We start from the raw sequence: 57,671 nt of genomic DNA on the forward strand, positions 1-57,671 counted from the left end.
TAGTTGCCGAAGATGTTGCCGATGCCGATGCCGGCGCCGATGAGCGCGAAGCAGGCGAGGCCGGCGCCGATGAACTTTGCTGCCTGGGGATCCATGAGTGTCTCCTAGTTTTTCAAGTGGCTCAGAACTGAATACGGCGCACTCTCACCCGGTCTACCGTTCTTGGCGGATGGGCTCGAGGACGATTTCTAGTTGTGCATATGAACCGCGTCGTTGAGGTAGATGCAGGTCAGAACCGTGAAGATGAACGCCTGCAGAAGCGCGACGAGGACTTCGAGGCCGGTGAAGGCCGCGGTGAACAGAACCGGGAACGCCTTGGCCACGAACGGAAGGCTCACGGCGAAGCTGGCGAAGACCTTCAGCATCGTGTGGCCCGCCATCATGTTGGCGAACAGACGCACCGAAAGGCTAACCGGACGAATGAGATAAGAAACAAGCTCGATCGGCACGATGAGGGGCATCAGCCACATGGGCACGCCCGCCGGCACGAAGAGCTTGAGATAGCCGAAGCCATGACGCGCAAAGCCGATCAGCGTCGCCATGATCCACACCATGGCGGCGAGCGCGAACGTGACGATGATATGGCTCGTGACCGTGAAGGAGCCCGGGATCAACCCCAGCAGATTGAGCACCAGGATGAACACGAAGATCGTGAAGATCCACGGGAAATAGCGCATCCCCTCTTCGCCGAGGCTCTCGCGCACGAGATTGGCGATGAACTCGTAGAGGCTTTCCGCAACGGACTGCATGCGCCCGGGAACCAGCGCGCGGCCCGACATAGCGTAGATCAGGAAGCCGGAGATGAGGGCCACCGCCAGCACCATGAACAGCGAGGCGTTGGTGAAGGATACGTCAAAGCCGAAGAGCTCGAGCGGAACGATACGCTCGATCTCGAATTGATGCATGGGTCCGTGGGACTCTGCCGCGTGCCCTGCCACTTCCGCTGCTCCAGCCACCTTCGCCCCCTACGTCACGTCGTCTTCATCGTCCACAACCGCTTTCGCGCTCCGCTGCAGGGGTTCTGCCTCTGCTTGGAGGCGCCGGGCCGTGCGCACGATGTTCAGGAGGCCGGCCGCGAAGCCGAGCATCAGGAACACGATCATCAGCCACGGCGCGGTTCCGAACTGATCGTCCAGCACCTTGCCGATGAACCCGCCCACGGCAATGCCGACGACGAGTTCGACGGCGATTTTCATCGCCTGTCCCATGGCCGCGCCCCGCACGCGCACATCCGGTCCGGAAGGCTCCCTGGCCCGGGCTACGCCGCGGACCTTGTCGAGCCGTGCTCCCAAATCGGACGCGCGTTTGCGGAATGCCTCGCGGTCTTCGGGAGAAAGCTCGCCGCGTGCCGGATTTTCGTCATCGCTCGACGCCGACATGGCTTCCCCTACCCGAACCAGACCTACAGGCTGAAACGGCCGGAATACTAACGGCGCGCACCATACCCGGAGGCTTCGCGGTGTCAAGCAAAGGCCACATTTTTGCAAGCTCCGCGAGGGTATGGCGAAACCGCGCAGGCTGGAAAACCTCTGTCACCAGGGAAGGATCCGAAACAGGAGTATAGACGCGAGCACCCGTGTCCAACGGCTCTCCCGGAGACTTGGGCTGCATACCGGGCGCCTGGCGGGGAGAGCCTCGAGTCACGCGGCCTCTCAGCCCGCCTCGCGGAAGGACTTGGCGGTCTCGAGGTCGACGGAGACGAGTTGGGAGACGCCCTTCTCCGCCATGGTGACGCCGAACAGCCGGTTCATGCGCATCATCGTCATCGGATGATGCGTGATCACGAGGAAGCGCGTCGCCGTCTCCTCCGCCATCTTCTCCATCAGCGTGCAGAAACGATCGACGTTGGCATCATCGAGCGGCGCATCTACCTCGTCCAGCACACAAATCGGCGAGGGATTGGTGAGGAACACCGCGAAGATCAGCGACAGCGCCGTCAGCGTCTGCTCGCCGCCGGACAGCAGCGAGAGTGTGACCGGCTTCTTGCCGGGAGGCTTGGCGATGATCTCAAGGCCCGATTCGAGCGGATCCTCGCCCGCGATCATCTCGAGGCGGGCCTCGCCACCGCCGAACAGCGTCGTGAACAGGCGCTGGAAGTGACCGTTGACGATGTCGAACGCCTCATCGAGCCGCTTCTTACCCTCGCGGTTCAGCTGCCCGATGGCGCCGCGCAGCTTGGCGATGGCCTGCTCCACGTCCTCGCGCTCGGTCTCCATGCCGCTCATCTGCTCGAGAAGCGCGTTCAGTTCATCGTCGGCCTGCAGGTTAACGCCGCCCAAGCGCTCGCGATCGGCCTTGAGCCGCTGTAGGGCGCGATCGGCGTCGGCAAGGGAAGGAATCTCATCGGCGGAGGTCAGGCCGGCGAGGGCAAGGCACTCGTCGGGGCTCGCGTTCAGCGCCTCGCGGATGCGGCGCGCCTCCTCCTGGCGGCGGGTGCGGGCGCCTTCAAGGCGCGTCTCGATGCGCACGCGGGATTCGCGCGCAGAGACCACCGCGGCCTGCGCCTCGCGCAGGGCCTGGCTGGCGGCGCGCAGCGCGGTGTCGGCGCGCGCGAGATCGTCAGCGGCGGCGTTGCGCGCCGCCTCGGCATCGGTGAGCGCGCCGAGGAGACTCTGGCGGCGGTCCTCAAGGGCCGGGATCACCTCTTCCAGGGCCGCGACGTCGCTCTTGGCCTTGGCCAGGCGCTCCTCGAGGGCGGCGATGTGGTGGGCCGCGCTCTCGCTGCGCGTGACCCACCGGCCGCGCTCGGCGGCAATGTGCTCTGAGCGGCGCTTCCGGGCTTCGCGCTCGCGCTGATGCGTGGCAACGCGCGCCTGGGCGACGGCCAGTGCCGTGCGCCGGTCCTGGGCCGCCTTCTGCACCTCGGGAAGGCGGGCGGCGGGATCCTCCTCGGCGTCAAGGCGCGCCAGCTCGTCCTCGATATGGTCGAGGCCGGCCTGAGCCTCGCGGCGGTCGGCCTCGGCACGCTCGCGCGCTTCCGCGACGGAGGCGAGCCTGGCTTCCGTCTCTCGGGCCTGGCGCTCGATGGTGGCCAGCGCATCGCGCGTGGCGGCGAGATTGGCTTGCGTGTCGCGCCAGAGGGCGCGCAGGCGCTTTTCCTCGGCGGCGGCGGCCGTGTGCGCGGCGGTCGCCTCCTGATCGAGAGCCGTGAGGCGCTGCACCTCCTCGCGCTGGACCTTCTCGCGCTCGAACATATCGGCGAGACGGTTGCGCTCGGCGAGGCGCTGAGCGGCGGGCGTCATGCCTCCGGCGACGGCGATGAAGCCATCCCACCGCCAAAGGTCGCCCTCACGGCTGACGAGGCGCTGGCCCTGCTTCAGATGGGGCTGAAGCCCGGCGCCCAGCTCGCGTGGCACGACGCCGATCTGGCGCAGGCCGCGCAACAGCTCGGGCGGCGCGCCGACGTGCAAGCTCAAGGGCTCGGCGTCGGCAGGGAGCGGCGCATCCTCAGGGCTCACCTCGATGGTGCGCCAGCGTACGGGCGCATCCTCATGGGTCGGCGCGTCGAGATCGTCGCCGAGGGCGGCGACGAGGGCCGCTTCGTAGCCTGGCGCCACGCGAAGCTGCTCGACGACCGGCGGCATGCCGTCCTCGTAAGCCGGCATTACGAGCTTCGACAGCGTCTCGCGCTCGGTGACGAGCTTCGAGAGCGCCATGCGGGCCGTCTGGGCCTCGTCGCTCGCGAGGCGCGCCGCCTCGGTGAGATCGCCAAGCCTGGCTTCAGCATCGAGCGTCGCCGCCTCGATGGCGGAGATCTCGCGCGCGAGCGTCTGGCCCTTCTCGGTGATGGCGGCGAGCTTGAGCGAATCGGGGGCGCCGGCCGCAGCCGCTTGCGCGTCGCGCTCGAGGGCGGCGAGCTTTTCGTCGATGCGCCTGATCATGCCATGGCGCTCGGCTTCGGCCGTCTCGAGCGATTTGCGGCGTGCCCGGGATTCGGCGGCGCGCTCCGTGACGATCGCCAGCTCCTTCTCGGCTTCCTCCAGAACGGCGGCCGCGTCCTCCTCGGCCGCGTGGATGTGATCCTCGGCGGCGTCAGCCTCGGCTTCGGCCGCCTCCAGAGCCTCGGTCTCGACATCGAAGCCCGCGAGAATCTCCTTGGCCTCGGAGATCTGGCGCGCCTCGCGGGCGATGTCCTTCTCGAGCTCGCCCGCGAGCTTCACGAGCTCCTGGCGCCGTTCGCTGCACCGCTCGGCCTCTTTGGCGAGGCCTTCGGTCTCGATGCGGATGCGGGCGAGAGCTGCGGCGCGCTCGGTCTCGCTGTCGCGCAGCGGCTGGATCGTCTCGGCAAGCTCCGCTTCCTCGCGCAGAGCCTTTGCCTCGTGCTCCGTGGCATGTCCGAGCGCGGCGAGCGTTTCGGCGAAGTTGCGCTCCTCGGTCTCGACGAGGGCCTTGGCCTCCATCCAGGAAAGGTGGGCGAGAAGCGCTTCGGCGCGGTGGATCTCCCCGGAGAGATCCTTGTAGCGACGGGCCTGGCGCGCCTGGCGCTTGAGGCTCTCGATCTGGCTTCCGAGCTGGCCCATGATGTCGGCCAAGCGGGCAAGATTGCTCTCAGCACCCCTGAGGCGCAGCTCCGCTTCATGGCGGCGGCTGTGAAGGCCCGCGATGCCGGCGGCGTCCTCCAGCACGCGGCGGCGCTGCTCGGGCTTGGCGTTGACGATCTCCGCGATCTGTCCCTGGCGGACGAGCGCCGGGGAGCGGGCGCCCGTCGCCGCGTCCTCGAACAGGATCTTGACGTCGCGGGCGCGTGCCTCGCGGCCATTGATGCGGTAGGCGGATCCCGCCTCGCGCTCGATGCGCCGCGTGATCTCGATCTGGTCGCTGTCGTTCCATTCCGTCGGCGCCTGGCGCGCCGAGTTGTCGAGGAAGATCGTCACCTCGGCGACGTTGCGCGCGGGCCGCGTGGTGGTGCCGGAGAAGATCACATCATCCATGGCGGATGCGCGCATGGACTTGTGTGAGGTCTCGCCCATGACCCAGCGGATCGCTTCCAGCAGGTTGGACTTGCCGCAACCGTTGGGACCGACGACTCCCGTGAGGCCCGACTCGACCACAAGATCGGTCGGCTCGACGAAGGACTTGAAACCAAGAAGCCTCAAGCGGCTGATCTTCATGTCGTGCGTCTATCCTCAACACGTTTCGAGCGGCTCGCGCGGCGCTTCCCTCCCCGGCCCCGGGCAAGGGGCTCTCCGCTTTCATCACTCCTATGTGGGACGGCTCCTCATACGAGACGGTCATATAAGGCGGCGCGCAGCGATCGCAGGATCACCCTTGTCGCCGACTGCGCGCCCGGCTCCGGACTCGGGGGCCAGAAGCCCTCTAAGGTGCGACGGACGCTGCCCGCGGCGATGAGAGCAGCGGATCGACCATTTCGCGAATATCGCTCATGGCGAGCGTCTTCTTCACGAGCTTGCCTTGAACGAAGAAATTAGGCGTTCCGATGATGCCGAGCGTGCGTCCGCGATCCTTGACCCATTTCAAGCCGTCGATCATGGCCTGATTCTTAAGGCAGGAATCGAACTGGGGCCGGGTCATCCCCACCTGCTTTGCCACAGCATAGATGGGATCCAGGCGTACCTCCTGGGACACCCAGGCGGCCTGCTGCTCCATGAATTTTCCGTAGAGCTCGAAATACTTGTCCGGCGGCGCGCAGCGGAGCGCGATGGTGGCGTTGCCGGACTGCTTGCCGATCGGGAACTCGCGCATGATGAAGCGCACCTTGCCGGTATCGATATAGGCGCGCTTGAACTCGGGGAACGTCTCGCGATGGAAGACACGGCAATGAGGGCACGTGAGCGACGCGTACTGCACGATGGTGACGGGGGCCAGGGGCGAGCCCAGCGTCATCTCGGAGAGCGAGCCGGTCTCCATGACGTCCGCAACCGTGGGATCGGCGATCACCTGGCGGCCGCCACGGCTCGAATCCGGCATGGCATCGAACGGGTTGAAAGCCGTGCCGCCAGCGCTGGCCTCTCCCGGCGCGTCGGGAAATGCGCTGCCCGCGGAGGCTGCATCTGCAGATGTGGCCGCGCCAGCCGCCGAGAGATTCGGCAGGCCGGAGGGATCGCTGCCGGAGCAGCCGCAGAGAGCAAGACCGAGGGCCAGAGCCGCGGACAGGCCCCGCAGCATCCTAGCGGATGCCTCAGGCCTTCCGGTCTCCGTTTGCGGCCGCTCGGTCATCCCTGGCTCAGAAGAGGGTCGATCACCTTCTCGAACTCCTCCATCACGGGAGCCGCCTGAAGCCGCTTGCCGTTGATGAAGAAGCTCGGCGTGGCATTGACGCCGAACGTCTCGCTTGCCCGCGTGTGGACGGCTGTCAGCTCATCGAGCAGCTTCTGATCGGTCAGGCACTTGTCGAAGCTCTCTTGCGTGAAGCCTGCCTGCTTGGCGATCTCGAACAGCTTGGGCGTCGGGTTATCCTTCACGAAGGCCCAGTCCTCCTGCCTTTCGAAGAGCGCATCGATGAGGGCGAATGACTTCTCAGGCGAGCCGGCGCAGCGGGCCAGCATGGAGGCGGCGAAAGCGCGGGCATCCAGCGGGAACTCGCGGAAGATGTAACGCACCTTGCCGGTGTCGATGTACTTCTTCTTGAATTCCGGGAAGATCTTCGTCTGGAAGACCATGCAGTGGCCGCACGTCATCGAAGCGTATTCGACGACAGTCACCTTCGCATCCTCCGGACCCATGGTCAGCTCCGGCAGGCCGCTCGGCTTCAACAGCTCGTCGAGAGGGATCTCGGTGGGACCTTGCCGGCGCTGCGCAAAGGCCGGCGCCGAACCCGTGAGCGCCAGCCCGGTGAAGAGGGCTCCGGCCACCAGGGCCTGTCGGCGGTCGAGCTGGCTCGTCTCGTTCATTCGTTCCACTCCTGGTTCGGCGCGCGTTTACTTGGCGCGGTCCCTTTGCGTCCGGCTGATAGCACGGGGCCAGCCTCCGATTAAGGCAAATCCAGGCTGAACGCCAATTGAATGCCCCGCCATCCTGTGGACCGGGCCCAACCGGATCAGGCCGGGCGGCTCCGGCGGCGCACACCCTGCTCGAGGCGAGCGAGAGCGGCAAGGAGGGCCTCGTCGGACGTGGGCGCAGGCGTACCCGCGGCTTCCTTGGGAGAAAAGGTCAGTGGCGGGTGGCTTGCCGTACGCTGAGTGGCCGCCCGCCCGGCCATCCGAGCCAGATCCTCACGCGCCCCCGGGCCTGCCGTTCCCCCAGCCGAGGCCATGGGAGCCTGCACCAGGCGTATGGCCTCGACGGCGCGATAGCCAAAGTAGCTGTTGATGCGCTCCATGATCTGCCGCGTCCGATACTCGACGTCGAGCGCCCTTGCGGGATCGACGCGCAGGATCAGCGTGGCGCCGCGGCGTTCTCCCTCGTCCTCGAAGCCAGCCTCAAGCCGGCGCGGCCATCTGAGCTTGTCGGGCACGGTATAATCGGCCAGCTCCGCGCCGGCGATGCGCGCCCAATCGGTGACCAACGTCGCGGTGGAGAAACCGAACTTTTCGAACGCCTTGCGGGTGAGCTGCGGCACAAAGCTACCGACGGTCTTGACGGGCACGAAACGGGCCGTTGGAGGCGCCGCGAACGGCGCATGGGCGCGCGGCAGAACGAGATGCCGGCGCGCCGGGTGCGGCAGCGGCGTTTTACGAACGATTTCTGTGCGTTTCAGCGTCACGCAGCCTCGCTGTCATAGGCAGGGGTGTTGCATCTCCCTAGCATGAGGGATGTGATTCGCGTCGTCTTCGAACGGAGAGCGGGACTTCGATGGGGGACACGGCAAGAACTGTTGCGCGCAAGCAACTGCCGCTGCGGCCGGCGGGGCCGGATACCGTGGCGGCGCTGCTCGACTGGTACGATCGCGAGCGGCGCGACCTGCCCTGGCGCGCACGGCGCGGCCGGCGGGCGGACGCCTATAAGGTCTGGCTCAGCGAGATCATGCTGCAGCAGACAACGGTCAAGGCGGTCATCCCCTATTACGAGCGCTTCCTCGCGCGCTGGCCGACCGTCGGCGCGCTCGCCGCGGCGGATCTCGAGGAGGTGCTCTCGGCGTGGGCCGGGCTCGGCTATTACTCGCGTGCGCGCAATCTCCATAAGTGCGCGCAGATTGTCGTTTCGGAGCATGGCGGGCGGTTTCCGCGCACCGAAGCCGAGCTCGGGCGCCTGCCGGGCATCGGCCCCTATACCGCGGCCGCCATCGCCGCTATCGCGTTCGGCGAACCCGCGACGCCGGTCGATGGCAACATCGAGCGGGTCGTGGCGCGGCTGTTTGCCTGCCAGCGCCCGCTTCCCGGCGCCAAGCGCGAGATCAAACGGCTGGCCGCAACGCTTACGCCGGCGCGGCGCCCAGGCGATTTCGCTCAGGCGATGATGGATCTCGGCGCCGCCGTGTGCTCACCGAAACGGCCGTCATGCCTTGTGTGCCCGCTGCAGCAGGATTGCCACGCCCATGCGCTCGGCATCGCGGAACAGCTTCCCGTCAAGCCGGTGAAGCCGGATAGGCCGGTGCGCTATGGCTTCGCATTCCTGGCGCTCAGCGAGGACGGGCAGGTGCTGCTGCGCAAACGTCCCGAAGCAGGTCTGCTCGGCGGCATGCTGGAGGTTCCGTCAACCGAATGGGGCGACGACTGGATGCCGGTGGACCAGGCGCTGGTGGCGCAGCCCGTGCGCGCCGACTGGTGGCCTGTGCCGGGCGCCGTCAGCCACACGTTCACGCACTTCCGTCTCGAGCTTCAATTGTTCCGCGCCATCGTGCCGACGGATGTGAGCCTCACGTTCTGGGCGAGCCCGGAACGGTGCCGATGGGTTCCGCGGCACGATCTTCAGAGCGCGGCGCTGCCGTCCGTCATGAAGAAGGCGATCGCGCATGCGTTGCGCGAACATTGAGGATGCCCGCGCAAGGTTTTCAGGCTGCTGCTCCGAGATGCATCAAAAGCCGTAGCTCACGCCCCCGCGTACGGAATGGATGGTGAGGTCGTCCGCGCGATGCTCATACACAAGCGCGGACACGGTGCTCCCGAAATCGATGTACTGGTACTCGGCGCGCGCGCGCCATCCGCCCCACAGCGCGTGCTCGTAGCCGCCCCCGACCGTCCATCCTACGAGATCGTTGGATACGGAATTGCCCAGCGAGAGATCCTTTTTGTCCAGCTCGCTAAACGCGACGCCGCCGGTCGCGTAGATCAAGGACCGGCCGCTTGCGAAGCCAAGGCGCCCCCGGATGGTGGCGAGATGGTCGATCTCAATCGCATTTACCAGACCCGCGAACTGGCTGTCGTCTCCCTTGAGCGACGCCCAGCTGAAATCACCCTCGATGCCGAACGCCAACGCGCCGTGCTGCCAAAGATGCCCCACATGCAGGCCACCGGATACGCTGTCATAGGAGATGTCTCCATCGGCCTCCCAAGGCGTCATGTTACGCCAGGAGTTTCCGGTCTCGCCCCGGGATTTGCCGAGATGAGCGCCGACGTAAAAGCCGCTCCAGTCATGGGGATCGGCGAGCGCCCTATCGGCAGCCGATTGCGTTAGCGCGAAAATGAGCAGGCTGGATGCGAAGAGCGTCCGCATGACGTCTCCTCCCTCGAGTTGGGCTGAACACGCGACGCAGAACATGATGTTTTTTAACGAGCCAATAGACCATCGGCCGTGAGGGTCTAATGAATGATTAATACTGATGATTATCTGGGATTGCCGGGAGGCCGGCATGAAAAGGGGCGCATGATGCGCCCCGTTCCATCAGGATCTCAGCAGATGGGCTGTCATTCCGCGGCGATGAGCGGCGTGACCTGCTTGCTGGAGAGGCCAAGCTCCGCCTTGGCGCGCTCGCGCAGCTTGTCGATCGGATGCAGCACGCCACCGCGCTCGTAGTGCCAGAACGTCCAGCCGTTGCACGCCGACTTTCCCTGCACGGCGGCGCCCAAGCGGTGGATCGAGCCGCGGCTGCCAGGCACCGCGAGGGTGCCGTCGGCCTTCACCTCGGCCTTGATGCTGCGCCGCTCGTCGTAAAGGGGCGCGCCAGGACGCAGGATGCCCAACTCGACAAGCGTCCCGAAGGGAACACGCGGCTCGGCCCGCTTCGAAGGCTGCGTCTCGAGCGCCGAGCCCGAGAGCGGCTTCACCTTAGCGATGCGCTCCTCTGCGGCCTTGACGTAATCCGGATCGCGCTCGATCCCGATCCAGTTGCGGCCAAGACGCTGTGCAACGGCCCCCGTCGTGCCGGTTCCGAAGAATGGGTCGAGCACGGTGTCGCCGGGGTTCGTCGTGCCCAGCAGAACGCGGTGGAGCAGCGCTTCCGGCTTCTGCGTCGGGTGCGCCTTGCGGCCGCCATCGTCCTTCAGGCGCTCGGGCCCCGAGCAGATCGGGAACAGCCAGTCGGAGCGCATCTGAAGATCGTCGTTGGACGCCTTCAGGCTCTCATAGTTGAACGTGTAGCGGGACTTCTGGTCGCGCGCGGCCCAGATCAGCGTCTCGTGGGCATTGGTGAAGCGGCGGCCGCGGAAGTTCGGCATTGGGTTCACCTTGCGCCAGATGACGTCGTTCAGGATCCAGAAGCCCTGGTCCTGGAGCGCCGCGCCGAGGCGGAAGACGTTGTGATAGGAGCCGATCACCCAGAGCGCGCCATCGGGCTTCAGCACGCGGTGGCATTCGGCGAGCCAGCCGCGCGTGAAACGGTCGTACTCCTCGAAGGATGAGAACTTGTCCCAGGCATCGTCCACGCCGTCGACACGCGTGTTGTTGGGGCGAAGAAGCTCGGTCGAGAGCTGCAAGTTGTAGGGGGGATCCGCGAAGACGAGATCGACGCTTCGATCCGGCAGCCGGCGGAGCTCGTCGATGCAGTCTCCCACCAGGATCCGATTTCGGGGCAGAGACCCATCTCTGACCACGCGGCGGCGACTTCCCGCAGCCGTACCCGCACCACGACGCATACCCATTCGACGCAACTCACCGAGAAAAACCTGAGACGGCAGGAGCCACCGGAAGAACCAGCGCGACCAGAAAGCAATCCCGCAGTTAACAGTATGTAAACGGGGGATCTTAATTTCCGATTAAAGCAAGTGCGAAAGGCGGACCTTTGAGGCCATGGAGGGAAGACTCCCACGCGTTTGGGGCGGGGCAAAGGCGGGCCGGTTGGCATGAGGGCACGCTGTAGGCTTTCCGTCCCATGTTCCGTCAGCACGCGGCACGACGGATCAGCCACTCCCGCGAAGCATCAGCTCCAGCGGCGGTTGCTCCACATCCACTGCTCGGGGGCTTCGCGCACCCACTCCTCAAACTGCTTTTGCATCTCCGCCATGATCCAGCGGACATCCTCGCCGACATTGCGGGTGCGGGGCACGCGCAATTCCTTGATCTCGATCTCGAAGCGGCTCGACGTGCCGACGCGCTTACAGCACGACATCCAGATGCGGCTGCCGACGCGGCGCGCGATCATGGCGCCGATGGCCTGCGTCTTGGCGTCCTGGCCAAAGAACGGCACCGGAAGGCCCGTGCGGTCATAGAGATCGCACACGAGCCCGAGCCGGCCGCCCCGGCGTACGAAATCGGTCAGAATGCGCGCTGTCTTCTGGTCATCGCCGTGCTCGCCCTCGACCCTGCCCCGCCCGAAGAGGCCGCCCGGATAGAGGTCGCGGCGCTGCCATCGGAGATAACGGTCGATGTAGGGATTATTGACAGAACGGTAGACCGCGGCCGGATTGGCCTGCGCCTCAATGAAGGGCCAGATAGCGAGCTCCCAGTTGCCGAGATGCAGGGAGACACCGATGGCCGGGCCGAGCTTGTTCTTGTAACGCCCGAAAAGGCGATCCGACACGATGCGGATGCGTGAGGGATCCTGGATCAGCCGGTCGATCTGCATGGTCTCGGCCATGACGCGGCCGAGGTTTTCCCAGTGAGCCATGCAGATCTCGAGCCGCTCGGCCTCCGATTTCTCCGGGAAGGCGATGGCGAGGTTGGCAAGCGCGCGGGCGTGACGCTTGGGATTGAGCTTCGGCGCGAGCCTGCGCCAGGCGCGGGCCGAGAGCGCCGTCGCCGTCTCGAGCGGCAGAAGCCGGACGAGTCCGGCAATGGCGCGCAGGAGCCCATATTCAATGCGGAATTGGAGATCGCGGACGAAGCTAATGCGAGGAGCGGACATCACGTTCCTGGAAGAGGGCACGAGGGAGCGGGTTGCGTCGGGTGCCGATGCCAATTGCGGCGCGCCCCGTCAAGCGGCGTTGCCCTTACGCCCCGCCCTGGCCCGCTCAGCAAGAAGACGCGCACCATCGGGCATCAGCAATGCGGGCACGTCGCTGGACGGCTGCAGGCCCTCCTGCACGGCGAGGCGGCGCAAGGGGCCGAAAGACTTGAGCGCTACGAGGCCAAGTCCGCGGGCCAGATGCACGGGCAAAAAGCCGGACAGGAGCGAACGGTTGAGCACGTCCACTGTCGCAACGCGGGCGGCCACGTCGGGGCGGCGGCGGCGGCTGTAGGCATCTAGCGTCTCGGCACCGCCCGGATCATGCCCTTCCGCCAAAGCCGCAGCGACGCAATCGGCGAGCGTGGCGGCATCGCGCAAGCCGAGGTTCAGGCCCTGCGCACCGATGGGAGGGATGACGTGTCCCGCCTCGCCGACCAGGGCCACGCGGCTCCGGCCAAATGTCTCGGCCGTAAGCCCCGAGAGCGGAAACATGGCCCGCGAACCGATTTCCCCGATTCCGCCGAGCAGTCCCTGCAGCCGCTCTTCAAGCGTACGTCGGAACGCTACTTCATCGAGTGCGAGGAGACGGCGCGCTTCCTCCGGGCGCTCGACCCAGACGAGGCTCGAGCAGAGCCCTGGCAAAGGCACAGTCGTAAAGGGGCCGGCGGGGCGATGGAACTCCGTCGAAATGCCATGGTGCGGCCGCCCATGGTGGAACGTGGCGATGAGCGCCGCCTGCTCGTAGCGCCAGGATCGTGTGCCAATTCCGGCCGCGGCCCGGCAGATCGAGTTCCGGCCGTCCGCGCCGACGACGAGGCGCGCTTCGAACTCGGCCTCCTCTTGGCTTGTGAGCCTTGCGGCCGTGTTGCCGATCTCGACCTTTGCGATACCCGCCGTCTCATGCAGGCTGACCCGACTTTCAGGCGCGGCAGCGGCAGCGCGGAGCGCCGCGACGAGGCGGTCGTTCGGCACATTCCAGCCGAACGCATCTCGCCCCACCTCGGAGGCGGTGAAAACCACCTCGGGCGCGCGCAGGAGACCGCCTGTGTCATCGACGATACGAATCGCCTCGATCGGCGCGCTGTCGGGCGCGAGTGCCTCCCATGCACCTACGTTCTTGAGCAGCTCGATGGAGCCGGCGAACAGCGCCGCCGTGCGTGTATCCGACGCCAGCCCCAAGGGGCGGTGCGGCGGAGCGGCGAGCACGACATCGAGACCTGCTCGTCCGAGCGCAAGGGCAGACGCAATGCCGGCTGGCCCGCCGCCAACGACGGCGGCCGTGAATTTTTGGGGCTTCATAGCACCTCACAATTGCGGGCCGAGATTCGCATATCGGCGCCGTTCCGGCAACGAACGCCGGACTTCCATTCAAAAGACCCACAATGTGAGTATTGCGCCTGTCATAATGTCATAAAAGCTTCATGAAAACCAAGTTGATCGGCCGACATCTCAATATTCGTTGCGGCTTTATCACGGGGAATGCATAGCAAAACTGTCATAGAGTGTTTTCGATATTTACCGCCGAAACGTCTCTCGCTTATCTCGCGGCGTCCACGGCGGGGGCGGCCTGATCGACCGGGCTTCTCGGGACCGTTGAGTGGGGAGTCAACACTGAGGCTCGTGCCGTTGCGTGGCGGAGCGAAAGCGAGAGGAACTCGGCATGTTTGGGGGTTTTCGGATGTCGGTAGGACGGCTGGCGCTGCTTGCGGCGTCGGGTGTTCTGCTAAGTGGAAGTTTATCGGCCCAGGCCGCCGATCTCGGAGGCGACTGCTGTGCGGATCTCGAAGAGCGCATTGCGGAGCTCGAGGCCACCACGGCGCGGAAGGGCAACCGCAAGGTGAAGCTCGAGGTTTCGGGCCAGGTCAACGAAGCCGTGCTCTTCTGGGACGACGGCGTGGAATCGAACGTCGGCGTCTATACGAACGACGCATCGCGCACGCGCTTCCGCTTCAAGGGCGAGGCCAAGATCAACGACGAGTGGAAGGCTGGCTACCTGCTCGAGGTCGGCGTTCGCAGCGCCAATTCGAAGCGCTTCAATCAGGACAACCCGACCGGGCCGGCCGACAGCCTCGGTTTCGACCTACGCCACTCGACCTGGTACATTGACAGCAGGCGGCTCGGCCGCGTGTGGGTCGGCCTGACGGGCGGTGCCGCCGAGAGCATCACCGAGATCAACGTCGCCGGTACGGGTGACGTCGCCAAGTACTCGGACGTCGAGGACATGGGTGGCGATCTCATCCTGCTCCGTCCCGATGGCTCGCGGTCGGGCAACTCCATTCGTCGCTTGATCCGCAACGGCAGCGGCAACCAGCCCGGCGAGGGCCGTCGTTACGACCTCGTTCGCTACGATACCCCGGAACTGTTCGGCTTTATCGGCACCGCGAGTTGGGGCGCCGATGACACCTGGGAGATCGGGCTGCGCTACAAGGGCGAGTTTGCCGGCCTCAAGATGGCGGCGGGCATCGCCTATGGCGAATCGAGCGACGAGACCACCAGCGGCATGGGCTTCGAGTGTCACTCGACGAGCCTGGCCTCTGCTACGGTGCCGAAGGCGGGTTGCAGCCAGCTCGGCGGCTCGGTGAGTGCCATGCACGTGGCGACTGGCCTCTACGTGAATTTCGCCGCCGGTTACTCGGAGGATGACCAGATCAAGTTCACCCACGATCTCGGTGCCGATGCTGACGATCGCCATGAGTTCTGGGCCCTCGAAGCCGGCATCCAGCAGACGTGGACGTCGCTGGGCAAGACCACGATCTTCGGCCAGTACTACAGCCACGATGGCGGTGCCACCTTCCGCACCCTCAGTGATGGGGTCGGTCCTGCCGCCGAGATCGCCAGCTCGAACCTCGACGTCTACTCGATCGGCGTGATGCAGGATATCGACGCTGCAGCCATGAAGCTTTACGCAATCTATCGCAACGTTGAAGCCGACGCGACGAATGCCGATGGCGTGAAGGTGGACTTCAAGGACATCGATATGTTCATGACCGGCGCAGTCATAAAGTTCTAAGCGTCTTCTACCTTCTCCCGATCGGATTGACGCTCTGAACTCGGGATGCGAGCCCTCCGGCTCGCATCCCGAACGTTTTCGGAATTCAAAAGCCGCCGCGGTTTATAACAAACGCGGAACGGCTTTTTTTTATTGAGCGTAGATGTTGCTGCAGCGCTCACGGGATTCGGACCACGCTGAAACGCGGATCCCTCTTCATCATGGCAAAATCACGCTCCGCATGGACGTGGGCAGGGCCGGGAGGCCTGACAATAGATGGCCTGGAATCCCCCCTCCTAGCCTCCCCCACAAGGGGGGAGGAATGAGCGCCGTGAGCCACTCCGAGGGCATCAGTGCCGTCCACGCGCTAGCGCCGGTCGAGCAGCACGTCCTTGGCCTCGTTGACCTGTGCCGCCAGATAGGTGGAGCCGCCGCGGTCGGGATGCAGCTTCAGCATCAGATCACGGTGCGCGCGGCGGATCTCCTCATCGCTGGCGCCGGGAGTGAGACCGAGGATGTCGTAGGCCTCCTCGGGTGTCATGCGGCCGTCGCCGTCGCGCATCTCGCGCTCGCCGCGGGAGACGTCGTCGCGCCACGAAGGATGGATGTGGTCGAGATAGGCTTCGAGCAACTGCGCCGATTGCGGGTCGATGAAGCGGCAGTCATGCCAGAGGAGCGCCACCTCCGCGGGCTTCAGAGAATCGAGATCGCGGCCGGCGAACATGCCCTTGAGCACTCGCCCCGACATGACGCCGCTATCGTGATCCAGCTCCATCGCAAGATGCTCGGTGGTGACAGTCGAGCTTTGGCCGGGAGACTTGCGCGAGGGCCGGGCCGCAGACATGCCGCCCCAGCCGAGCAGCCAGGCGCCCAGCATGCCAAGCAGCGTCGCCGGTCCACTCGCCCCGCGCAGAAGAAAGACGGCCGCCGCCGCAAGCGCGAGCGCGCCGCCGGCCAAGCGGACTTGGCGAGCCATGGCAGCCGGGTTGGCACGCGTGAAGCCCGAGATCAGAAACAGGGCCAGCACCAGTGCGGCGAGACCAAGGATAAAAAACTGCATCAGCGCGTCACTCTCTGATCCCGTTACAGTCCGGCTGCCGCTGCCTCACTCGCCACAGGGCGCATGCGCGGACACTTGCGTGGGTTCCGGCCTTCGGAATGACGGAGATCTCGCGGCAACCGGCCCACGAGGAAACGTCATTCTGGCGGCCCTGGCGGAGGCAAGCGTCGCATGGACGGCCGGGATCCGTACGAGCCGTGCCAAATGCGAGCGGAAGGCCCACCACAAACCGCTATGCCGGAAACTGCGAAACGAAGATAGCGATCAAAGCCGGCATTCGTGCCCACACACTCACGCTCACGTTTACGAAGCAGTCGGAACAGCCATCGTAGGCTCAGCGGCGCATCTGGCCAAGAAGACGCTTGGCCCCTGCCCCGCCCGGCTTCGGGAGCAGCGCCTCGAGCGCCTTGCGCCCGCCGGCCGCATAGACGGCCACCGCGGTCAGAAGCTCGCGCAGCTCGGCCGCGGAGCCCGGCCCGAAGCGGCAGTGCGCACCCTTGGTCAGGCGCGCGATCTCCTTGAAGGCGCGGGCCGCGTTCGGATCGTCGCCCTCCTGGAAAAGAAACGCAGGCACTCCGAGCAACGCCAGCTCTCCGGCGCGCCCTGCAAGCTCGTCAATCGGTTCCTCGACCGCGTCTCCCACATAAACAAGTGCGCTGATTTTCTCCTTCTCCGCCTCGCGGCGTGCGTGCGACAGGACCTTGCCGATCTGCGTAAAGCCGCCGTGGCAGGCGACCTGACGCATGAGGGCGGCGAGCGCATCGGCGTTCCTCACCCACTTGGAGGCCCGTGCCTCGCCCGCGCCGCGGAAGTACATGAGCTGCACCTCCAGCGAGCCGATCTCCTTTACGGCGCGGAACATCTCGGATTGCAGCGCCAGTGCCATGTCCCACGTCGGCGCACGGCTCATGGTGGCGTCCATGGCGAACAGCAGGCGGCCGCGGGCGACTCCCGTGACGGGGGCCAGCGCCTTTATCCTGGCGAGGAAGTCGGCGACCTCGGCGCTTGACGAAGCCGCCGCCGGCGTACGGCCGGAGCGCGTTCCTGCGGCCGGCGTTTTCGCCTTTTCGATCTCATCGGTCTTGGTCTTGCGGGCCATCGGTCTCCTCCACGCCTAACATGGCGCGCGGAGGCGGTGGCGGCAACGTCCTGAGAGCGGGCGGCAGGAGCGATCCCGCACTCAGTCCGCGCCGGGCATGCCTTCGGTCAGGAGCGCAACATTGCCGCCGGTCGCTGTGATATCGGCCGTGCGCACGCGCTCGGTCGCGAAGCGCGCGAGATAATTCGGACCGCCCGCCTTGGGGCCGGTGCCCGACAGGCCCTCGCCGCCGAAGGGCTGCACGCCCGGCACGGCGCCGATCTGGTTTCGATTGACGTAGAGGTTGCCGACGCGTGCGTGCTCGGCGACGTAGTCCGCCACGTAGCCCACGCGGCTGTGCACGCCGAGCGTCAGGCCGTAACCCGTGGCGTTGATTGCCTCCACCACCTTCGGCAGATGGCCGCCCGCGAAGCGAACGACATGCAGGATGGGGCCGAACACCTCCCGCTCGAGCACGCCGATGCGGTCGATCTCGTAGCAGGCCGGTGTCACGTAGGTTCCGGCGCGGCAGTGGGCCGGAAGCCTGAGGTCGATCAGCTCGCGCGCCTCGCGCTGCATACGGACCTTGTGCGCCTCGAGCGCATCCTGGGCCGCCTCGTCGATCACCGGGCCGATGTCGGTCGCATAATCGAACGGATCGCCGATATCGAGCGTCTCGATGGCGCCGGTGAGCATGCGCAGGGTGCGCGTCGCGATCTCCTCCTGCACGAAGAGAACGCGCAGGGCGGAGCAGCGCTGGCCCGCGCTGTCGAAAGCCGAGCGCACGGCATCGCGCACCACCTGCTCGGGCAGCGCACTGCTATCGGCGATCATGGCGTTGAGACCGCCGGTCTCAGCGATCAGCGGCACCATGTCAGCGCGGCGGTCGGCCAGCGCCTTCTGGATGGACCAGGCCGCTTCGTTGCCGCCGGTGAAAGCCACGCCCTTGACCTTCGGCGACTTGACGAGCGCTGCGCCGACGGCGCCAGGGCCCGGCAGAAGATGCAGCACATCGGCCGGCACGCCGGCCTGGTGCAGGAGGCGCACCGCGAGCATGGCCGTTATCGGCGTCTGCTCCGCGGGTTTGGCGAGCACCGGGTTCCCCGCGGCAAGGGCGGCCGCAATCTGCCCGACGAAGATGGCGAGCGGGAAGTTCCACGGCGCGATGCAGGCGAACGGCCCGCGCCCGCGCAGGTCGAGCGTGTTGGTCTCGCCAGTCGGCCCCTTGAGGAAAACGGGCGCGCTCATCAGACGGCGCGCCTCGACAGCGTAATAGCGGAGGAGATCCGCCGCCTCGCGCACCTCGGCGAGCGCCGCAGGCAGCGTCTTGCCGGATTCGCGCACGAGCACGGCCATCAGCCGGGCGCGATCCTGCTCCACGAGGTCGGCCGCGAAGTCCAGGATCCTGGCGCGCGCGGGGCCACCGAGCCTGTCCCAGCCGTGGGCGGCGCGCTCGGCACTCAGGATGGCGGCATCGACCTCGCGGGGCGTCGCGATACGGACCGTGCCGAGCCGCTCGTGGCGGTCATGCGGGCAGAAAACGAGCGCCGCCTGCGGCCCGCCCATAGTTTCCGTGCCGTCCACGATCGGACCCGCATCGAACGGCTGCGTTCGGATCGCCTCGTCCATGCGGGCGATCAGAGCTGCCCGCTCGGTGCGGTCCGTCAGCGCGACGCCGGATGAGTTCTTGCGCTCCGGCCAGAAGATGTCGCGCGGGCGAGGCAGCGGCCGCACGGCGGGGGGTGCGTCGCGCTCGCGCTCGGCCGCCTCGACGGGATCGCGGACGATCTGCGCGACGGGTGCTTCATCATCGGCCAGGCGGTTGACGAACGACGTGTTGGCCCCGTTCTCGAGCAGGCGGCGCACGAGATAGGACAAGAGATCCTCGTGCTCGCCGACCGGCGCATAGATGCGGCAGGGGCGGTGCATCTTGCCGGGCGCCGAGACCTCCTCGTAGAGCGCCTCCCCCATCCCATGCAGGCGCTGGAACTCGAACGCGATGTCTCCGGAGGCGACGATGGCGGAGGCGATCGTGTGTGCGTTGTGGGTTGCGATCTGCGGATAGAAGGCGCGCGCGTCCGAGAGGATGAGGCGCATGCACGCGAGATACGAAACATCCGTGTGGAGCTTGCGCGTCAGCACCGGATAATCGGCGAGACCCCGCTCCTGCGCCCATTTGATCTCGCTATCCCAGTAAGCGCCTTTCACAAGACGCAGCGGGATGCGCTTACCACCCTCTTCGGCGAGGCGGCGCAGCCAGCGGATCGTCGGGATGGCGCGCTTGCCGTAGGCCTGCACCGCGATGCCGAGGCCGGTCCAGTGCTCGAGCGCGGGATCCAGATAGGCGCGGGCGAAGAGGTCCAGCAGGAGATCGTGCCGGTCCTGCTCCTCCGCATCGAGCGTCACGGCGAGGCCCCGCGCCTCAGCCGCGCGCAGGAGTTCGAGAAGGCGCGGATAAAGCTCGACCGCGAGGCGGTCCTCCTTGCCGGGCTCATAGCGCGAATGGAGTGCCGAGAGCTTGACCGAGATGCTCGGGCGGGCAAGCAGCGAATCCGGATGCGACAGAGGGTTCGGGCCAGCGGCTTGGCCCACCGCTTCGACGGCGGCCATGTAGCGCTCGAAGTAGCGGTGTGCGTCCTTCTCCGTCTTCGCCGCCTCGCCCAGCATGTCGTACGAGAAGCGGAAGCCGCGCGCTTCATAAGGCGCCGAGCGGGCTATGGCATCTCGGATCGAGCGCCCGAGCACGAACTGGTCGCCAAGTAGGCGGACGGCCTGGCGCACGGCCTGGCGGATGAAGGGCTCGCCCGAGCGGGCCGCGAGGCGCTTCAGCGCATTCCACGGATTGGCGCCGCGCGTCTCGCCGAGCTTGACCAGCCGCCCCGTGAGCATCAGCCCCCAGGTGGACGCGTTGACCAGCAGGCTGTCGGAATGGCCGCGATGGCGCTCCCACTGGCCGCCCGCGATCTTCTCGGCGATGAAACGGTCCGCCGTCTCGGCATCGGGAATGCGCAGCAGAGCCTCGGCGAGGCACATCAGAATGACGCCTTCCTCGCTCGAGAGACCATACTCGTGCATGAAGGCATCGATGCCGCCCTGGCTCGCGCGACTGACGCGGACCGTCTCGACAAGCTTGCGGGCAAGCTCCGCCGTGCGCCGACGCTCCTCGTCCGTAATGACGGCGCGCTCGATGAGGCCGCCGACCAGGCGCGTCTCGTCGGCCAGATGATGTGCGGCGATCTCGTCACGCGGGGGCAGCCCGCGCACGCCCGCCCCGGTGCGGGCGATCTCGGAATTACTCAGCGCAACCATGCCGTTCCCTTTTCTCGACGGGAGCAGAGCTGATTCTCCGGGCGTTTGCACCGTAGCATAGGGCGCGGGGCTGCACATGGGCCTCGCAACGGCTTCGCGCCGCCAGGCCGGAAGGACGCGGGCAGCGAGCCGGCGCACCCCTCTTGACGCCGGCGGCAGCGCTGCCTCACTTGCCGCGCAATCCTTCAACATGGTCATCGATTGCGAAAGACGAGGGCGGCGCGTGGAGATCGTTCGGACAATCAGCGAGTTGCGGGCCGCGATCGGGACCTGGCGGGCGGCGGGAGAGACGATCTCGCTGGTGCCCACCATGGGCGCGCTGCACGCTGGGCATATCGCACTCATCGGCGCCGCCCTCGGGACGACCGACCGCGTCGCGGTGTCGATCTTCGTCAACCCCACGCAGTTCGCCCCGAATGAAGATCTCGCGCGCTACCCTCGCGACGAGACCGGCGACATCGCGAAACTCGCGGGGGCCGGAGCGCATCTCGTCTGGGCGCCCCCGGTTTCGGAAATCTACCCGGACGGATTTGCGACACGGATCGTGCCGGGAGGGGCGGCGCTGCCGCTCGAGGGCGTCTATCGACCGGACCATTTCGGCGGCGTGGCGACGATTGTCTGCAAGCTCCTGGCGGCGGCGACGCCGCATGTGGCGCTCTTTGGCGAGAAGGACTTCCAGCAGCTTGCCGTCATCCGGCAGATGGTGCGCGATCTGGCGCTGCCGGTCGCCATCCAGGGTGTGCCAACCGTACGGGAAGAGGACGGCCTCGCCCTCTCCTCGCGCAACGCCTACCTCAGCGACGACGAGCGCTATGTCGCGCCTATGCTCTACAAGGCGATCTGCGAGGTGGCGCGCGGGCGCGATCCGCACGAAGCGGCGGAGGCGCTGATCACGGCCGGCTTCACGAAGGTCGACTACCTTGAGGTCCGCGATGCAGAGACGCTGGAGCCATTCGAGCCCGCGTCGGGGCGGGCCGGGCGCGTGCTGGCCGCCGCATGGCTTGGAAAAACGCGGCTGATCGACAACGTCGCGTGCTGACGCTCTTGGAAGGGTTGTCTGTGCTTTCAGCTAGCCCGGCGCGGGCTTGCGCGTCGCGAGCCAGAGGCCGAGCGCGATGAGCACAATGCCAACACCGTGGTAGGCGTAAAGACGCTCGCCGAGAATGAGCACGGCCAGCGCGATGCCGAACACCGGAATCAGGTGCACCGTCATCCCCGCCGTGTTGGCGCCGACGAGCTCCACCGTGCGGTTGAACGCAATATAGGCGAGGATGGACGCGAACACGGCGACGTAGCCGACCGCCGCCAGCGATTCCGCCGAGACCGGCATCGGGGCCACCAGGATCGATTCGCCGACGTAGAACGGCAGCAGCAGCACGGCGCCGCCGACGAAGGTCGCAAAGGCGAAGCTGAAGCCGTGCACGGCCGGCCGCAGGCGGAGAAGCGCCGTGTACGCGGCGTAGCACACCACGGCGGCTAGCATCCAAAGATCGCCTCGCTGGAAATCGAGGCCGAGCAGGACCGCGGGGTCGCCATGCGAGATCAAGGTCAGCGTGCCGGCGAACGACGCCGCGATGCCGGCGGCCTGGCGGCCTGTGACCGTTTCGCGAAAGATCAGGAAAGTCGCCAGCACGACGACGATCGGCATCGCCGTCTGCAACATAACGATGTTGATGGCCGTCGTCGTGTGCGCCGCAATGTAGAGGAACGTATTGAAGATGCTGATACCGATGGCCGTCAGGAGCAGCATGATCGGCCAGCGCTCGATCATCCTCGGGACGTCGCGGCGAAGGTGCGGCCAGGCGAGCGGTGCGATGAGAATCGCGGCGAGCGTCCAGCGCCAGAAGGCGAGCGCGATGGGCGGCACCTCACCGGTGACGCTGCGCGCCACGATGGCGTTTCCGGCCCAGAAGAGGCCCGGCAGCAGCATCAGGAAGCGTGCGTCGCCGGCCAGGGACGAAAGTCCCGAGGGGCGCGGCGCGGGAGCGCGGTCGGTTTGCCTTTGCATGGTCCGGATGACCTCGGATACGGCAGGCCGGAGGGCGGCCCGCGCTGATAACAACAAAAGAAATGCCCCGCATGCCCTTGCGGAAGCCGGGCGGCGATTCGGCGCAGCCTGGTCGGCGCGGCGTACCGGCGGATGGATTCCGGCGGATGTGACGCCTCCGCACGCCCGACTTGCCAATCCACCGCGGGCCGTGCCACCTCTCGGCCCACACGACACTCCATGGATTCGGGCCCGCCGCTCGCATCTGTCCCGCGTTGCGCGCCGGGCCACGCCTCCGAAGGCAAGGAACGACGCGCATGGCCGATCCGATCCGCGATCTCTTCTCAAGCCTTACGCAGAGCATGACCGAAAAGACCAGCCGCGCCCGCAAAATCAGCGATGCGTCCGACGCTTACACCGCAGCCGACATCGAGGTCCTCGAAGGCCTCGAGCCGGTGCGGCGGCGACCCGGCATGTACATCGGCGGCACGGACGAGAAGGCGCTGCACCACCTGTTCGCCGAGGTGATCGACAACGCCATGGACGAGGCGGTAGCGGGGCACGCGGACTGGATCGACGTGCGGCTCGAAGCGGACGGGTTCCTCTCCGTGACCGACAACGGCCGCGGCATTCCCGTCGATCCGCATCCCAAGTTCAAGAACAAGAGCGCGCTCGAAGTCATCATGTGCACGCTGCACGCGGGCGGCAAATTCGAGGGCAAGGCCTATAACACCTCGGGCGGCCTGCACGGCGTCGGCGTCTCCGTCGTCAACGCGCTGTCGGACGTCTGCGAAGTGGAGGTGGCGCGCGGCCAGCAGCTCTATCGCATGGTCTTTTCACGCGGCGCGCCGCAGACCAAGCTCGAGAAGCTCGGGCCGGTAATGAATCGGCGCGGCACCCGCGTGCGCTTCCGCCCTGACGAGATGATCTTCGGCAAGGGCGTGCAGTTCAAGCCGGCGCGGCTCTACAAGATGGCGCGCTCCAAGGCTTATCTCTTCGGCGGCGTCGAGATCCGCTGGAGCGTCGACCCCTCGCTCATCAAGGACGATACGCCGGCAGAAGCGGTGTTCCACTTCCCGGGCGGGCTCAAGGACTTTCTTGCCTCCGAGATCGAGGGGCAGACGCTCGTTTCGAAAGACATCTTTGCCGGCAACGTTGCGCGCGAGGGCAAGCACGGCTCCGTCGAATGGGCGGTGGCCTGGGTCTCCGACGCCGACGGGTTCTGCCGCTCCTACTGCAATACGATCCCGACCGCTGAAGGCGGCACACACGAGAACGGCTTCCGCTCCGCGCTCGCCAAAAGCCTGCGCGAGTTCGGCGAGCGTGTGGGCAACCGCAAGGCGGCCCAGATCACCGCCGAGGACGTCATGGGCACGGCGGCGGCCATGCTCTCGGTCTTTATCCGCGAGCCGGAGTTCCAGGGCCAGACCAAGGACAAGCTCGCCACACACGAGGCTCACCGCATCGTCGAGCAAACGGTGAAGGACGCCTTCGACCACTGGCTCGCCGACAGCCCGCAGCAGGCGACGCGCCTCCTCGACTGGAGTATCGACCAGGCCGAGGAGCGCCTAAAGCGCCGGCGCGAAAAGGAGATCGGGCGACAATCCGCAACGCGCAAGCTGCGCCTTCCCGGCAAGCTCGCGGACTGCACCATCCAGCAGGCGGGTGGCACCGAGATCTTCATCGTCGAGGGCGATTCGGCCGGCGGCTCGGCCAAGAGCGCGCGCGACCGCGAAACCCAGGCGGTGCTGCCGCTGCGTGGCAAGATCCTCAACGTGGCCAACGCGTCCTCGGCGAAGCTGGCGCAAAACCAGCTGCTATCGGATCTCATCCAGGCGCTCGGCGTCGGCACGGGAACGAAGTACCGCGACGACGACCTGCGTTATGAGCGCGTGGTGGTGATGACGGATGCCGACGTGGACGGCGCGCACATCGCCTCGCTGCTCATCACCTTCTTCTACCAGGAGATGCCGGAGCTGATCGAGAACGGGCACCTCTACCTGGCGGTGCCGCCGCTGTTCAAGCTGACGCACGGGGCGAAATCGTTCTATGCGACGACCGTGGAGCAGCGTGACGAGATCCTGAAGCGCGAGTTTGCCGCCAACGCCAAGGTCGAGATCAACCGCTTCAAGGGCCTCGGTGAGATGAACGCGCAGCAACTCAAGGAAACGACGATGGACCCGAAGCGGCGCACGCTGCTCAAGGTCGAGATCGGCGACGGCGACCGCAGCGTCATCGCGGATGCCGTCAACGCGCTGATGGGCTCGAAGCCCGAAGCCCGCTTCCGCTTCATCCAGGAGCGAGCCGCCTTCGCAACCGATCTGGATATCTGAGCTCGCTCCGATCCGCGGACGGACTACAGACAACGATCCGGAACGACATCAGTCGCCGCGGCGCTGCTTCCTCGACCAGTAGATGGCGAAGATGGCGATCCAGAACAGCAGGGCCGCCACATCCATTAGGGTCGAGAGCTCGCGCAGGCCCCGGTTCCACGGCTGATCGGGCGGACCGAACAAGGTCACCATCCCCGCGATGGCGCCGATCACGAGGCAGAGGCCGACGCCTACCCAGGCAATTCTGACTGCGCGCTTGGTCATGGTCGCTTTCCGGCGTGGCTTTCCTTAGCTGCTCGTCCCGCACACGTCCGAGCGGTGCACCGGGAGGGTATCACAGCCCCGCATCGGGCGGAATCGACTGCGGTCGCAAATTTTCCCATGGCCTGTTTCGGCACAATGAAATCGGGCATCCAAACCGGGTGTCTTTTGTCGTTGCGCAGGGCGGCAATGCGCGGCCGGCTGACACTCTCCGCATGATATGGATCTGGCGGCGGCGGCATCCTTCGATTCGCAATTCGCGATAACGCTCGCCTCTTAAACGATCACGCTCCAGGGGAATTCAGGGAGACAATCGAAGATGAATATTAAAGCTCTTGTGGCCGAGTTTATCGGCACGTTCATGCTCACGGGCGGCGTGCTCGGCGCCGCCTTTTATTCATTCGGGGCGCCGGCGGGGGCCGGCGGCATCGTGGGCGTCGCGCTTTCAATCGGCATTACCGTGTTCGCGACGCTGCGCGCCATCGGCCATATTTCGGGCGGACACTACAATCCGGCGGTCACGGTCGGGCTCGTCGCCGGCGGGCGCTTTCCGTTCCGTGATGCGATCCCGTACATCGTCGCGCAATGCCTCGGAGCCATCGCCGTCACGGGCGTGTTTGCAACCATCGGACATGCTCCGGCAAGCTATGCCGCCAACGGCTACGGCAGCCTTTCCATGATCAACGCCAGCCTCATGAGCGTGGTGATCATCGAGGTTGTCCTGACTGCGTTCTTCGTCATCGTCGTGCTCGGCTCGACACGGGCCAGCGCACCGGCCGGCTTCGCGCCGCTCTCGATCGGTCTGGCGCTGACAGCCATCCATCTGATGTCGATCCCGGTGTCGAACACCTCCGTCAATCCGGCGCGCAGCCTTGGACCGGCTGTCTTCGCGGGCGGCGAGGCTTTGAGCCAGATATGGGTGTTCTGGGTCGCACCGATCGCGGGAGCCCTCATCGGGGCGATCCTCTATCGCTGGCTCGATGATTAGGGCGTGTCTGATCGGAAGCGGGTAGGCATGGGCCAATCCTCATCACCGTTTCACCACAAAATCCTTTGAAATTACAAAGAAAAAGAGCGGCTCCTTCAAAAGAAGGCGGCCGCTCTATCCTTGACGGGCATGCTCATTTGCAACTGCGACTATAGAGACGGCAAAAATTCCCTGTTTTTTCTTGAGTTTCATAGGAACCTGTGCGATCCCATGGCTGGCTCGAGCGCAGGGGCTTCGATCTCAGCGATTTATCTTTGTTCCTTTTTCGAGCACCGAATTCTGTATTTGCCCGCTTGCGGCACTTGCCATTCCCCTGCGCTCTCGTCGTTCTGAAGCTGCGCCCCGGAGACCCTGTTGGGTTGTTTTTCGGGCCGTCCGCGCTCGGGACTCTGAGATCGTAGATGGAGACTTGGTTTTTTGGAAACAAAGACGTTCGCTGAGCTAGGGCTCAGCCAGAAAGTTCAGGCCGCAATCCTCGCGGCCGGCTATGCGAATCCGACCCCCATTCAGGCTGCAGCCATTCCGGTCGCCGTAACAGGGCGCGACGTGCTCGGCATTGCACAGACGGGGACCGGAAAGACCGCTTCCTTCGTGCTGCCGATGATCACTCGCCTCGAGACCGGACGCGCCCGGGCGCGTATGCCGCGGTCGCTGATCCTCGCACCGACCCGCGAGCTCGCCGCTCAGGTGGCGCAGAGCTTCGAAAAATACGGTATCAACCACAAGCTCGACGTCGCGCTGCTGATCGGCGGCGTATCCATGGACGATCAGGTGCGCAAGCTCGACCGCGGCGTCGATGTCCTGATTGCAACCCCCGGCCGGCTGCTCGATCACTTCCAGCGCGGGCGCGTGATGCTGATGGGCGTCGAGATCCTCGTCATTGACGAGGCAGACCGCATGCTCGACATGGGGTTCATTCCCGATATCGAGAAAATCTGCAGCCTCCTTCCTCCGCGCCGCCAGACGCTGTTCTTCTCCGCCACGATGCCGCCCGAGATCACCCGGCTGGTCGACAAGTTCCTGCACAATCCGGAACGCATCGAGGTGGCTCGGCCGGCAACCACCGCCAAGACCATCACGCAAAGCTTCCGTTACGTTCCGGACGGAGAGGACTGGGTCAAGCGTGAAGTATTGCGCGAGATGATCCGCTCGGCGAACGTCAAGAACGCGATCATCTTCTGCAACCGCAAGCGCGACGTCGCCATTCTGCTCAAATCTCTCATGAAGCACGGCTTTAATGCCGGCGCGCTGCATGGCGACATGGATCAGAAGAGCCGCATGGAGACGCTGGACCGCTTCCGCGGCGGCACTCTCACCCTTCTTGCAGCGAGCGACGTGGCAGCGCGCGGGCTCGATATTCCGGACGTGTCGCACGTGTTCAACTTCGACCTGCCATGGCAGTCGGACGACTACGTGCACCGGATCGGGCGGACGGGCCGCGCAGGACGCGAAGGCACGGCGCAGTCGATCGTCACGCCGGACGAGCTGAAATCGTTCAAGGACATCGAAAAGCTGCTCGGTGAAGCGCCGACCTGGATCGGCGAGCCGCCGGCAGAGGAGGACTTCGAGGAAGCAGGCAAGCGTCGCCGGGGCCGCGGTCGCAACGGTCGGGCCGGCGCCGAGCGCTCGAATGGCCACGCCGTGCGTGCCGCGAACGGAAACGGAGCCAAGCGCCCTGCGTCGCGTACGGCCAACCCCGACCGCCACGAACGGCCACCGGCAAAGGCCGAAGCTCACCGCAATGGCGCTCAGCACCCAGCGCCAGCCAAGGCACGGCGCCCCGCCGTTGTGGCCGCCACCGCGGCAGCCAAGCCGGAGGCGGGCCGCGATGCAACGCGGCCTCCACAGCAGTCACAGCAGGCGGCACGCCCGCGCGTGGTCCGTGCCGTCGAAGGGGAGCCGAAGAAGGCGGCGATCAGTGCTTTCGCCGGCAACATTCCGGCCTTCCTTCGCCGCCCGCCGCGTCCCGCCAAAGCTGCGAGCAAATAACTCCGAGTAAGGATTGTGCAGTGCGCCCAGATCGCCGCCGCGTGGCGGGCGCACAATTGCTTTGCTTTACTCGCGCGTTGGCAATCGCCGGCGCGTCGCGCGGAGCAGCATGACACACCGAGCTGTCAAGCTAATCCTGCAGTGCAGCACTAACGAGCTGTGGAAAGACGGCGGCTGCGCCTCATTTCCGGGCATGTGCAGCGCTACTGTCACCCGTGCTTTAGAGCGCATTCACTCCCGCTGGGCGCTCTAAGCTTCGTTTGAGTGACTGATTCATATTTTCGACGCGGGCGCTCTTTATTCGCTCGCCTCCGGTAAGACTCTTTATCGCTTACCTTTGGCAAGAGCAGCCATCTCAAACGATCAGGCTCAAGGGAGGCGTTCGCCATGCGTCATCGTCAGCTTTCCAAGCCCTCGCACGCACCCCGCACGACGAGCGGACGACGCGCTCGCAACCTGAGCTGCCCCCCAAGGGCGGATCTGATCGAAGCCACTCAGCTCAGGCGTCTGGCAAGCACTGTGCTCGCGAAGTCTCCCGAGGATCTCGCCGCGCTCGCCGAGACCAACCCGCTTCTGATCAGGGAATGGATCGACACCTTCCGCAAGGAGAAGCTCGCCGCGGAGGCGGAGGCACGGTATTGGTCTGCCGCGGCGGCGGCGCTCGCGACCGCCACGCCCGAGGCTCTAAGAACGGCCGCGGAATAGCTCCGCTCCGGATCGCCGGGCTCTGGTGTTTGCAATGACACACGTCGAAATTTGCCGCTGGGATCGGCTTGCGGCACTGCCTGAGCACGGACGCCGGCTCGCGGAGCTGGATCAGGTCTTCTTCTCGTCCAGCGCCCGGCAGTCATTTGCAAGCACCGAGGAGAAGGCGGCGTTTCGCGAGCGATGGCTCGGGCGTTATCTCACGCATTTCCCACAATGCGCCTTCGTCGCGTTGGATGGCGAAGGACGCGTGATCGGCTATGTCGTTGGAAGTCTCAGGGATCCCGCGCGCGATCCGCTGTTCGCCGATCTCACGTTCCTTGCACACTTCGGCGTGCTGACGGCCCGCTATCCGGCGCAGCTCCATATCAACCTCGACGCAGACTGGCGATCCAAGGGCATCGGCGCGCGGCTCATCGATGCGTTCTCCGATCTTGCCCGAACGGAGGGGGTGCCCGGAGTTCATGCCATCACGGCCGAGGGCATGCGCAACGTGGGCTTCTATCTCGCGAATGGCTTCGTCGAGCGCGGCGCGGCGGCAGTCGAGGGGCGCACGCTCCTGTTTCTCGCACGCGATAGCGGATTATAAGTGCCCTGAAAGACGCTCTGCCCATTCCATTTCGGCCCATCGATCGCGCCAGCTCTGATCGGGTTGTGCTCGGTGCTGCGCTTTTGCATTTCATTTGCCGCGCGCGGCGCCATTCCGATTTGCGCGGCATGAAGGAATGGGGTTAGGCATTTGTTTTATCGCGCTTCTTATCGGTCATTCAGATTTGTGACGACGCGCACTTTGTGCGTATGGCCGGCTATTTCCGTGTGGCTCGGATGGTGCTGCGGAGCGTCGCTCCGCGCGCGGAACGAGATAGCACCATGACAAAACGTCCCCTCCTGCTATAAGGAATTGCCGCCATCGAAAACAAAATCCGATGGTGCGAAACTGGGGGAACATCATGTTTTTACCGACTGAATATGGATGGCTCGAGCCTGTGCTCATTGCCGCCGGCATCGTCTTTATCGTAGGCCTGATCGGCAACGTTCTTTCTTTCTCGAACCGTTTCGTAAACGCACTCGTGACGGCCATCGTCTTTGCCGTCATCTTCGGGGTCCTGAGCTTCCTCGTCCGGTCCGAAGCTCCGGCAAGCCCGGCGCCCTTCCTCCCGGCTGAATATTCGTGGCTCGAGCCGGTGCTCGTTGCGGCCGCTGTGGTGTTCGTCATCGACCTGATCGGCAACATCCTGTCGTTCTCGAACCGCGTCGTAAACGCGCTCGTCACGGCGATCGTGTTCGCCGTCGTCTTCGGCGCGCTGACCTATGTCGCCAAGGAGCAGGGGCACGAAATCCCCACCATCACCATTCCCGCTCCGGAAACGACGGAGCCCGCTCCAGCTCCCGCAGCGCCGGAGCCCTCGCCCGCGCCCTGATCGGCAGCACAAGCAAAGTACATGGGGGCGGCTGTGCAACGGCCGCCCTTTTCTATGGATAAGATCGTGCCCATCACGCCAGCAGCGCCGCCACATAATCGCCAATGGCGAGCGAGGCCGTAAGCCCAGGACTCTCGATGCCGTAGAGCGCGACAACGCCCGGAATGCCATGCTCGCGTTCGGCATGGATGGCGAAATCAGCTGGGGGCTCGCCGGGCCCATGGATCTTCGGGCGCACGCCGACGTAGGCCGGCGTCAAGCAGCCGTCCGCCAGACCGGGCCAGTAGCGGCGGATCTCGCGCTCGAAGCGGCGGCGGCGGGCGCCACCTAAATCATCGAATGCCGTAGTCGGCGCATCCAGCCATTCAATGTCCGGCCCGAAGCGCGCCCGGCCGGCTAGGTCGAGCGTCAGGTGAATGCCCAGCGTGCCGTCATTCCGCGGCAGCGGATAGACGAGATGATGAAAGGGCTCTGCTCCGGCGAGCGCGTAATAATGGCCGCGGGCAAACCGGGTTCTCGGCGGGACGTACGGGGAGTTGGCCGCGGCCATTGCGCCGAGCCGGCTCGCGTCGAGGCCGGCCGCGATCACGAGACGGCCTGCCGTCAAGGACGCCCGCTCGCCAGCGCTTGCCATATCGAGCGCGAATGCGCCGTTCTCCAGGACGCGAATGCCTTCGACGTCTGTGTTGAAAACGATGCTGCCTCGCCCGGACCTGACATGGCCTTCTAGCGCCACCATGAGGGCATGGCTGTCGACGATGCCGGTCGACGGAGAAAGGAGCGCGCCAGCACATGCGATCTCGGGCTCGAGCGCGCGGACCCCCGCGGCATCGAGGAGCGCCACGTCGGGTACGCCGTTGGCGCGCGCCGTGGCTGCAAGCGCGGCGAGATGGGGCAGTTCCTCCTCCGATATGGCGACAACGATCTTTCCGGTGCGCGCGTGTGGGATACCGTTCTCGCGTGCAAAGGCGTAAAGGCGCTCGCGGCCGGCGACGCAGAGCCTCGCCTTCAGGCTACCTCGCGGATAGTAGAGACCGGCGTGGATCACCTCGCTCGAACGGCTGCTCGTCTCCTGCCCTACGTCGCCGTGCCGCTCGAGCACCATGACCTCCCGTCCGGCGGCCGACAGCGAACGCGCGATGGCGAGCCCGACCACGCCGGCGCCGATCACCACAATGTCGATGTCCGGGCTCACGGCGGGAGGCAGCCCTCACAGCAAATACGCAATGTTCTCATTCTTCTTGCTAAGAAGAACATTCTTTTTAATCAGTGTGTTGATCGAAATACCACAGGGGTTATCCACAGGTTATCCCATGAGGAAACCTCATCGGAACAAAAAAGGAACTCTTTCCGGGCGAATCGTCTAACCTACTGCGTCCCCCGACGAGCTACCCGGAGATCCTGCCATGTCTCTCCTCCAGCGGCACCCTGTTCCTGTCTTCCATCATGACGCGGAGCATCGGCACGCGCCGGCGCATGCCGAAGACGAGCGGTGCCCCTGGTGCGACCAAGCCATCCCGCATGAGAAATTCTCCGCCATCCGCGACCGGATCGCGGCGAAGGAGCGGCAGCAATATGCAGAGATGACGGCGCGGCTGAAGGAGGATTTTGCGCGGGAGAAGGCGGAGCTTGCAGCCCGGGTGCGCGAGGAGGCCCAGCTCGCACTCCAGACCGAGTTCGCTGAGCGCCTCAAGGCCGCCGAGGAGACGCGACTGGCTGCGGAAGCGGCGCGAATTGCTGCCGAGAGCGCTTTCAACCAGCAGCGCGAGCTTCTCGAACAGGAGAAGACCGTCGCCGTGCTCGCCGAGCAGGCCAAGGCGTTCGAAGAGCGCCAGAAGCTTCAGGAGAGACTGGCACTCCTCCAGAAGCAGATCGAGAACAAGACGGCGCAGGAAATTGGCGAGGGACCGGAGGCCGATCTTTTCGAGCTGCTGCGCGGCGCCTTCGAGGGCGACCGCATCCGGCGCGTCGCCAAGGGTCTTCAGGGCGCGGACGTCATTCACGAGATCATCCGCAACGGGCAGGTTTGCGGAAAGATCATCTACGATTCAAAAAGCCGCAACGCCTGGAAGAATGACTTCGTGACCAAGCTCCGCGCCGACCAGCTCGCTGAGCGGGCGGAGCACGCCATCCTCTCCTGCAACAAGCTGCCGCAAGGCGTGCAGCAGATCCACGTGCAGGACGGCGTCATCATCGCCCAGCCACAGCGGGTGGTCGTCCTGGCGCAGATCCTGCGCCGGCACGTGATCGAGACGCATGAGCTTCGCGTGGGCAACGAGGGACGGGACGAGAAGACGGCGGAGCTTTACGCCTTCATCACCTCTGATCGCTGCAAACAGTTGCTCGATCAGATCGCGCTGCAGGCGCAGCGCATGCTCGAGCTCGAAGCCACTGAGGAGCGCGCGCACCGCCTGACATGGGAGCGACGCAGCAAGCTGATCCGCTCGGTGCAGAAAGTGCATACCGATCTTTGCTTCGAGATCGAGCGCGTCATCGGCACGGGCGAGGACGCGGCAGATGATCCGGAATTCGACCTCGGCTCCGAGGGGTAGGCTGCCTCTCCGCCTTCAGGCGCAGCCGTCTCAGACCAGTGGCGGCGGAGTCGTCGCCGACGTGTCGGCAGGCGATAGGCGCGGGGCGGTATCCTCGGTCTCAGTCGCAGTGCTGGCGCCGCCGGTCATATGAGCGACGCCGGCAAGGGGGTCGTCGGAGCGGCGCGATTTGCCTTCGAAGAAGGCACCCTGCTCGATGGCCACCGTCTGATGGTAGATATCGCCCTCGACGTGTGCCGAGCTTTGCAGAAGCACCCGGCGTCCCCGTACGGTGCCGAGCAAGTGCCCGCGGATGACGCATTCCTCGGCAACGACGCCTCCGGTGACGCGCGCCCGCTCGCCGATGACGACATGCGTGGCGCGGACGTCACCCTGGACCTCGCCCTCGATCTGCACCTCGCCCTTGGAGATCAGGTTGCCCTGGATCACCAGATCCGCGCTGATGACGGAGGCGGTGGCGGCGCCGGCGGGGCGGAACGCAGATTTCGCGGACCCCGCACCCAGCGTCGACGGTAACGGTGTGGCCATGTTTGCCATGGGAGGGTTCGTCATAGGAGGCTGAGACCTCGCGATACTATCGTTCTCCGGCTTCCGGAACTGGGGCAGCATCCGTTCAACCTCCGCGGTTACGCTGAACTTCTTCGCGAATTCGTGTCGCCATTCGGCTTTCAGATGGTCTGCCCAAACCCATGGAGACCGGCCCGCCGATGAACGCGATCCGGCCGGGCGTGGACATTGGCCGATGGACTCTTGGGCCGATGGCTTTGCCTTGCCGGCCGAGTACCCCTCGCCGCGCAGCCCGACAACGCTAACGCAGCCTGGAGACGCTCCGGCGGAGCCTCGACCTGCGCTCCGTCTAACACGTTTCCCGGAGAGGGTCATCACGACACCCGCAGGCGGAGCGCGTCCGAGCGCTAAAATCCTGTGCATGATCGCATGCAGCGCACGCCGTCTCGCGCCGGCGCCTCGCTCAGACGGACGCGCCGACGGCAGCGAGCACCTCCTCCGCGTGTCCCTTGGGACGCACTTTGCGCCAAATGCGCGTGATCGTCCCCGCGGGCGAGATGAGGAACGTGCTGCGCTCGACGCCCATGTACTTGCGTCCGTACATCGACTTCTCGACCCAAACTCCGTACGCCTCAGCGGCGGCCTTGTCCCCGTCGGACACAAGTTGCAAATCAGCATCGAGCTCATGCTTGCTCTTGAACTTGTCGTGGCTCTCGGCGCTGTCGGGCGAGATGCCGATGACCACGGCACCCTTGTCCGCGAACGCCTGGGTCAGCGCACTGAACTCGCGAGCTTCCAGCGTGCAGCCCGCGGTATCGTCTTTCGGGTAGAAGTAGAGGACCACCGAGCGGCCACGCAAAGCCTTGAGGGCGAGGCGCCGGCCGCCATCGGCGGGGAGATCGAATAGCGGGGCCTTGTCGCCCTCCTTCAGCATCGTTAAAGCGCCTTTCTTTCGTCGCTTTTGGAAAGCCTGATCCAGGCCCTGTCCAAAGTGTCGCCAAACCCGGCAACAGCCAGGATGGTGGGGTTCGGAGACGTGTGCAAGGCGCGATTATGGCGCCCCGCCTTGCCGCCGTCTCCTGCTCATCGCTGGACAGCGGGCGCGCGCTGCGTCTTCCGGCGCGAAGCGCCACAGGCGATCAGGCTTGATCGGCGGACCGGAACTGCGCAAAAGCTTGGCGCTGTTTCAAGCCGTCGCTCTGCGGTCTCGTAGCCGGAAACCTTCCCGGCCGATGATCCTGTCTGTCCTTGCTACCGCGGCCGGAGACCGTTTGGGGATGACGACGTATCACTCCGGCAACAATCGAGACGAGCCGGTGCCGCAGCGTGCTGCGGGCGCGGTGGGGTACGCGCGGCTTCATGGCCGCCCACCGCAGAGCCCGAGGCGGGCGCGCTTCCTGCGCGCGCTCCAGATCGCCACGCTCGTGCTGGCGCCGGTGCTGCTGCTTTCGCTTGCCGCTGCAGGCATCGTCTACGTGCGCCTGATGCACGGGCCGGTCTCGCTCCAGACGTTCAGCGAACACATCACCGCCAGCATCGACGCGGAACTCGAGGGGTTCTCGACCGCGATCGACGACGCCGTGCTCACGCTGGCGGACGACTACACAGTCGAGCTGAGGCTCGTCAATCTGCGCATCAGCGAGGCTGACGGCGATCTCGTGGCCTCGGCGCCGACGGCCGCCGTCGAGCTCAGCAAGGCCGCGTTCTGGCGGCTCGAAGCACGACCGGAGCGCATCTTCCTGATCGAGCCCAGCCTCGCCGTCTCATACAGTGCGGACCAGGGTTTCTCGCTCAGCATATCCAATGCCGCGGAGGGAGGCGACGCCGCCGCCGAGCCGCCGATCGTGCCCCCGCGCCCCGTGCGTGCGCGGCCGCCCGAAGGCACCGCGGCCAGGTCACGATCGCATCAGCCCTCGTTCCACCGTATCGACGTTGCGCGCATTCTCGCCGAGGCGACGGCACGGGCGCGCCGCGACAGCTCCGGCTCCTCCTTGATCCGGGAATTCGGCGTGCGCAACGCCACCGTCTCCATCACCTATGACGGCAAGACGAACCATATCAGCGTGCCGGAGGCCTCCGTCGATCTGGCGCACATGAAGCGCCGCAGCGTGATCTCGGGCCAGGCCACGATCGCGGCCGACGGCCAGCCGTGGTCGCTGACGTTCCGCACCGATCAATCGGACCGCGGCAAGTCATTCAAGGTGTCGGCTACGGTGCGCGATCTCGTACCGAGCACCCTCGCCCGCCTCTCGCCGGGCTTCGGGCTCCTCGCCATGATCGACACCCCGACGCACGGCGAGCTCGCCCTCGACCTTTCGAACGGCGGCGACCTCAAGACGGCCCATCTCGCCGTCGATCTCGAGCGTGGTTTCGTGCGCCTGCCCTCCGTGCCAGACACGCCGATCCTCCTCGAAAGCGGCCGCGTGGCGATGCTCTACGATGCCGGCGCGAGGCGGCTCGACATCTCCTCCGCCGATCTCGACTGGGGCGGAAGCCGCATGACACTCAAGGGCGAGGTCACGAGCGATCCGGAGGAGGCCGGCGAACCGCAATGGCGCTATGCGCTCGAGGCGACGGAGGGCGTACTTTCGGCAACGCAATTCGGCGTGGCGCCGATACCGATTGAACACTTCCATGCCTCGGGACGGATCATTCCCGGTGAGGGCCTCGTACAGGTCGCCGGCTTGTCATTGAGAGCCGGCGGTGGCGAGGTGACCGCGAACGGCGACGTCATATCCGGGCCGGGCACGTCGAGCACGCGGGTCGAGGCCGCGATCTCGCCGATGCCGCTCGCCACGCTCAAAGCCATGTGGCCACGCGCAGCAGCACCGGCTGCCCGCGATTGGGTCGGCACGCAAGTGGAGCAGGCATACCTCAAGTCGGCTTCCCTCAAGCTCGTTTCCGGCCGCTTCCTCGAAACGGAGCCGGGCGCGGACGGCCCCACGAGCCGGCTCTCGGCGGCCATGGACGTCGCCGACCTCAGGATGCATCCGCTGCCGAAGAGCCTGCCAATCGAGGCATCGGAAGCCACGATCCGGCTCGAGGACAGTGCGCTCGAGATCACGATGCCGGATGCGCACATCATCTCGGGTCCCGCCAGCCGGCTGCCGCTCAAGGACGTTCGCTTCACCGTGGTCGACGTCACGCATGCGGCGCCGGTGGCGGAGCTGGCAGTCAAATCGCAAACCACGCTCCCGGCCCTCGTCGACGCCTTGAACCACAGCGAGCTTCATCTCGCGGGCCAGGGTCCTCTCCCCTTCGAGGGCATCGGCGGCAAGGTCGAGGGCGAGCTCAGCATCGCCATGCCGCTTGGCGGGACGAACGCCATCAAGATGACCGGCAAGGCGCGCATTACAGAGCTCAAGGGCCGCAGCGGCCAGCACAACCTCGATCTATCGGGGGGCACCATCGATATCGAGGGCTCGGACCTCGGCGTCATCGCCAAGGGGGACATCATCGTCAACGGCGTGATCGCGAAGGTTCACGTCCACCGCATCCTAGACGCGCCGCCCGAGATGCAGCCGCCACTCAAGATCACGGCCACCCTCGACAACGCGGACCGCACCCAGCTCGGCCTCGACGTCAATCATTTCGTCCAGGGCGAAGTGCCGCTCGAGGTGACGGTGACGCAGAAAGACGAGGAGCCCTCGGTCGTGCACGTGCGCGCGGACCTCACCGATGCCGAGCTGATGTTCACGGGGCTGGCCTGGCGGAAGCCGCCAGGGCGCAACGCCTCGGTCGAGTTCGATCTGGACGCTGCCGATCCGGCCCGCGTGGAGCTCAAGAACTTCCGTCTCGTCGGCGACAACATCGCCGTCGACGGATGGCTCACCGTGAACGAGCAGCGCGAGGTCAGCGCCTTCTCGTTCCCGAACTTCTCCGCCAACGTGGTGACACGTTTGCAGGTGGACGGGCGCGTGGACGCGAAGCGCATCTGGAAGATCAATGCCAAGGGCTCGACGTTCGACGCCAAGGACGTGTTCCGCTCCCTGATCGCGCTCGGCAACACGACGGAAACCGCCATCAAGGCGCGCCACCCGGCGGCCGGCATGGATCTCACGGCCGAAATCGACACCGTGATTGGCCATGACGACGTCTCGCTCAGGAACTACAGGCTCAAAGTCTCGGAGCGGGGCGACGACATCGTCTTCTTGGAAGGCCAGGGCATCCTCGACGGCGGACAGTCGCTCACCGTGCAGATCGACGCCAAGGGACCACGCCGGCTCTATGCGGAGACAGCCGATGCCGGACAGGCGTTCAAGCTGGTCGGCTTCTACCCAAATATGCAGGGCGGACGGCTCCGTCTCGAGGTCGACCTCGAGGGACGGGGAGCAGCGGAGAAGAGCGGCACACTCTGGATCGATGACTTCCGGGTGCTGGGCGATCCGATCGTGTCGGAGGTGTATTCGAGCGCCGAATCGAACAGCTCCGCCAATACGCCGGCCGCCGGCCGCCGGCGGAAGGTGGAACGCCAAGTGTTCGAGTTCACCCGCATGAAGGCGCCGTTCTCAATCGGACACGGCCAGTTCGTGCTGGAGGATTCCTATGTTCGCGGGCCGCTGCTCGGCGCCTCGATACGCGGCAAGGTGGATTACAACACGCGGCACCTCAATCTCGGCGGCACCTACGTGCCGCTGCAGGGCATCAACAGCGCATTCTGCGAGATTCCGCTGTTCGGCCCCATCGTTTCCGGCTTCGACTGCCAGGGCGTATTCGGCATCACGTATGCCATCCAAGGGGCGATGGCCTCGCCGCAGGTGCTGGTCAACCCGCTCTCGATGTTCACACCTGGCATCCTGCGCACGATCATGGAGATGACGAGCGCCAACCCGCAGGTGCAAGCGCCGGGCGCGCAACGGGCATCGCCAAAGGCGCGCGCATCGAGTTCCTCGCCCGAGACGGCGCCGGGAGATCTGATCGACGGCTGGTCATCGGAGACCACGCCGAACGCCAAGGGCGCAAAAAAGAAGTGATGGAGGAGAGAGTGAGCGGAGGCCTCATCGTTTTTGAGGACGGCTCAATCTCTCAATCAACTTGAGTGCTTCCAGAAAACCAGCTCCGACTTGTCCGGGAGCACTCGAGACGTAGCCTACACCGGCTTAAGCAATACGTGCTTCTTCTTACCGAGCGAAAGCTTGATCACGCCATCAGCCGTGACATCTCCCGCCGAAAGTCTCGCCTTCTCGTCGGCCACCACTTGGTCGTTCACCCGCAAGCCGCCGCCCTTGATCTGACGGCGCGCCTCGCTCGTGGATGCGACCAGACCGGCCTCGACGAAGCATGAGAGAAGACCGCTGCCCGCGTCGAGATCCGCCCGGCTGATCTCGACCGTCGGCAGACCCGCGGCAAGGCCGCCCTGCTCGAACGTCGTACGCGCCGTCTCGGCAGCCGCCTCGGCCTTGTCGCGGCCGTGCACCAGCGCCGTCGCCTCCGTGGCGAGCACCTTCTTCGCCTCGTTGATCTCGGCACCGCCGAGTGCGGCCAGCTTCGCCACCTCCTCCAGCGGCAGCGTGGTGAACAGCTTAAGGAAGCGCGCGACGTCGGCATCCTCCGTGTTGCGCCAGTACTGCCAGTAGTCGTAGGCGGAGAGCTGCGCCTCGTTGAGCCATACGGCGCCGGACGCGGTCTTACCCATCTTGGCACCCGAGGCCGTCGTCAGTAGCGGACAGGTGAGCCCATAGAGCTGGTGGGGAAGCCCCATGCGGCGGCCAAGATCGATGCCAGTCACGATGTTGCCCCACTGGTCGGAGCCGCCCATCTGCAGGTTGCAGCCGAGACGGCGGGCCAGCTCGACGAAGTCGTAGGCCTGCAGAAGCATGTAGTTGAACTCGATGAAGCTCAGCTCCTGCTCGCGCTCGAGGCGCAGCTTCGCCGAGTCCATGGTCAGCATGCGGTTGACGGAGAAGTGCCGGCCGACGTCGCGCAAGAAGGCGATGTAATTGAGCCCGGCCAGCCAGTCGGCATTGTCCAGCATTACGGCATCAGTTCCGCCTTCGCCGAAGGTGAGGAAGCGGCCGAAAACCGTCTTGATGCTCTCCTTGTTGGCCTCGATCTCTTCGACGCTGCGCATGACGCGCGTCTCGTCCTTGCCGGAGGGATCGCCGATGCGCGTGGTGCCGCCTCCCATGAGCGCGAGCGGCTTGCCGGCGCCGGACCTCTGCAGCCAGTGCAGCATCATGATCGACAGGAGATGGCCGATGTGCAGCGAAGGCGCCGTGCAGTCATAGCCGACATAAGCCACGAGCTTGCCATCGCGGGCGAGCGCGTCGAGACCTTCGGCATCCGAGCATTGGTGGACAAAGCCGCGCTCGGTCAGAATATTCAGAAACTCGGATTGGAAATTCGCCATGATGAGTTAGGAGGACCTTCTGCTCGGCCGTCTCGAAGGGGCCGTGTCCATTCGTGATCGAGCGTCCGATCGGAACATCGCGACGCACTTTTCCGATCAGAGGCGCGTGGTCGTCGGGCTGGAACATGCATGAGGAGACGCCGTTGGGCAAGCAAGAGGGTAAGGTCTGGCGCGCGTTGGGGCTCATGAGCGGCACCTCGCTCGACGGCATCGATGTCGCCGTGATCGAGACGGACGGGGAGCACGTGCTGCGCCGCGGTTTTTCCGCCACCTATCCCTATTCGGACGCCTTCCGCGAACAGCTTCACGTGGGGCTGACCGAGGCGGCGGCCCTCTCTGACCGCGTGGCCCGGCCCGGGCGGCTGAGGCTGCTCGAGCAATACCTGACCGAGCTCCACGCTGAAGCGGCGGGCCATTATCTCACCGACCACGAAATCGCATCGGAGAGCATCGACATCGTGGGCTTTCACGGCCAGACTGTGTTGCATCGGCCGGACGCGCAGCTCACGGTGCAGCTCGGCGATGGCCCGCTGCTCGCCCGCCGGCTCGGCCTGCCGGTCGTCTACGACCTTCGTGCCGCCGACGTTGCCGCGGGGGGACAAGGCGCGCCGCTGGCACCGGCCTATCATCGAGCGCTCGCCGCCGAAATTTCCGACCGCCCCCTCGCCGTCCTCAATCTGGGCGGCGTCGCCAACCTGACCTTCATCGGCCGCGACGGCACGCTGATCGCCTTCGATACGGGGCCTGCCTCGGCGATGATCGACGACTGGGTGAAGGCGAAGCTCGGCAAGCCGTTCGATGGCGGGGGCGCGCTCGCCGAAGCAGGCACCGTGCACGAGGATATCGTGGCGGCGTGGCTCCGCCATCCATACTTCGCGAAGCCGCCGCCAAAGTCGCTCGACCGCAACGCATTCGACCCCGGAGCCATCGATACGCTCTCGCCCGAAGATGGAGCCGCGACGCTCACCGCTTTCTCGGCGGAAGCCATAGCGGCGGCGCTGCGCCATCTTCCTGAAGCCCCGGCGCTCTGGATCGCGGCCGGCGGCGGGCGGCGCAACGGCACGCTTCTCCACATGATTAGCGAGCGCACCGGCGCGGCCGTGCGGCCGGCCGAGGTCTTCGATATCGACGGCGACGGCGTAGAGGCCGAGGCCTGGGCGTTTCTCGCCGTTCGCTCGCGCCTCGGCCTACCGATCACGTTTCCCGGGACGACGGGAGTTGCCAAAGCAATGAGCGGCGGCGTCCTGGCAGAGGCCACCTAGCGCACCGGGGCGGCACCTTTCCCCATCGCGGTTGCCTTGCGCGGGCCGCATGCATCTGGCCAATCTTCTGCCGTTCAGGACGTTTGGCAGGATCGAACAATTTACGCTCGGCTGGAGATGCCGGGCAGAGCGCGGTCCACGACAGGGAAATGGGACGATGAGCGGCCTTTTGGCACTCTTGGACGACGTCGCGGCGCTGGCAAAGCTCGCCGCTGTGACGATCGACGATACGGCAGCGCAGGCGGTCAAGGTCGGAAGCAAGACGGTCGGCGTCGTGGTCGACGATGCCGCGGTCACGCCACGCTACGTCACGGGGCTCGCCGCCGAACGCGAATTGCCGATCATCGGGCGCATCGCCTGGGGCTCGCTCAAGAACAAGCTCTTGTACCTGCTTCCGGCCGCGCTCCTGCTCACAGCCTTCCTGCCCCAAGCGATCACGCCGCTGCTCATGCTGGGCGGGCTCTATCTCGCCTATGAGGGCTTCGAAAAGGTGATGCACTGGGTAACGGGCGCGCCTGTGGCAACCCGCGCGGACCAAGCCGCGGGAGACGATGCGAAGGCGCTCGAGAACAGGCGCGTCGCTGGTGCGATCCGCACCGACTTCATCCTCTCGGCCGAGATCATGGCCATCGCGCTGGCCAACATCTCCGAGCCGGATCTCATCACCAAAAGCCTCGTTCTCGCCGCCGTCGCGCTGCTCGTCACGGCGGGCGTTTACGGGACGGTGGCACTGATCGTAAAGACGGACGACTTCGGCGTTGCGCTGGCGCAGCGAGGAGGAGCGATCCTGGAGACGATCGGACGCGTGCTCGTTCGCGGCATGCCGCCATTCCTGCACGTGCTGAGCCTCATCGGCACGCTTGCGATGCTCTGGGTCGGCGGCGGGATTCTCGTGCATGGCCTCGGCACGTACGGCCTTGATATGCCTGAACACTGGATCGGCGCCCTTTCGGATGCCGTGCGCACTGCGCTCCCGGCCACCGGCGAAGTTCTGGCCTGGTTGGCCGGTGCTCTGGGCGCGGCCGTGGTCGGACTGGCTGCCGGCGCCGTGGTCGCGGCGTCCGCCGCCCTCATCTCGCTGCCGTTCGCGAAAATGAAAGCAGATTAAGCGCGCTTATCGTCTGAAACCGTTCCCACTTTTCCGGAAGCACTCTCTGGTCTCGTGCTTCTTATCGGACACTTGCCTTGCATGACTTCGCCATGACCGGTTCCCACTTTTCCGGAAGCACTCTAAGGCCCGGCTGCTTCGTCGGAGTCGTGCGGGGCAGCGGCGCTCCGTTGTCCTGCGCGCGGCATGCGGTCCTGCCGGCCCTCGAACGCGTCGGCTGGCAGCAGCGGAGAATCGGCGTCGCAGGCGTGGGCCGAAGTCTCGCCGGTGCGCCGGTCGAGTGCGAGCCGCGTACAGGCCTGGGCAGACGGCGTATCTGCGAGCGCGATCGCAATGGGCTCCGCCGCCCGCATGGCAGCCGGAGGCGCATCACCGACGAGCACGACGTCGGACACGAAGCTCCAGAACCCGATGAAATGCCAGAACACCGCACCGGCTACGAAGCCGAGGACGCTCCAGCCAAGGCCGCCGATGCCGTCGAGCGCCCGCCGCGCGGCGCCGAAAGACGGACGGCCACGAGAGCGGAGCGCCGCATCCGGGCGAGCGATGGCGACGTGGCGGGCAGCCATCTGGCCGCGCGCCCCTACGGCGTGCGCCTCATTGACGACAAGGGATCCATGACCCCGTTTTTTTGAAAATCCCGGCATGCGTCGAGCCCGCAGTGCGAAAACAGAACGCAGCACGAGTCGAAGCTTGCGGGGTCGATCGGTCGGCCGCAAGTTTCATTGGGGCAGATCGAAGACGCGGACAAAGTTATCCACAGGCGTGGGGCCGGTGCGCCACGCTCATCGCACCGGGGGAACGTGCATGCGCGTGCCGCGGCACAGTCGCTCCTGATGCTCGTTGGCACCGCAAGAACGCGGAGCGCCGTCTTTCGAGAAACAGATACGCACCTCGCGCAGGCGGCTTCCCGGTCCGCGGCACGCAACGGCAATCATGTCGGAATCGAGTTTAGGATTGGCCTCGGCGAACGCCTTCACCACGTCCTTGGGATCGAGGAACTGCGCTGTCGTCGGATTGCGGAAGCGTTCGGGAATAGCGATGCTTTCAAAGAGCCGCCGCGCGGTTTCGTAGTAGCCATCCGGAGATAGGCCAGAGCAGGTGCCGTGCTTCCTGTACTCGTGGATGATCAGGCCTTTGCTCGGCATGATATCGAGCATGCCGTCGATCACGCTCTGCGGCACGAAGCGCGTTCTGGCCGGGCAGTCCTCCGGGTAGCCGCGCTGATATTGCGGCCAGAGCCCATGCAGGATGAACGCATAGCGCCGCCCGTCGCGGGGCGCGCACTGGGCGTGATCGCCTCGCCCTTCCGGGCTCTCGCAATGCGTCGGGCTCCAGGAAAGAACGAGCGCGTAATAGTCGAAGCTGCCGGCCTCGGCTTGGGAGCGCGGGGCGACCGTCTCGGTCCCGGACGATTCCGGCGGCGGCGGGCTTCCCTCTTCCCGCTCGAGGTACATCAGAACGGCCGCCACGGCGAGAAGTGCCACGAGGCCTGGCAGGGTCATTCGCGAAGGCGCACGCATCGCTCAGGCCGCGCTCCGCGCCAGCGCATCGAGAATGCGCACCCAGCTTCGCGCGCCCTTCTTGAAGCTTTTCAAGTTGTACTTCTCATTCGGCGAGTGGATGCGGTCATCGTCGACGCCAAAGCCGATCAGCAGGCTGTCCATGCCGAGCGCCTGCTTGAACGAGGTGACGATGGGGATCGAGGCTCCACACCCCATCAGGACCGGGGGCACGCCCCACTCTTCGGCGAGGGCTGCGGCCGCCGCCTGGACGGCCGGCGCCGAAGTATCGAAGCCGATGGCGGCGCTGCCGTGCCCGCCGCGGAATTCCACTTCGCAATCAGCCGGCAGATGGCTCGTGACGAACCGGCGCACGGCGTCGAGCACGTGCTCGGGCTCCTGCCCCGGAACGAGGCGGCACGTGATCTTCACGGAAGCCTCGGCTGGAATGACCGTCTTCGAGCCGGCGCCCTGGTAGCCGCCAGTGATGCCGTTGAACTCGAGCGTGGGGCGCGACCAGAGCTGCTCGATGACGGAGACCGATGCCTCGCCCGCTGGCGTTGAGAGCCCGACGGGGCCCAGGAGCTGTTTGGCTTCGAGCCCCAGTGCCTGCCACTGCTGGAGCTGGGCCTTCGACGGCTTTGCGACGCCATCGTAAAAGCCGGGAATGGCGATGCGTCCCTTCGCATCGTGCATCTTTCCGAGAATGCCGACGAGCGCCCGGATGGGGTTCATCGCCGGGCCGCCATAGATGCCGGAATGCAAATCGCGCGACGGGCCGCGGACGATCACCTCGATGCCGGCAAGACCGCGCAGCGTTGTGGTGATGGCGGGCGTATCTTTATCCCATTGGCCCGTGTCGCAAACGAGCACGAGGTCGGCCGTGATCTCCTTACCGCTCTTCTTCAGGAAGCCCGGAAGCGATGGCGAGCCGCACTCCTCCTCCCCTTCGATCATCGCCGATACGGCGATTGGAAGCGCGCCCGCGACCTCGGTCCAGGCGCGCGCGGCCTCGAGGAAGGTCATGAGCTGACCCTTGTTGTCCTCGGCTCCGCGCGCCACGATGACCTTGCCGTTTGCCTTGTCATGTGCGATGCGCGGCTCGAACGGCGGCATTTTCCAGAGTTCGAGCGGATCCGGCGGCTGGACGTCGTAGTGGCCGTAAAACAGGACGTGAGGGGCTCCCTCGGCGACCTTTTTCCGGTCATGGCCGACGACGATCGGATGGCCGCTCGTCTCGCGCACCGAAGCTGGAATGCCGACCTCGGTGAGTTGCAGGGCGCACCAATCCGCGGCCTTACGACATTCCGCCGCATATGCGGGGTCCGTAGAAATGCTCTCGATCCGGAGCAGGGAGAACAATCTCTCGAGGCCGGCATCGAAATTACGATCGAGCCGTTTGAGAACCTTAGAAACCTGATCCGCCATGGCAACCCCGTCCGATATCTGACGCCGAGAGTGGGGGAACAGTCACGTTCAGTCAAAGGGAGTGTTGGCGCACGGGCCCTGCTGTGCCACATTCCCGCCCGCCGCCCGGCCGGGCGGTCCATCCTCGCAAAGGTTTCGATGAGAGAGAGACGCAATGGCAGCGGTTGAGCCAGCCCGTGAAGCGGCGCAAAAGTGGGTTTACACATTCGCCGCCGGCAAGGCCGAGGGCAACGCTGGAATGAAGAACCTGCTTGGCGGCAAGGGAGCCAATCTCGCCGAGATGGCGAGCCTCGAGCTGCCCGTCCCGCCAGGCTTCACCATCACAACCGAGGTTTGCGGGAGCTACTACGAAAACGGCCGACGCCTTCCCGATGGCCTCGCCGCGCAGGTGGAACGCGCGATGGCGCTGATCGGCGAGGAGACGGGTGCCGTCTTCGGCAGCGAGGAGAACCCGCTGCTCGTGGCCGTGCGCTCAGGCGCGCGCGCTTCGATGCCCGGCATGATGGACACGATTTTGAACCTCGGTCTCAATGACCGCACGGTCCAGGGGCTCGCCCGCAACTCCGGCGACGACCGGTTTGCCTACGACAGCTATCGCCGCTTCATTCAGATGTATGGCGACGTCGTGCTCGGCGTGAGTCATGGCGTGTTCGAGGATATTCTCGAGAACTTCAAAAATCTGAACGGCTTGTCGTTCGATACCGAGCTCGGCGCCAGCGAATGGCAGACCGTCATCGCGCTCTACAAGAAGGCGATCGAGGACGCGACCGGGAAGCCCTTCCCGCAGGATACGAACGAGCAGCTCTGGGGCGCTATCGGCTCCGTCTTCGGCTCCTGGCAGAACACGCGCGCCGTCACCTATCGGCGCCTTCACGGCATCCCTGATTCGTGGGGCACGGCGGTCAACGTGCAGGCCATGGTGTTCGGCAACATGGGCAACACGTCGGCGACGGGCGTCGCCTTCACGCGCAATCCCTCGACCGGCACCAGGGAAATTTACGGCGAGTACCTCATCAACGCCCAGGGCGAGGACGTGGTGGCCGGGATCCGCACGCCCCAGCCGCTGACCCTCCAGGCACGGCGTGAGGCCGGGGACCCCAATCCCTCGCTCGAGGAAGAGATGCCCAAGGCGTTCGAGGAGCTGATACGCATCTTCGACACGCTGGAGCACCGCTACCGCGACATGCAGGACATCGAGTTCACCATCCAGAACGGACGCGTCTGGATGCTGCAGACGCGCTCCGGCAAGCGCACGACGGAAGCGGCGGTGAAGATCGCCGTCGATCTGGCGGACGAGGGCATCATCACCCACGAGGAGGCGGTGCTGCGCGTGGATCCCGCGGGCTTTACCCAGCTCCTGCACCCCACGATCGACACCGATGCCGAGAAAGAGCTGCTGACGACGGGGCTCCCGGCCTCGCCCGGAGCCGCCGCGGGCCGGATCGTGCTCACCTCGGACGAAGCCGAGCGCCAGAAGCAACAGGGCGAGAGCGTCATCCTCGTGCGCGCCGAAACGAGCCCCGAGGACATTCACGGCATGCACGCCTCGGCCGGCATCCTCACGTCGCGTGGCGGCATGACGAGCCACGCGGCCGTGGTTGCGCGCGGCATGGGCGTGCCGTGCGTTTCCGGCGCCGGCGCCCTGCGCATCGACGAGAACTCCGGGACAGTCACGATCGGGGAGCACACCCTCAAGGCCGGCGACGTCATCACCATCGACGGCGCGTCCGGCTGCGTCTACGCCGGCGCCGTGCCGATGCGCCAGCCGCAGCTCTCCGGAAACTTCGCCCGTCTCATCGCTTGGGCGGACGACGCCCGCCGCCTTGCGGTTCGCGCCAACGCCGATACCCCCAAGGACGCAAAGCAGGCGCTCACGTTCGGCGCACAGGGCATCGGTCTCTGCCGCACCGAGCACATGTTCTTCGATGCCGAGCGCATTCTCGCCATGCGCGAGATGATCTGCGCCACGGAGGAAGAGGGACGCAAGGCGGCGCTGGCCAAGATCCTGCCGGTCCAGCGTGCGGACTTCATCGAGCTGTTCGAGATCATGGGCGAGCGTCCAGTGACGATCCGTCTGCTGGATCCGCCGTTGCACGAGTTCCTGCCGCGCAACGATGCGGAAATCGAAGTCGTCGCGGCGGCGCTCAAGCTCACGCCCGACAAGCTTAGGGCACGCATTACCGAACTCGCGGAGTTCAACCCGATGCTCGGCCTGCGCGGCTCGCGTCTCGCTATCCGCTATCCCGAGATCCCCGAGATGCAGGCGCGCGCCATCTTCGAGGCGGCGATCGAAGCTGGAAAACGCATCGGTGCCCGGATCGAGCCGGAGGTGATGCTTCCCCTCGTCGCCTACCGGCGCGAGTTCGATATCCTGGCCCGCGTCATCCGCTCCGTCGCCGAGACGGTGGAGAAGGAAACCGGAGAACGGCTTACCTATAAGCTCGGCACCATGGTCGAGCTGCCACGCGCCTGTCTCAAGGCCGGCGAACTCACCGAAGGCGAGAGCGGCGCCGACTTCCTGTCCTTCGGTACCAACGACCTGACGCAGACGACGCTCGGCCTTTCCCGCGACGACGCTGCGCCGATCCTCTCCACCTACACGACGGAAGGCATCTACGAGACCGATCCGTTCGTTTCCCTCGATCAGGAGGGCGTAGGCGAGCTTGTTCGCATCGGCACCGAACGGGGCCGCGGCGTGAAGCCGAACCTCAAGGTCGGCATCTGCGGCGAGCATGGTGGCGATCCGGCCTCGGTCGCCTTCTTCCATGCGCAGGGCTTCGATTACGTTTCCTGCTCGCCGTTCCGCGTGCCCGTCGCACGCCTCGCCGCGGCGCAGGCCGCGATCCGGGAGAAGCTCGCGCGCTGATCACCAGCATCTGCTCGAGAGGCCGGCATGATGGGCTCAGAGCCCTATGCCGGCCTCGGAGCCGTGCGGCTGGTCACGGACGTGGAGGCCACAACGAGCCCGACGAGCAGCAGATGCCCCAGGATCTCGAGGTTCTCCTCGAAAAGATCGCGGGTGAGGCTGCCGCCCATCGCGTTATCCCAAAGATGGCGGTCGAACGTCTTGCTGATGAAGTAGGTCCAGAGCACCGCGACGAGAAGCGTCACGATGCGCCTGTCATTGAGGAAAGCCGACAGGCGCTCGCGCGCGTGCGAGAGCCACCAGAGCAGCACGACGAGCGCGATGTAGAAGCCCGAGTTCGTGCCCTGAAAGTGCAGCTCACGCAGGAAGCACGCGATAACGAATAGCGCCTGCCATTTGTAATAGGGATGCGGACGGGACGCCGCGATCCATACGGCCAGGAGCGAGCCCAGACCGAGGATGATCGGCGAGGCGATCTCCGCACTTTCTTTCGTGAGATAGGGTGCGATTTCGGGGCGCAGGTTGAGCGTGGCGATGAGAAGAGCACCGACGGCAGGAAGCAACATCGCCCACAGAGACGCCGTGCGCAGAAGATGCGCGACGGTCGCCGCATGCCGTCGCACTTGAGAAGTAAACCAATGCTGCATGGAGATCCCCCGTATCGGTCGTCGTTCACGGGGATCTAATCAGACCGGGACGGAGAGCGGCCTTACAAGTCGCTTACAAATAAGGACAGCATAGCGCTTGGACGCATGCGCCCTGATTCACGTTCCCGGTGAATGCGTGTCCGCATCCACCGAGAACGATCAGGCTCTATTCCTCGTCTCCGTCATCCGGCTCCTCAGCGGCGGCGGCTCCCTTCGTCTCCTCACGATCGCGATCGCGCTCCTTCTCGCGGGCGGCCTCACGTTCCTTCTCGCGCTCTTTCTGGTCCTCGCGGTCCTTGATCGCTTTCTCGAGGCGCATGTCGAGATAGGAGCCGACGACGGTTTCAAGCTCCTCGGTCTTGTCCTCGAAGAAGTGGTTGGCGCCGGGGACGATCTCGTGATCGATCTTGATGCCGCGCTGCGTCTTGAGCTTGCCCGTGAGCTCGGCAACGGACGCGGACGGCACGACGCGATCCTTGTCGCCGTTCACCATCAGCCCCGATGAGGGACACGGCGCCAGGAACGAAAAGTCGTAGAGGTTCGACGGCGGAGCCACGCAGATGAAGCCGTCGATCTCAGGCCGGCGCATCAGGAGCTGCATTGCGATCCAGGTGCCGAACGACACGCCCGCAATCCAGCAGTACTTCGCGTCCGGCTTTACCATCTGCAGCCAGTCGAGCGCGGAGGCGGCATCCGCAAGCTCGCCCGGGCCGCCGTCCCAGAAGCCCTGGCTGCGCCCGACACCGCGGAAGTTAAAGCGCAGCACCGAGAAGCCCCGCCGTACGAACGTGTAATAGAGGCTGTAGACAACCTGGTTGTTCATCGTGCCCCCGAACTGGGGGTGGGGATGCAGGATAAGCGCGATCGGGCTGTCGGCTGCCGGCTCGTGGTGGTAGCGCGCTTCGATACGGCCCGCAGGCCCATTGATGATCAGCTCGGGCATCTAAGTCCTATTTTGCTCGGATTTCATGGATTTTGCGGGCCTCAAGTCTACGGCACCCGGGCCCGTGAAAGAGGCGCGGCGAAAAATCACGAGATCGTGCCAAGAGAATGCTTGATTTCCCCGCTCGGAATTTTCATATTCGGGGTGCGAGTTTAGAACAGTTCGAAAGAGCGCCCTTTTCAGGGTGTTCGGGCTTTTCGGACGGCACCCGCCGTGAGCGTCTCTTAGCACATGGGGGGTGGTTGGATGCAAGCGGTATGCAGTCCTCGCTCGAGTGCCGGCACGGACAGAGCGTTAGGGACGCCAAGCGGTAGGGATCATGGAGCTCAATACGCGCGGTCGCTATGCGGTGATGGCCATGGCCGATCTTGCCAAGTACGGGCATGACGGGTCGGTATCGCTGTCGACCATTGCTCAGCGCCAGCAGATCTCTCTCGACTACCTGGAGCAGCTCTTCCTCAAGCTGAGGCGTGCAGGGCTGGTGGAGAGCGTCCGCGGACGCCATGGCGGCTACAAGCTCGGCCGGGCAGCCGGCGAGATCTTCGTCGCCGAAGTTATGTCGGCGGTCGAAGAAGGCACGCGGATGACGCGCTGCCTCGGGGAAGATTCGGCCGGCTGCCTCGGTGAAAGCCGCTGCCTCACCCATGACCTCTGGACGGCGCTCGGCGAGCAGATCGAGAGCTTCCTCTCGGGCGTCAGCCTTAAGGACGTAATCGAAGGGCTTCCCGCCTCGGTCGGGGTCGCAAGGGTTGCACATGGAGCCGCTGCGGCTGGGACGGTGACGGCGGCAAGGATTGCGAGGCCAACGCAGTGAGCGGCCGGCGCACATATCTCGATTACAACGCCACGCAGCCGCTGCGCCCCGAAGCGCGCGACGCCATGGTGGCAGCGCTCGATGTGTTCGGCAACGCTTCCTCGGTTCACGCCGAGGGCCGGCGCGCCAGGGCGCTGATCGACGAGGCGCGCGAATCGGTTGCGGCGCTCGTCGGCGCCCACCCCGGCGAAGTAGTGTTCACGAGCGGCGCCACGGAAGCCAACACATGGGCGCTTTCGGCGCCCTGGACGCGCATCGCGCTCGCCGGCACGGAGCACGATTCGGTGCGCGCGCCAGCAGCGGCGATCGCAACGGCACGCGGAGCGGAGGTGATCGAGCTTCCGGTCTCGGGCGACGGCAGAGTGCATCTCGACGGCGTTCGCGGCGGTGATGGGACCCTCATCGCGCTCCAGCTCGCCAACAACGAGACCGGCGTGCTGCAGGACGTGGTGGCGGCGGGACTGTGGGCGACGGAGAACGGCGCGCGGCTCCATACGGACGCGGTACAGGCGCCGGGGCGGATCGCTCTTGATTTCCGCACCCTCGGCGCTGCAACGATGAGCCTTTCGGGGCACAAAATCGGCGGGCCAAAAGGCATCGGCGCACTCGTGATCGGCGCCGGGGCAGCGCTCGATCCGCTCTTCGCAGGCGGCGGGCAGGAACTGCGCCGGCGGGCGGGCACGGAGAACGTGGCCGCCATCGCGGGGTTCGGTGCCGCGGCGCGGGCCGCATTCCGGGATCTCGAGGGCGCAAAACGCCTCGGCGCGTTGCGCGACCGGCTGGAGCGCGAGGTGCTCGCTGTGACGCCGGAGGCGATCGTGATCGCGGCGGAGGCGCCTCGCCTGCCCAATACGTCGTCCATCGCGCTTCCGGGCGCCTCGGCCGAGACGCTGGTGATCAAGCTCGATCTCATGGGGCTGGCTGTCAGCGCCGGGGCCGCCTGCTCGTCGGGCAAAGTCGGCGAGAGCCACGTGCTCGCGGCCATGGGGCTTCGCTCCGAAATCGCGCAAGGCGCCGTCCGTGTCAGCCTCGGGCCCGACACGACGGAAGACGCAATCGCGGCGTTCGTCGCCGCATGGAAGGGCATCTGCGGCGGCACCTCGCTCGCTGCCTGAGTTCAACAATTTAAACGCGGCCTTCGAAGGCCGCAGATGAAGGTGGAAGGGAAATGGCTGCGGTCAAAGAGACGATCGATACCGTGCGGCAGATCGATGTCGATCAATACAAGTACGGCTTTGAGACCAATATTGAGACGGTGAAGGCGCCGAGGGGCCTCAACGAGGACATCGTCCGCTTCATCTCCGAGAAGAAGGGCGAGCCCCAGTGGATGCTCGACTGGCGCCTCGAGGCCTATGCGCGCTGGCGCAACATGGTCGAGCCGTCTTGGGCGAAGGTGAGCTACCCGAAGATCGACTTCGAAAATCTCTACTACTATGCCGCGCCGAAAGGCATGGAGGGGCCGAAGAGCCTCGACGAGGTCGATCCGGAGCTGCTCCGCACATACGAGAAGCTCGGCATCCCGCTCAAGGAGCAGGAGGTGCTGGCGGGCGTGCAAGGCGCGCGCGTCGCGGTGGACGCCGTGTTCGACAGCGTCTCCGTCGTCACGACCTTCAAGGAAGAACTCGCCAAGGCCGGCGTCATCTTCTGCCCGATCTCCGAAGCGGTGCGCGAGCATCCGGAGCTGGTGAAGAAGTACCTGGGCTCGGTGGTTCCGCAGGGCGACAACTTCTATGCCGCGCTCAACTCGGCAGTGTTCTCCGACGGCTCGTTCGTCTACGTGCCGGAGGGCGTGCGCTGCCCGATGGAGCTCTCGACCTACTTCCGCATCAACGAGCGGGAGACGGGCCAGTTCGAGCGCACGCTGATCATCGCCGACCGGGGTGCGCACGTCTCCTATCTCGAGGGATGCACGGCGCCGACGCGCGACGAGAACCAGCTGCACGCGGCCGTCGTCGAGCTCATTGCGCTCGACGATGCGGAGATCAAGTACTCGACGGTGCAGAACTGGTATCCGGGCGATAAGAACGGCCGCGGCGGCGTCTATAACTTCGTGACCAAGCGCGGCGACTGCCGAGGCCATCACTCGAAGATCAGCTGGACGCAGGTGGAGACCGGCTCGGCCATCACCTGGAAATATCCCTCGTGCATCCTGCGCGGCGACAACTCGCGCGGCGAGTTCTACTCGGTCGCCATCTCGAATGGCCGCCAGCAGGTGGACAGCGGCACCAAGATGATCCATCTCGGCAAGAACTCGTCGAGCCGCATCATCTCGAAGGGCATTGCGGCGGGCCAGTCGCAGAACACCTATCGCGGGCTCGTGTCAGCGCACCGCAAGGCCACTGGCGCGCGCAACTTCACCAACTGCGACTCGCTGCTGATCGGCGACAAGTGCGGGGCGCACACCGTGCCCTACATCGAGGCAAAGAACGCCTCCGCCCACTTCGAGCACGAAGCGACGACCTCCAAGATCTCCGACGACATGCTGTTCTATTGCCAGCAGCGCGGACTTTCGGAGGAGGAAGCAATCGCGCTCGTCGTCAACGGCTTCGTGCGCGATGTGCTGCAGCACCTTCCCATGGAGTTCATGGCGGAGACGCAGAAGCTCATCAACGTCAGCCTGGAAGGCAGTGTCGGGTAGCGACGATCGTCGCGCCCCCAGCAGGCGGGTGCACGGAAGATAAAAAACAAAAGCAACAGCGGCCCACGGCAGGCCGGACGAAGTTCAGAGGAATGCGATGCTTGAGATCAAGAATCTGACTGTGAAGCTCGAAGACGAGGACAAGACCATCCTCAAGGGGCTCTCGCTCACCGTACCCAAGGGCGAGGTGCACGCCATCATGGGCCCCAACGGCTCAGGCAAGAGCACGCTCGCGCATGTGCTCGCCGGCCGTGACGGCTATGAGGTGGTCGACGGCGAGATCCTTTGGAACGGCGAGAACCTCGCCGAGCTGGCTCCCGACGAGCGGGCCGCCAAGGGCGTGTTCCTGGCGTTCCAGTATCCGATGGAAATCCCCGGCGTCGCCAGCCTGACCTTCCTGCGCACCGCCGCCAACGCGGTGCGCAAGAAGCGCGACGAAGCGGAGCTTTCGACGCCCGACTTCATGAAGCTCGTGCGCAGCAAGGCCGAAGAGCTCAAGATCGACATGGAGATGCTGAAGCGGCCGGTGAACGTCGGCTTCTCGGGCGGCGAGAAGAAGCGCGCCGAGATCCTGCAGATGGCCGTTCTCGAGCCGACACTCTGCGTGCTGGACGAGACCGACAGCGGCCTCGACATCGACGCGCTCAAGATCGTGGCCGATGGCGTCAACGCGCTCCGGAACCCCGACCGCGCGATGCTGGTCATCACGCACTACCAGCGTCTCCTCAACTATATCGAGCCGGACCGGGTGCACGTGCTTTCGGACGGGCGCATCCAGGCTTCGGGCGACAAGAACCTCGCGCTCGAGCTCGAGAAGTCCGGATATGCGGCATACCAAGGCAAGGCGGCCTAACCGATGAGCATCGCCCAGCAGATCAAAGCAGACCTCCCCGGGCGCGCGGCGCCCGTGCAGGTCCTCAAGACGAAGGCGGAAACTGCGCTCGCCGATACGTTCGCCGAGGTGGAGCGCACGCTGCCAGGCGGCACCTGGCTACGGCAGCTGCGGCGTGCGGCCATCGGCGCGTTCAGCGCCGAGGGGCTGCCCCACCGCCGGGTTGAGGAGTGGAAGTTCACCGATCTCCGCACCTTGATGCGTGAGGCGTTCCCGTTCGCCAAGGGCGGCGATCTGCCGAATCCGGCCACGATCGAGGCCATGGTGCGCGAGGCGGTCGCCGGCGTGGACCTAACGAAAGCCTTCGCCGTCATTGTCGATGGCCAGGGTGCGGGAGAAGCCGGGATGTCCGCCGTCTCCGAACTCGACGGTGCCTTCGTGTCCCGCTTCGTCGATCACCCGCCCGCGTGGCTCGAAGCTGAACTGAGCGAGGTGGGCGGCCACGTCACGGATGGCGCGCTTGCACTCAATACGGCCCTGTTCACCGACGGCGCCGTGATCGACGTCGCGGATGGCCGGGAGATCGACAGCCCCGTGGCGCTGGTGTTCGGCGATGCGGGCGGCGATCCGCGATCCGTCGTGACGCGCAACGCCGTGCGGGTCGGCAAGGGCGCCAAGATCGTCCTGGTCGAGTCGCACCTCGCCCCCACGGCACCGCGCCAGGTCAACACGCTGACGCAGCTTGCGATCGCTGACGGGGCGGAAGTCGTGCACGTGAAGCTCGTCGCCAGCCGCGAGGGCTCGGTGCATGTCGGCCGCACCATCGCGCATCTTGGAGCCAACGCGAACTACCGCCCCTTCCAGATGGTGATCGGCGACGGCGTCGTTCGCAACGACCTGACGGTCACCTTCCGCGGGCAGCATTCCACCTTCGATCTCGGTGGCGCCACCCTGGTTGGAGGAAAGAGCGGGCACACGGACACGACGATGGTCATCGACCACGCCGTACCCCACTGCACGAGCCGCGAACTCGTCAAGTGCGTGCTCGCCGAGCGCGGGCGGGCCGTGTTCCAGGGCAAGGCCATCGTGCGGCCCGATGCGCAGAAGACCGACGGCAAGCAGATGGCGCAAGCCCTCATGCTCTCGCAGGACGCCGAGTTCGACAGCAAGCCAGAGCTTGAGATCTATGCCGACGACGTGATCTGCGGGCACGGATCCACGTCGGCGGAGATCGATCCGGAGCTGGTCTTCTACCTGCGCTCGCGCGGCATTCCGCTGCTCGAAGCCCAGGCGATGCTGGTCGAGAGCTTCATCGGCGAAGCGATCGACAAGGCCGAGCCGGCGGATATCCAGGACGCTCTCATGGAGCTGGCGCGCAGCTGGCTGATCCGCGAGGTGCAACACTAGAGCGCGTTCGCGGCGGGAATGGCATCACGCCGCGTGAACGCACTCTAGGTTTTTGCTTGAGACTGATTTCACGCTCTCGGTGCGAGCACTCTGGTTTTTTGCCTGCCTCCGGCAAGGGTGCTCGCATCGCAAACGATCCGGCTCCGGAGCGCGTGAGAGCGCGTTCGTTTTCGCGTCATAAGAAGATCCGCTGCGGACGCGCTCCATCTCGTCTCCAAGGCTGGCCACGCCCATGCGGGCGGATTAGCAGACAAAGGAAGGACGGCAAGAATGTCCACGGCCACGCGCAAGAAGGCGGACACGCCGCAGGCTCCAGCCGCGCCCTACGACGTCGAGCGCATTCGCACGGACTTCCCCATCCTCTATCGCGAGATCTACGGGAAGCCGCTCGTCTATCTCGACAACGGGGCCTCGGCGCAAAAGCCGCTCTCCGTCATCGAGGCGATGGATCATGCCTATCGCTTCGAATATGCCAACGTGCATCGCGGGCTTCACTATCTCTCGAATACGGCCACGGAGCGGTTCGAGGAAGCACGCGAGACGGTGCGCCGCTTCCTCAACGCGCCCTCCGTCGACCAGATCATCTTCACGCGCAACGCCACCGAAGCCATCAATCTCGCCGCGGCTTCCTTCGGCGCGCTCGAGATCGGCGAAGGGGACGAGATCGTGCTCTCGATCATGGAGCACCACTCGAACATCGTGCCCTGGCACTTTCACCGCGAGCGCAAGGGTGCCGTCCTCAAATGGGCACCGATCTCGGACGAAGGTGAATTGCTGCTCGACGAGTTCGAGCGGCTGCTCACGCCGCGCACGAAGATCGTGGCCATCACCCATATGTCGAACGTGCTCGGCACCGTGGTGCCGATTAAGCAGGTGATCGAGCTTGCGCACGCGCGCGGCATTCCCGTTCTCGTGGACGGCAGCCAGGCCGCGGTCCATCTTCCGGTGGACGTGCAGGATCTCGATGCCGACTTCTATGTCTTCACCGGACACAAGACTTACGGGCCCTCTGGCATCGGCGTGCTGTACGCCAAGAAGAAGTATCTCGACATCATGCCGCCCTATCAGGGCGGCGGCGAGATGATCGAGATTGTCGAGGTTGACCGCATCACGTACGGCAAGGCACCGCACCGGTTCGAGGCCGGCACGCCCGCCATCGTGGAGGCGATCGGGCTCTCGGCGGCGCTCTCGTATATGATGCAGGTGGGACGCGACCGCATTGCCGAGCACGAAGCGGAGATCGGCGCTTATGCGTTCGAGCGGCTGAAGGAGGTGCCTGGGCTCACGCTCTACGGCACCGCAAAGGGCAAGGGCGCCATCCATGCCTTCTCGATCGACGGGCTGCATCCGCATGACGTCTCGACGATCATCGATCGCTCGGGGATCGCAATTCGGGCGGGGCACCATTGCGCCCAGCCGCTCATGGAGCGGCTCGGCGTGACGGCCACGTGCCGGGCATCGTTCGCAATGTACAATACCAAGGCCGAGGTGGACGCGCTCGTCGCGGCGCTCACCCGGGCCAAGGAGTTCTTCGCCTGATCATCGGAGGAACGCATGATCGACCAGGATAAGCAGGACACGCCTTCCGACACGAGCGGCGCACAGGCCGGAGGCGACACGTCGGCTTCGGCTGCTCCGAACAGCGCGCCCGAGGAGACGTCAGCGCTGCCGCCCGAGGAGCTCGACCGCCTGACCAGCGACATCGTGGCGGCGCTTAAGACGGTCTACGATCCGGAGATCCCAGCCGACATCTATGAGCTTGGATTGATCTACAGGATCGACATCAGCGACGACCGCGAGATCGCGATCGAGATGACGCTGACGGCGCCGGGGTGCCCGGTGGCCGGAGAGATGCCCCAGTGGGTCGAGGATGCCGTCAACGCGGTGCCGGGCGTATCCGGCACGACGGTCACCCTCACCTTTGATCCGCCGTGGGACCAGAGCCGTATGTCTGAAGAGGCGCAGCTCGCCCTCAATATGTTCTGACGGAGCAATGCTCCGACCGGGGCGCGGGCCGGCTCTCCCATCGCGGATCTCGCAAAAGCGGGCTCCGCGCGCTATATATGTGAACGATCCCGTGTCACTTCCCGGCTCCGGAACCAGGACAGCAACACAAGATGACGAACGAGACGACCGCATCCACCCCTTGCCGCGCCCGACCGAAGGTGATGACGCTGACGCCGCGCGCTGCCGAGCGCGTGCGCGCTATCATGACCGCCAAGGGGCCCGAGATCTCGGGCCTCAAGATCGGGGTGAAGAAAGGCGGCTGCGCCGGCATGGAGTACACCATGACCTGGGCGGACAGCGTCGGTAAGTTCGACGAGATCGTGGAGCAGGACGGGGCGCGCGTGATCATCGATCCGCAGGCTGTTCTCTACCTGCTTGGCACCGAGATGGACTATACGGCCGACAAGCTCTCGGCGACGTTCGTGTTTAACAACCCAAACCAGACGAGCGCGTGCGGGTGCGGCGAAAGCGTCAACCTCATTCCAGCGAAGGCACCGCAAGCCGAAGCAGTGGACGACTGACAGGCCTC

The 57,671-nt window shown here is 65.6% G+C and carries 46 protein-coding genes and 1 pseudogene; 22 read left to right on the forward strand and 25 right to left on the reverse strand.

All coding sequences use genetic code 11. The features are described from left to right. The 7 genes and pseudogenes from V7P99_RS07630 to V7P99_RS07660 all read right to left on the reverse strand — a co-directional run. Positions 1–95 (reverse strand): annotated as a pseudogene (locus V7P99_RS07630) (F0F1 ATP synthase subunit C); the annotation flags it as partial. 93 nt (positions 96–188) lie between these two features. Continuing rightward, a complete protein-coding gene (locus V7P99_RS07635) occupies positions 189–905 on the reverse strand; it encodes a F0F1 ATP synthase subunit A (protein ID WP_333794205.1) in 717 nt (238 codons plus the stop codon). A 60-nt stretch (positions 906–965) separates the two neighbouring features. Then, positions 966–1,379, reverse strand: coding sequence for an AtpZ/AtpI family protein (locus V7P99_RS07640; protein ID WP_333794206.1), 414 nt, complete (start codon positions 1,377–1,379; stop codon positions 966–968). A gap of 273 nt (positions 1,380–1,652) precedes the next feature. Next, complete coding sequence (smc, locus tag V7P99_RS07645) at positions 1,653–5,111, reverse strand: chromosome segregation protein SMC (protein WP_333794207.1); 3,459 nt, start codon at positions 5,109–5,111, stop codon at positions 1,653–1,655. 205 nt (positions 5,112–5,316) lie between these two features. After that, positions 5,317–6,126 carry a DsbA family protein gene (locus V7P99_RS07650; RefSeq protein WP_333794208.1) on the reverse strand — a complete coding sequence of 270 codons (810 nt, stop codon included), beginning with the start codon at positions 6,124–6,126 and terminating at the stop codon, positions 5,317–5,319. Positions 6,127–6,173: 47 nt separating this feature from the next. Beyond that, positions 6,174–6,851 (reverse strand): DsbA family protein, encoded by a 678-nt coding sequence (locus V7P99_RS07655; RefSeq protein WP_333794209.1) that lies wholly within the window; start codon positions 6,849–6,851, stop codon positions 6,174–6,176. Positions 6,852–6,997: 146 nt separating this feature from the next. Further along, positions 6,998–7,663: a DUF721 domain-containing protein gene (locus V7P99_RS07660; RefSeq protein WP_333794210.1), complete on the reverse strand. Its 666-nt coding sequence runs from the start codon at positions 7,661–7,663 to the stop codon at positions 6,998–7,000. A gap of 89 nt (positions 7,664–7,752) precedes the next feature. Here V7P99_RS07660 and mutY point away from each other — a divergent pair, with 89 nt between their 5' ends. Then, the gene (gene mutY, locus V7P99_RS07665) at positions 7,753–8,871 is read left to right on the forward strand and encodes an A/G-specific adenine glycosylase (protein ID WP_333794211.1); all 1,119 of its coding nucleotides are present in this window, start codon (positions 7,753–7,755) and stop codon (positions 8,869–8,871) included. Between the two features lie 42 nt (positions 8,872–8,913). Here the strand turns inward: mutY and V7P99_RS07670 are convergent, their stop codons facing one another. The 4 genes from V7P99_RS07670 to V7P99_RS07685 all read right to left on the reverse strand — a co-directional run bounded on the left by V7P99_RS07670 (position 8,914) and on the right by V7P99_RS07685 (position 13,459). Continuing rightward, complete coding sequence (locus V7P99_RS07670) at positions 8,914–9,552, reverse strand: outer membrane protein (protein WP_333794212.1); 639 nt, start codon at positions 9,550–9,552, stop codon at positions 8,914–8,916. A gap of 191 nt (positions 9,553–9,743) precedes the next feature. Next, a complete protein-coding gene (locus V7P99_RS07675) occupies positions 9,744–10,829 on the reverse strand; it encodes a site-specific DNA-methyltransferase (RefSeq protein ID WP_333794213.1) in 1,086 nt (361 codons plus the stop codon). A gap of 365 nt (positions 10,830–11,194) precedes the next feature. Further along, positions 11,195–12,118, reverse strand: coding sequence for a lysophospholipid acyltransferase family protein (locus V7P99_RS07680; protein ID WP_333794214.1), 924 nt, complete (start codon positions 12,116–12,118; stop codon positions 11,195–11,197). 69 nt (positions 12,119–12,187) lie between these two features. Continuing rightward, positions 12,188–13,459 carry a UbiH/UbiF family hydroxylase gene (locus V7P99_RS07685; protein WP_333794215.1) on the reverse strand — a complete coding sequence of 424 codons (1,272 nt, stop codon included), beginning with the start codon at positions 13,457–13,459 and terminating at the stop codon, positions 12,188–12,190. 379 nt (positions 13,460–13,838) lie between these two features. On the opposite strand from V7P99_RS07685, the gene V7P99_RS07690 reads away from it, so the two are divergent. Continuing rightward, positions 13,839–15,170, forward strand: a complete 1,332-nt coding sequence (locus V7P99_RS07690) for a porin (RefSeq protein WP_333794216.1) — start codon at positions 13,839–13,841, stop codon at positions 15,168–15,170. 346 nt (positions 15,171–15,516) lie between these two features. Here V7P99_RS07690 and V7P99_RS07695 read toward each other — a convergent pair whose 3' ends face one another. The 3 genes from V7P99_RS07695 to putA all read right to left on the reverse strand — a co-directional run bounded on the left by V7P99_RS07695 (position 15,517) and on the right by putA (position 20,596). Continuing rightward, the gene (locus V7P99_RS07695) at positions 15,517–16,209 is read right to left on the reverse strand and encodes a DnaJ domain-containing protein (RefSeq protein ID WP_333794217.1); all 693 of its coding nucleotides are present in this window, start codon (positions 16,207–16,209) and stop codon (positions 15,517–15,519) included. A 334-nt stretch (positions 16,210–16,543) separates the two neighbouring features. Continuing rightward, positions 16,544–17,308 carry a VWA domain-containing protein gene (locus tag V7P99_RS07700; protein WP_333794218.1) on the reverse strand — a complete coding sequence of 255 codons (765 nt, stop codon included), beginning with the start codon at positions 17,306–17,308 and terminating at the stop codon, positions 16,544–16,546. An 81-nt stretch (positions 17,309–17,389) separates the two neighbouring features. Then, positions 17,390–20,596 carry a bifunctional proline dehydrogenase/L-glutamate gamma-semialdehyde dehydrogenase PutA gene (gene putA, locus V7P99_RS07705; protein ID WP_333794219.1) on the reverse strand — a complete coding sequence of 1,069 codons (3,207 nt, stop codon included), beginning with the start codon at positions 20,594–20,596 and terminating at the stop codon, positions 17,390–17,392. 190 nt (positions 20,597–20,786) lie between these two features. Here putA and panC point away from each other — a divergent pair, with 190 nt between their 5' ends. Next, positions 20,787–21,635 carry a pantoate--beta-alanine ligase gene (gene panC / locus V7P99_RS07710; protein ID WP_333794259.1) on the forward strand — a complete coding sequence of 283 codons (849 nt, stop codon included), beginning with the start codon at positions 20,787–20,789 and terminating at the stop codon, positions 21,633–21,635. A gap of 30 nt (positions 21,636–21,665) precedes the next feature. Here panC and V7P99_RS07715 read toward each other — a convergent pair whose 3' ends face one another. Further along, on the reverse strand, positions 21,666–22,604 hold the full coding sequence (locus V7P99_RS07715; RefSeq protein WP_333794220.1) for a DMT family transporter: 939 nt from the start codon (positions 22,602–22,604) through the stop codon (positions 21,666–21,668). Positions 22,605–22,900: 296 nt separating this feature from the next. Between V7P99_RS07715 and parE the strand changes: the two genes are divergently transcribed. Further along, the gene (gene parE, locus V7P99_RS07720; RefSeq protein ID WP_442909886.1) at positions 22,901–24,916 is read left to right on the forward strand and encodes a DNA topoisomerase IV subunit B; all 2,016 of its coding nucleotides are present in this window, start codon (positions 22,901–22,903) and stop codon (positions 24,914–24,916) included. Between the two features lie 48 nt (positions 24,917–24,964). On the opposite strand, the gene V7P99_RS07725 is transcribed toward parE, so the two are convergent. Continuing rightward, positions 24,965–25,180: a hypothetical protein gene (locus tag V7P99_RS07725; protein WP_333794221.1), complete on the reverse strand. Its 216-nt coding sequence runs from the start codon at positions 25,178–25,180 to the stop codon at positions 24,965–24,967. A 316-nt stretch (positions 25,181–25,496) separates the two neighbouring features. Between V7P99_RS07725 and V7P99_RS07730 the strand changes: the two genes are divergently transcribed. The 5 genes from V7P99_RS07730 to V7P99_RS07750 all read left to right on the forward strand — a co-directional run bounded on the left by V7P99_RS07730 (position 25,497) and on the right by V7P99_RS07750 (position 30,280). Then, positions 25,497–26,165 carry an aquaporin gene (locus V7P99_RS07730; protein WP_333794222.1) on the forward strand — a complete coding sequence of 223 codons (669 nt, stop codon included), beginning with the start codon at positions 25,497–25,499 and terminating at the stop codon, positions 26,163–26,165. Between the two features lie 417 nt (positions 26,166–26,582). Further along, positions 26,583–28,154: a DEAD/DEAH box helicase gene (locus V7P99_RS07735; protein ID WP_333794223.1), complete on the forward strand. Its 1,572-nt coding sequence runs from the start codon at positions 26,583–26,585 to the stop codon at positions 28,152–28,154. A 387-nt stretch (positions 28,155–28,541) separates the two neighbouring features. Beyond that, complete coding sequence (locus V7P99_RS07740; RefSeq protein WP_333794224.1) at positions 28,542–28,859, forward strand: hypothetical protein; 318 nt, start codon at positions 28,542–28,544, stop codon at positions 28,857–28,859. 34 nt (positions 28,860–28,893) lie between these two features. Next, positions 28,894–29,448 (forward strand): GNAT family N-acetyltransferase, encoded by a 555-nt coding sequence (locus tag V7P99_RS07745; protein ID WP_333794225.1) that lies wholly within the window; start codon positions 28,894–28,896, stop codon positions 29,446–29,448. 361 nt (positions 29,449–29,809) lie between these two features. Further along, positions 29,810–30,280: a hypothetical protein gene (locus V7P99_RS07750; protein ID WP_333794226.1), complete on the forward strand. Its 471-nt coding sequence runs from the start codon at positions 29,810–29,812 to the stop codon at positions 30,278–30,280. Positions 30,281–30,353: 73 nt separating this feature from the next. Here the strand turns inward: V7P99_RS07750 and V7P99_RS07755 are convergent, their stop codons facing one another. Then, the gene (locus V7P99_RS07755) at positions 30,354–31,475 is read right to left on the reverse strand and encodes an NAD(P)/FAD-dependent oxidoreductase (RefSeq protein WP_333794227.1); all 1,122 of its coding nucleotides are present in this window, start codon (positions 31,473–31,475) and stop codon (positions 30,354–30,356) included. Positions 31,476–31,686: 211 nt separating this feature from the next. On the opposite strand from V7P99_RS07755, the gene V7P99_RS07760 reads away from it, so the two are divergent. Beyond that, a complete protein-coding gene (locus V7P99_RS07760; protein WP_333794228.1) occupies positions 31,687–32,832 on the forward strand; it encodes a DUF2130 domain-containing protein in 1,146 nt (381 codons plus the stop codon). 30 nt (positions 32,833–32,862) lie between these two features. Here V7P99_RS07760 and V7P99_RS07765 read toward each other — a convergent pair whose 3' ends face one another. Both V7P99_RS07765 and V7P99_RS07770 read right to left on the reverse strand, forming a co-directional pair. After that, a complete protein-coding gene (locus V7P99_RS07765) occupies positions 32,863–33,369 on the reverse strand; it encodes a bactofilin family protein (RefSeq protein ID WP_333794229.1) in 507 nt (168 codons plus the stop codon). A 433-nt stretch (positions 33,370–33,802) separates the two neighbouring features. Next, complete coding sequence (locus tag V7P99_RS07770) at positions 33,803–34,273, reverse strand: peroxiredoxin (RefSeq protein ID WP_333794230.1); 471 nt, start codon at positions 34,271–34,273, stop codon at positions 33,803–33,805. Between the two features lie 343 nt (positions 34,274–34,616). Here V7P99_RS07770 and V7P99_RS07775 point away from each other — a divergent pair, with 343 nt between their 5' ends. Beyond that, positions 34,617–38,312 (forward strand): YhdP family protein, encoded by a 3,696-nt coding sequence (locus V7P99_RS07775; RefSeq protein ID WP_333794231.1) that lies wholly within the window; start codon positions 34,617–34,619, stop codon positions 38,310–38,312. A gap of 116 nt (positions 38,313–38,428) precedes the next feature. Here V7P99_RS07775 and tyrS read toward each other — a convergent pair whose 3' ends face one another. Then, positions 38,429–39,688, reverse strand: a complete 1,260-nt coding sequence (gene tyrS / locus V7P99_RS07780; RefSeq protein ID WP_333794232.1) for a tyrosine--tRNA ligase — start codon at positions 39,686–39,688, stop codon at positions 38,429–38,431. A 143-nt stretch (positions 39,689–39,831) separates the two neighbouring features. Between tyrS and V7P99_RS07785 the strand changes: the two genes are divergently transcribed. Together V7P99_RS07785 and V7P99_RS07790 are read left to right on the forward strand one after the other, a co-directional pair. Then, the gene (locus V7P99_RS07785) at positions 39,832–40,950 is read left to right on the forward strand and encodes an anhydro-N-acetylmuramic acid kinase (RefSeq protein WP_333794233.1); all 1,119 of its coding nucleotides are present in this window, start codon (positions 39,832–39,834) and stop codon (positions 40,948–40,950) included. Between the two features lie 157 nt (positions 40,951–41,107). Continuing rightward, positions 41,108–42,058 (forward strand): DUF808 family protein, encoded by a 951-nt coding sequence (locus V7P99_RS07790; protein ID WP_333794234.1) that lies wholly within the window; start codon positions 41,108–41,110, stop codon positions 42,056–42,058. Positions 42,059–42,180: 122 nt separating this feature from the next. On the opposite strand, the gene V7P99_RS07795 is transcribed toward V7P99_RS07790, so the two are convergent. From V7P99_RS07795 to V7P99_RS07805, 3 genes are all read right to left on the reverse strand, one after another. Continuing rightward, a complete protein-coding gene (locus tag V7P99_RS07795) occupies positions 42,181–42,627 on the reverse strand; it encodes a hypothetical protein (protein ID WP_333794235.1) in 447 nt (148 codons plus the stop codon). A 216-nt stretch (positions 42,628–42,843) separates the two neighbouring features. After that, positions 42,844–43,563 carry a ribonuclease T2 gene (locus tag V7P99_RS07800; RefSeq protein WP_333794236.1) on the reverse strand — a complete coding sequence of 240 codons (720 nt, stop codon included), beginning with the start codon at positions 43,561–43,563 and terminating at the stop codon, positions 42,844–42,846. Positions 43,564–43,584: 21 nt separating this feature from the next. Further along, on the reverse strand, positions 43,585–44,988 hold the full coding sequence (locus V7P99_RS07805; RefSeq protein WP_333794237.1) for a M20/M25/M40 family metallo-hydrolase: 1,404 nt from the start codon (positions 44,986–44,988) through the stop codon (positions 43,585–43,587). A 154-nt stretch (positions 44,989–45,142) separates the two neighbouring features. Here V7P99_RS07805 and ppdK point away from each other — a divergent pair, with 154 nt between their 5' ends. Next, positions 45,143–47,854, forward strand: a complete 2,712-nt coding sequence (gene ppdK, locus V7P99_RS07810; RefSeq protein WP_333794238.1) for a pyruvate, phosphate dikinase — start codon at positions 45,143–45,145, stop codon at positions 47,852–47,854. Positions 47,855–47,898: 44 nt separating this feature from the next. On the opposite strand, the gene V7P99_RS07815 is transcribed toward ppdK, so the two are convergent. Beyond that, positions 47,899–48,501, reverse strand: a complete 603-nt coding sequence (locus tag V7P99_RS07815) for a hypothetical protein (RefSeq protein ID WP_333794239.1) — start codon at positions 48,499–48,501, stop codon at positions 47,899–47,901. A gap of 166 nt (positions 48,502–48,667) precedes the next feature. Next, positions 48,668–49,444 carry an alpha/beta hydrolase gene (locus tag V7P99_RS07820; protein WP_333794240.1) on the reverse strand — a complete coding sequence of 259 codons (777 nt, stop codon included), beginning with the start codon at positions 49,442–49,444 and terminating at the stop codon, positions 48,668–48,670. Positions 49,445–49,763: 319 nt separating this feature from the next. Here V7P99_RS07820 and V7P99_RS07825 point away from each other — a divergent pair, with 319 nt between their 5' ends. From V7P99_RS07825 to V7P99_RS07860, 8 genes are all read left to right on the forward strand, one after another. Further along, the gene (locus tag V7P99_RS07825; protein WP_333794241.1) at positions 49,764–50,258 is read left to right on the forward strand and encodes an Rrf2 family transcriptional regulator; all 495 of its coding nucleotides are present in this window, start codon (positions 49,764–49,766) and stop codon (positions 50,256–50,258) included. Next, complete coding sequence (locus V7P99_RS07830; protein ID WP_333794242.1) at positions 50,255–51,373, forward strand: cysteine desulfurase family protein; 1,119 nt, start codon at positions 50,255–50,257, stop codon at positions 51,371–51,373. The genes V7P99_RS07825 and V7P99_RS07830 overlap by 4 nt, the downstream gene beginning before the upstream one ends. A gap of 53 nt (positions 51,374–51,426) precedes the next feature. Continuing rightward, entirely contained in the window at positions 51,427–52,896 is a 1,470-nt protein-coding gene (gene sufB / locus V7P99_RS07835; RefSeq protein ID WP_333794243.1) for a Fe-S cluster assembly protein SufB, read from the forward strand. A 97-nt stretch (positions 52,897–52,993) separates the two neighbouring features. Continuing rightward, complete coding sequence (sufC, locus tag V7P99_RS07840) at positions 52,994–53,749, forward strand: Fe-S cluster assembly ATPase SufC (protein ID WP_333794244.1); 756 nt, start codon at positions 52,994–52,996, stop codon at positions 53,747–53,749. A 3-nt stretch (positions 53,750–53,752) separates the two neighbouring features. Further along, the gene (sufD, locus tag V7P99_RS07845) at positions 53,753–55,135 is read left to right on the forward strand and encodes a Fe-S cluster assembly protein SufD (protein WP_333794245.1); all 1,383 of its coding nucleotides are present in this window, start codon (positions 53,753–53,755) and stop codon (positions 55,133–55,135) included. Between the two features lie 270 nt (positions 55,136–55,405). Then, positions 55,406–56,674 carry a cysteine desulfurase gene (locus V7P99_RS07850; protein ID WP_333794246.1) on the forward strand — a complete coding sequence of 423 codons (1,269 nt, stop codon included), beginning with the start codon at positions 55,406–55,408 and terminating at the stop codon, positions 56,672–56,674. Between the two features lie 15 nt (positions 56,675–56,689). Beyond that, on the forward strand, positions 56,690–57,121 hold the full coding sequence (locus V7P99_RS07855; RefSeq protein ID WP_333794247.1) for an SUF system Fe-S cluster assembly protein: 432 nt from the start codon (positions 56,690–56,692) through the stop codon (positions 57,119–57,121). Positions 57,122–57,252: 131 nt separating this feature from the next. Beyond that, on the forward strand, positions 57,253–57,663 hold the full coding sequence (locus tag V7P99_RS07860) for a HesB/IscA family protein (RefSeq protein ID WP_333794248.1): 411 nt from the start codon (positions 57,253–57,255) through the stop codon (positions 57,661–57,663). Positions 57,664–57,671: the final 8 nt, after the last annotated feature.

It is taken from the genome of Hyphomicrobium sp. (genome assembly GCF_036780825.1).
In the GTDB taxonomy this organism is placed as follows: domain Bacteria; phylum Pseudomonadota; class Alphaproteobacteria; order Rhizobiales; family Hyphomicrobiaceae; genus Hyphomicrobium_C.

Coding starts and splice junctions, on each gene's coding strand:
- V7P99_RS07635 (WP_333794205.1), bottom strand. CDS start 905: ATGCATCAATTCGAGATCGAGCGTATCGTTCCGCTCGAGCTCTTCGGC.
- V7P99_RS07640 (WP_333794206.1), bottom strand. CDS start 1,379: ATGTCGGCGTCGAGCGATGACGAAAATCCGGCACGCGGCGAGCTTTCT.
- smc (WP_333794207.1), bottom strand. CDS start 5,111: ATGAAGATCAGCCGCTTGAGGCTTCTTGGTTTCAAGTCCTTCGTCGAG.
- V7P99_RS07650 (WP_333794208.1), bottom strand. CDS start 6,126: ATGCTGCGGGGCCTGTCCGCGGCTCTGGCCCTCGGTCTTGCTCTCTGC.
- V7P99_RS07655 (WP_333794209.1), bottom strand. CDS start 6,851: ATGAACGAGACGAGCCAGCTCGACCGCCGACAGGCCCTGGTGGCCGGA.
- mutY (WP_333794211.1), top strand. CDS start 7,753: ATGGGGGACACGGCAAGAACTGTTGCGCGCAAGCAACTGCCGCTGCGG.
- V7P99_RS07670 (WP_333794212.1), bottom strand. CDS start 9,552: ATGCGGACGCTCTTCGCATCCAGCCTGCTCATTTTCGCGCTAACGCAA.
- V7P99_RS07680 (WP_333794214.1), bottom strand. CDS start 12,118: ATGTCCGCTCCTCGCATTAGCTTCGTCCGCGATCTCCAATTCCGCATT.
- V7P99_RS07685 (WP_333794215.1), bottom strand. CDS start 13,459: ATGAAGCCCCAAAAATTCACGGCCGCCGTCGTTGGCGGCGGGCCAGCC.
- V7P99_RS07690 (WP_333794216.1), top strand. CDS start 13,839: ATGTCGGTAGGACGGCTGGCGCTGCTTGCGGCGTCGGGTGTTCTGCTA.
- V7P99_RS07695 (WP_333794217.1), bottom strand. CDS start 16,209: ATGCAGTTTTTTATCCTTGGTCTCGCCGCACTGGTGCTGGCCCTGTTT.
- V7P99_RS07700 (WP_333794218.1), bottom strand. CDS start 17,308: ATGGCCCGCAAGACCAAGACCGATGAGATCGAAAAGGCGAAAACGCCG.
- putA (WP_333794219.1), bottom strand. CDS start 20,596: ATGGTTGCGCTGAGTAATTCCGAGATCGCCCGCACCGGGGCGGGCGTG.
- panC (WP_333794259.1), top strand. CDS start 20,787: ATGGTCATCGATTGCGAAAGACGAGGGCGGCGCGTGGAGATCGTTCGG.
- V7P99_RS07715 (WP_333794220.1), bottom strand. CDS start 22,604: ATGCAAAGGCAAACCGACCGCGCTCCCGCGCCGCGCCCCTCGGGACTT.
- parE (WP_442909886.1), top strand. CDS start 22,901: ATGGCCGATCCGATCCGCGATCTCTTCTCAAGCCTTACGCAGAGCATG.
- V7P99_RS07725 (WP_333794221.1), bottom strand. CDS start 25,180: ATGACCAAGCGCGCAGTCAGAATTGCCTGGGTAGGCGTCGGCCTCTGC.
- V7P99_RS07730 (WP_333794222.1), top strand. CDS start 25,497: ATGAATATTAAAGCTCTTGTGGCCGAGTTTATCGGCACGTTCATGCTC.
- V7P99_RS07740 (WP_333794224.1), top strand. CDS start 28,542: ATGCGTCATCGTCAGCTTTCCAAGCCCTCGCACGCACCCCGCACGACG.
- V7P99_RS07745 (WP_333794225.1), top strand. CDS start 28,894: ATGACACACGTCGAAATTTGCCGCTGGGATCGGCTTGCGGCACTGCCT.
- V7P99_RS07750 (WP_333794226.1), top strand. CDS start 29,810: ATGTTTTTACCGACTGAATATGGATGGCTCGAGCCTGTGCTCATTGCC.
- V7P99_RS07760 (WP_333794228.1), top strand. CDS start 31,687: ATGTCTCTCCTCCAGCGGCACCCTGTTCCTGTCTTCCATCATGACGCG.
- V7P99_RS07765 (WP_333794229.1), bottom strand. CDS start 33,369: ATGGCAAACATGGCCACACCGTTACCGTCGACGCTGGGTGCGGGGTCC.
- V7P99_RS07770 (WP_333794230.1), bottom strand. CDS start 34,273: ATGCTGAAGGAGGGCGACAAGGCCCCGCTATTCGATCTCCCCGCCGAT.
- V7P99_RS07775 (WP_333794231.1), top strand. CDS start 34,617: ATGACGACGTATCACTCCGGCAACAATCGAGACGAGCCGGTGCCGCAG.
- tyrS (WP_333794232.1), bottom strand. CDS start 39,688: ATGGCGAATTTCCAATCCGAGTTTCTGAATATTCTGACCGAGCGCGGC.
- V7P99_RS07790 (WP_333794234.1), top strand. CDS start 41,108: ATGAGCGGCCTTTTGGCACTCTTGGACGACGTCGCGGCGCTGGCAAAG.
- V7P99_RS07795 (WP_333794235.1), bottom strand. CDS start 42,627: ATGGCTGCCCGCCACGTCGCCATCGCTCGCCCGGATGCGGCGCTCCGC.
- V7P99_RS07800 (WP_333794236.1), bottom strand. CDS start 43,563: ATGACCCTGCCAGGCCTCGTGGCACTTCTCGCCGTGGCGGCCGTTCTG.
- V7P99_RS07805 (WP_333794237.1), bottom strand. CDS start 44,988: ATGGCGGATCAGGTTTCTAAGGTTCTCAAACGGCTCGATCGTAATTTC.
- ppdK (WP_333794238.1), top strand. CDS start 45,143: ATGGCAGCGGTTGAGCCAGCCCGTGAAGCGGCGCAAAAGTGGGTTTAC.
- V7P99_RS07815 (WP_333794239.1), bottom strand. CDS start 48,501: ATGCAGCATTGGTTTACTTCTCAAGTGCGACGGCATGCGGCGACCGTC.
- V7P99_RS07820 (WP_333794240.1), bottom strand. CDS start 49,444: ATGCCCGAGCTGATCATCAATGGGCCTGCGGGCCGTATCGAAGCGCGC.
- V7P99_RS07825 (WP_333794241.1), top strand. CDS start 49,764: ATGGAGCTCAATACGCGCGGTCGCTATGCGGTGATGGCCATGGCCGAT.
- sufB (WP_333794243.1), top strand. CDS start 51,427: ATGGCTGCGGTCAAAGAGACGATCGATACCGTGCGGCAGATCGATGTC.
- sufC (WP_333794244.1), top strand. CDS start 52,994: ATGCTTGAGATCAAGAATCTGACTGTGAAGCTCGAAGACGAGGACAAG.
- sufD (WP_333794245.1), top strand. CDS start 53,753: ATGAGCATCGCCCAGCAGATCAAAGCAGACCTCCCCGGGCGCGCGGCG.
- V7P99_RS07850 (WP_333794246.1), top strand. CDS start 55,406: ATGTCCACGGCCACGCGCAAGAAGGCGGACACGCCGCAGGCTCCAGCC.
- V7P99_RS07855 (WP_333794247.1), top strand. CDS start 56,690: ATGATCGACCAGGATAAGCAGGACACGCCTTCCGACACGAGCGGCGCA.
- V7P99_RS07860 (WP_333794248.1), top strand. CDS start 57,253: ATGACGAACGAGACGACCGCATCCACCCCTTGCCGCGCCCGACCGAAG.